54 protein-coding genes and 1 tRNA gene (2 of these 55 only partly in view) are annotated in these 56,778 nt (G+C 53.8%); 31 read left to right on the top strand and 24 right to left on the bottom strand.

The features are described 5' to 3' along the window. From C3Z11_RS06835 to C3Z11_RS06780, 12 genes are all read left to right on the top strand, one after another. Positions 1 to 211: the final stretch of a phosphoribosylanthranilate isomerase gene (locus C3Z11_RS06835; RefSeq protein ID WP_106477741.1), read on the top strand. Its footprint begins 398 nt before the window's first position; the window shows 211 of its 609 coding nt (coding positions 399-609); its start codon lies off the left edge, out of view; it ends in the stop codon at positions 209 to 211. Positions 212 to 228: 17 nt separating this feature from the next. Beyond that, entirely contained in the window at positions 229 to 1,461 is a 1,233-nt protein-coding gene (trpB, locus tag C3Z11_RS06830; protein ID WP_106477204.1) for a tryptophan synthase subunit beta, read from the top strand. Positions 1,462 to 1,470: 9 nt separating this feature from the next. Next, on the top strand, positions 1,471 to 2,274 hold the full coding sequence (trpA, locus tag C3Z11_RS06825) for a tryptophan synthase subunit alpha (RefSeq protein ID WP_106477203.1): 804 nt from the start codon (positions 1,471 to 1,473) through the stop codon (positions 2,272 to 2,274). Between the two features lie 129 nt (positions 2,275 to 2,403). Continuing rightward, positions 2,404 to 3,351 (top strand): acetyl-CoA carboxylase, carboxyltransferase subunit beta, encoded by a 948-nt coding sequence (gene accD / locus C3Z11_RS06820; RefSeq protein ID WP_106477202.1) that lies wholly within the window; start codon positions 2,404 to 2,406, stop codon positions 3,349 to 3,351. A 14-nt stretch (positions 3,352 to 3,365) separates the two neighbouring features. Next, entirely contained in the window at positions 3,366 to 4,658 is a 1,293-nt protein-coding gene (gene folC, locus C3Z11_RS06815) for a bifunctional tetrahydrofolate synthase/dihydrofolate synthase (protein ID WP_106477201.1), read from the top strand. Continuing rightward, entirely contained in the window at positions 4,655 to 5,338 is a 684-nt protein-coding gene (locus C3Z11_RS06810) for an SPOR domain-containing protein (RefSeq protein ID WP_158700939.1), read from the top strand. Before folC ends, C3Z11_RS06810 begins: the two co-directional genes overlap by 4 nt. Next, positions 5,335 to 5,889, top strand: a complete 555-nt coding sequence (locus tag C3Z11_RS06805) for a CvpA family protein (protein WP_106477199.1) — start codon at positions 5,335 to 5,337, stop codon at positions 5,887 to 5,889. Before C3Z11_RS06810 ends, C3Z11_RS06805 begins: the two co-directional genes overlap by 4 nt. 80 nt (positions 5,890 to 5,969) lie before the next feature. After that, on the top strand, positions 5,970 to 7,484 hold the full coding sequence (purF, locus tag C3Z11_RS06800; protein WP_106477198.1) for an amidophosphoribosyltransferase: 1,515 nt from the start codon (positions 5,970 to 5,972) through the stop codon (positions 7,482 to 7,484). Positions 7,485 to 7,606: 122 nt separating this feature from the next. Next, positions 7,607 to 8,791, top strand: a complete 1,185-nt coding sequence (locus tag C3Z11_RS06795) for an O-succinylhomoserine sulfhydrylase (protein ID WP_106477197.1) — start codon at positions 7,607 to 7,609, stop codon at positions 8,789 to 8,791. A gap of 361 nt (positions 8,792 to 9,152) precedes the next feature. Continuing rightward, a complete protein-coding gene (locus C3Z11_RS06790) occupies positions 9,153 to 10,490 on the top strand; it encodes an MATE family efflux transporter (RefSeq protein ID WP_106477196.1) in 1,338 nt (445 codons plus the stop codon). A gap of 182 nt (positions 10,491 to 10,672) precedes the next feature. Continuing rightward, entirely contained in the window at positions 10,673 to 11,932 is a 1,260-nt protein-coding gene (locus C3Z11_RS06785) for a D-amino acid dehydrogenase (RefSeq protein ID WP_106477195.1), read from the top strand. 29 nt (positions 11,933 to 11,961) lie between these two features. After that, positions 11,962 to 12,255, top strand: coding sequence for an EF-hand domain-containing protein (locus tag C3Z11_RS06780; protein ID WP_106477194.1), 294 nt, complete (start codon positions 11,962 to 11,964; stop codon positions 12,253 to 12,255). A 96-nt stretch (positions 12,256 to 12,351) separates the two neighbouring features. Here C3Z11_RS06780 and C3Z11_RS06775 read toward each other — a convergent pair whose 3' ends face one another. Further along, on the bottom strand, positions 12,352 to 13,548 hold the full coding sequence (locus C3Z11_RS06775; protein WP_106477193.1) for an amino acid aminotransferase: 1,197 nt from the start codon (positions 13,546 to 13,548) through the stop codon (positions 12,352 to 12,354). 267 nt (positions 13,549 to 13,815) lie between these two features. Between C3Z11_RS06775 and C3Z11_RS06770 the strand changes: the two genes are divergently transcribed. The 4 genes from C3Z11_RS06770 (at position 13,816) to C3Z11_RS06755 (ending at position 16,987) form a co-directional block, all read left to right on the top strand. Then, complete coding sequence (locus C3Z11_RS06770; RefSeq protein ID WP_106477192.1) at positions 13,816 to 14,268, top strand: MarR family winged helix-turn-helix transcriptional regulator; 453 nt, start codon at positions 13,816 to 13,818, stop codon at positions 14,266 to 14,268. Positions 14,269 to 14,329: 61 nt separating this feature from the next. Further along, complete coding sequence (locus C3Z11_RS06765) at positions 14,330 to 15,391, top strand: HlyD family secretion protein (RefSeq protein WP_106477191.1); 1,062 nt, start codon at positions 14,330 to 14,332, stop codon at positions 15,389 to 15,391. Positions 15,392 to 15,411: 20 nt separating this feature from the next. Then, the gene (locus tag C3Z11_RS06760; RefSeq protein ID WP_262927279.1) at positions 15,412 to 16,509 is read left to right on the top strand and encodes a DUF2955 domain-containing protein; all 1,098 of its coding nucleotides are present in this window, start codon (positions 15,412 to 15,414) and stop codon (positions 16,507 to 16,509) included. A 172-nt stretch (positions 16,510 to 16,681) separates the two neighbouring features. Further along, positions 16,682 to 16,987, top strand: a complete 306-nt coding sequence (locus C3Z11_RS06755) for an MTH1187 family thiamine-binding protein (RefSeq protein WP_106477189.1) — start codon at positions 16,682 to 16,684, stop codon at positions 16,985 to 16,987. A gap of 103 nt (positions 16,988 to 17,090) precedes the next feature. Here the strand turns inward: C3Z11_RS06755 and C3Z11_RS06750 are convergent, their stop codons facing one another. Further along, positions 17,091 to 17,447, bottom strand: a complete 357-nt coding sequence (locus C3Z11_RS06750; protein WP_158700938.1) for a hypothetical protein — start codon at positions 17,445 to 17,447, stop codon at positions 17,091 to 17,093. Between the two features lie 107 nt (positions 17,448 to 17,554). Beyond that, positions 17,555 to 18,475, bottom strand: coding sequence for a LysR family transcriptional regulator ArgP (locus C3Z11_RS06745; protein ID WP_106477187.1), 921 nt, complete (start codon positions 18,473 to 18,475; stop codon positions 17,555 to 17,557). 163 nt (positions 18,476 to 18,638) lie between these two features. Here C3Z11_RS06745 and C3Z11_RS06740 point away from each other — a divergent pair, with 163 nt between their 5' ends. From C3Z11_RS06740 to C3Z11_RS06730, 3 genes are read left to right on the top strand one after another with little or no spacing between them, the layout of a single operon-like run. Then, a complete protein-coding gene (locus C3Z11_RS06740; protein ID WP_158700937.1) occupies positions 18,639 to 19,499 on the top strand; it encodes a 2OG-Fe dioxygenase family protein in 861 nt (286 codons plus the stop codon). Positions 19,500 to 19,526: 27 nt separating this feature from the next. Then, positions 19,527 to 19,925, top strand: coding sequence for an ACT domain-containing protein (locus tag C3Z11_RS06735; protein WP_262927278.1), 399 nt, complete (start codon positions 19,527 to 19,529; stop codon positions 19,923 to 19,925). Then, positions 19,922 to 20,545 (top strand): LysE/ArgO family amino acid transporter, encoded by a 624-nt coding sequence (locus tag C3Z11_RS06730; RefSeq protein WP_262927277.1) that lies wholly within the window; start codon positions 19,922 to 19,924, stop codon positions 20,543 to 20,545. Before C3Z11_RS06735 ends, C3Z11_RS06730 begins: the two co-directional genes overlap by 4 nt. 21 nt (positions 20,546 to 20,566) lie before the next feature. Here C3Z11_RS06730 and C3Z11_RS06725 read toward each other — a convergent pair whose 3' ends face one another. Both C3Z11_RS06725 and C3Z11_RS06720 read right to left on the bottom strand, forming a co-directional pair. Further along, a complete protein-coding gene (locus tag C3Z11_RS06725; RefSeq protein WP_106477185.1) occupies positions 20,567 to 21,934 on the bottom strand; it encodes a TrkH family potassium uptake protein in 1,368 nt (455 codons plus the stop codon). 40 nt (positions 21,935 to 21,974) lie between these two features. After that, positions 21,975 to 22,631 carry a potassium channel family protein gene (locus C3Z11_RS06720; RefSeq protein WP_106477184.1) on the bottom strand — a complete coding sequence of 219 codons (657 nt, stop codon included), beginning with the start codon at positions 22,629 to 22,631 and terminating at the stop codon, positions 21,975 to 21,977. A gap of 197 nt (positions 22,632 to 22,828) precedes the next feature. Here C3Z11_RS06720 and C3Z11_RS06715 point away from each other — a divergent pair, with 197 nt between their 5' ends. Beyond that, the gene (locus C3Z11_RS06715; RefSeq protein ID WP_106477183.1) at positions 22,829 to 24,283 is read left to right on the top strand and encodes a sodium-dependent transporter; all 1,455 of its coding nucleotides are present in this window, start codon (positions 22,829 to 22,831) and stop codon (positions 24,281 to 24,283) included. A 60-nt stretch (positions 24,284 to 24,343) separates the two neighbouring features. On the opposite strand, the gene C3Z11_RS06710 is transcribed toward C3Z11_RS06715, so the two are convergent. After that, complete coding sequence (locus C3Z11_RS06710) at positions 24,344 to 25,090, bottom strand: SIMPL domain-containing protein (protein WP_106477182.1); 747 nt, start codon at positions 25,088 to 25,090, stop codon at positions 24,344 to 24,346. Between the two features lie 486 nt (positions 25,091 to 25,576). On the opposite strand from C3Z11_RS06710, the gene C3Z11_RS06705 reads away from it, so the two are divergent. Together C3Z11_RS06705 and C3Z11_RS06700 are read left to right on the top strand one after the other, a co-directional pair. Then, on the top strand, positions 25,577 to 26,500 hold the full coding sequence (locus C3Z11_RS06705; protein ID WP_158700936.1) for an alpha/beta hydrolase: 924 nt from the start codon (positions 25,577 to 25,579) through the stop codon (positions 26,498 to 26,500). Next, positions 26,497 to 27,639 (top strand): ABC transporter substrate-binding protein, encoded by a 1,143-nt coding sequence (locus tag C3Z11_RS06700; RefSeq protein WP_106477180.1) that lies wholly within the window; start codon positions 26,497 to 26,499, stop codon positions 27,637 to 27,639. Before C3Z11_RS06705 ends, C3Z11_RS06700 begins: the two co-directional genes overlap by 4 nt. A gap of 62 nt (positions 27,640 to 27,701) precedes the next feature. On the opposite strand, the gene cobO is transcribed toward C3Z11_RS06700, so the two are convergent. Both cobO and C3Z11_RS06690 read right to left on the bottom strand, forming a co-directional pair. Next, positions 27,702 to 28,304 (bottom strand): cob(I)yrinic acid a,c-diamide adenosyltransferase, encoded by a 603-nt coding sequence (cobO, locus tag C3Z11_RS06695; protein WP_106477179.1) that lies wholly within the window; start codon positions 28,302 to 28,304, stop codon positions 27,702 to 27,704. A 157-nt stretch (positions 28,305 to 28,461) separates the two neighbouring features. Beyond that, complete coding sequence (locus C3Z11_RS06690) at positions 28,462 to 29,703, bottom strand: NupC/NupG family nucleoside CNT transporter (protein ID WP_106477178.1); 1,242 nt, start codon at positions 29,701 to 29,703, stop codon at positions 28,462 to 28,464. Positions 29,704 to 30,089: 386 nt separating this feature from the next. On the opposite strand from C3Z11_RS06690, the gene C3Z11_RS06685 reads away from it, so the two are divergent. Beyond that, on the top strand, positions 30,090 to 31,658 hold the full coding sequence (locus C3Z11_RS06685; protein ID WP_106477177.1) for a BCCT family transporter: 1,569 nt from the start codon (positions 30,090 to 30,092) through the stop codon (positions 31,656 to 31,658). 101 nt (positions 31,659 to 31,759) lie between these two features. Here the strand turns inward: C3Z11_RS06685 and C3Z11_RS06680 are convergent, their stop codons facing one another. The 3 genes from C3Z11_RS06680 to ydiJ all read right to left on the bottom strand — a co-directional run bounded on the left by C3Z11_RS06680 (position 31,760) and on the right by ydiJ (position 37,157). Continuing rightward, on the bottom strand, positions 31,760 to 33,601 hold the full coding sequence (locus tag C3Z11_RS06680) for a cation:proton antiporter (RefSeq protein ID WP_106477176.1): 1,842 nt from the start codon (positions 33,599 to 33,601) through the stop codon (positions 31,760 to 31,762). Between the two features lie 192 nt (positions 33,602 to 33,793). Continuing rightward, a complete protein-coding gene (locus C3Z11_RS06675; RefSeq protein ID WP_106477175.1) occupies positions 33,794 to 33,994 on the bottom strand; it encodes a DUF2905 domain-containing protein in 201 nt (66 codons plus the stop codon). Positions 33,995 to 34,070: 76 nt separating this feature from the next. Continuing rightward, a complete protein-coding gene (gene ydiJ, locus C3Z11_RS06670) occupies positions 34,071 to 37,157 on the bottom strand; it encodes a D-2-hydroxyglutarate dehydrogenase YdiJ (RefSeq protein ID WP_106477174.1) in 3,087 nt (1,028 codons plus the stop codon). Between the two features lie 278 nt (positions 37,158 to 37,435). Here ydiJ and serS point away from each other — a divergent pair, with 278 nt between their 5' ends. Next, the gene (gene serS / locus C3Z11_RS06665) at positions 37,436 to 38,716 is read left to right on the top strand and encodes a serine--tRNA ligase (RefSeq protein ID WP_106477173.1); all 1,281 of its coding nucleotides are present in this window, start codon (positions 37,436 to 37,438) and stop codon (positions 38,714 to 38,716) included. A gap of 127 nt (positions 38,717 to 38,843) precedes the next feature. Next, positions 38,844 to 40,031, top strand: coding sequence for a uroporphyrinogen-III C-methyltransferase (cobA, locus tag C3Z11_RS06660; RefSeq protein ID WP_317450656.1), 1,188 nt, complete (start codon positions 38,844 to 38,846; stop codon positions 40,029 to 40,031). Between the two features lie 49 nt (positions 40,032 to 40,080). Here the strand turns inward: cobA and C3Z11_RS06655 are convergent, their stop codons facing one another. The 5 genes from C3Z11_RS06655 to C3Z11_RS06635 form a co-directional block, all read right to left on the bottom strand. Beyond that, the gene (locus C3Z11_RS06655) at positions 40,081 to 40,572 is read right to left on the bottom strand and encodes a GNAT family N-acetyltransferase (protein WP_106477172.1); all 492 of its coding nucleotides are present in this window, start codon (positions 40,570 to 40,572) and stop codon (positions 40,081 to 40,083) included. Positions 40,573 to 41,074: 502 nt separating this feature from the next. After that, the gene (locus C3Z11_RS06650) at positions 41,075 to 41,287 is read right to left on the bottom strand and encodes a hypothetical protein (protein WP_106477171.1); all 213 of its coding nucleotides are present in this window, start codon (positions 41,285 to 41,287) and stop codon (positions 41,075 to 41,077) included. A gap of 41 nt (positions 41,288 to 41,328) precedes the next feature. Next, positions 41,329 to 41,628, bottom strand: a complete 300-nt coding sequence (locus C3Z11_RS06645) for a hypothetical protein (protein ID WP_106477170.1) — start codon at positions 41,626 to 41,628, stop codon at positions 41,329 to 41,331. 153 nt (positions 41,629 to 41,781) lie between these two features. Next, positions 41,782 to 42,012 (bottom strand): hypothetical protein, encoded by a 231-nt coding sequence (locus C3Z11_RS06640; protein WP_106477169.1) that lies wholly within the window; start codon positions 42,010 to 42,012, stop codon positions 41,782 to 41,784. 882 nt (positions 42,013 to 42,894) lie between these two features. Next, positions 42,895 to 42,979: transfer RNA gene (locus tag C3Z11_RS06635), tRNA-Leu, on the bottom strand. Between the two features lie 230 nt (positions 42,980 to 43,209). On the opposite strand from C3Z11_RS06635, the gene C3Z11_RS06630 reads away from it, so the two are divergent. The 5 genes from C3Z11_RS06630 (at position 43,210) to C3Z11_RS06610 (ending at position 48,420) form a co-directional block, all read left to right on the top strand. After that, positions 43,210 to 43,911: a ComF family protein gene (locus C3Z11_RS06630; RefSeq protein ID WP_262927276.1), complete on the top strand. Its 702-nt coding sequence runs from the start codon at positions 43,210 to 43,212 to the stop codon at positions 43,909 to 43,911. Between the two features lie 37 nt (positions 43,912 to 43,948). Next, positions 43,949 to 44,932, top strand: coding sequence for a serine/threonine protein kinase (locus tag C3Z11_RS06625; protein ID WP_106477168.1), 984 nt, complete (start codon positions 43,949 to 43,951; stop codon positions 44,930 to 44,932). Further along, positions 44,901 to 46,082 (top strand): murein transglycosylase domain-containing protein, encoded by a 1,182-nt coding sequence (locus C3Z11_RS06620; RefSeq protein ID WP_106477167.1) that lies wholly within the window; start codon positions 44,901 to 44,903, stop codon positions 46,080 to 46,082. The genes C3Z11_RS06625 and C3Z11_RS06620 overlap by 32 nt, the downstream gene beginning before the upstream one ends. A gap of 132 nt (positions 46,083 to 46,214) precedes the next feature. Beyond that, positions 46,215 to 46,769, top strand: coding sequence for a GTP cyclohydrolase I FolE (gene folE, locus C3Z11_RS06615; RefSeq protein WP_106477166.1), 555 nt, complete (start codon positions 46,215 to 46,217; stop codon positions 46,767 to 46,769). 190 nt (positions 46,770 to 46,959) lie between these two features. After that, a complete protein-coding gene (locus tag C3Z11_RS06610) occupies positions 46,960 to 48,420 on the top strand; it encodes an NAD-dependent succinate-semialdehyde dehydrogenase (protein ID WP_106477165.1) in 1,461 nt (486 codons plus the stop codon). 77 nt (positions 48,421 to 48,497) lie between these two features. Here C3Z11_RS06610 and C3Z11_RS16765 read toward each other — a convergent pair whose 3' ends face one another. Beyond that, positions 48,498 to 48,644 carry a hypothetical protein gene (locus tag C3Z11_RS16765; protein WP_158700935.1) on the bottom strand — a complete coding sequence of 49 codons (147 nt, stop codon included), beginning with the start codon at positions 48,642 to 48,644 and terminating at the stop codon, positions 48,498 to 48,500. Positions 48,645 to 49,230: 586 nt separating this feature from the next. Here C3Z11_RS16765 and C3Z11_RS06600 point away from each other — a divergent pair. After that, on the top strand, positions 49,231 to 50,250 hold the full coding sequence (locus C3Z11_RS06600; protein WP_106477163.1) for an amidohydrolase family protein: 1,020 nt from the start codon (positions 49,231 to 49,233) through the stop codon (positions 50,248 to 50,250). Positions 50,251 to 50,322: 72 nt separating this feature from the next. On the opposite strand, the gene purH is transcribed toward C3Z11_RS06600, so the two are convergent. From purH to dsbD, 7 genes are all read right to left on the bottom strand, one after another. After that, on the bottom strand, positions 50,323 to 51,903 hold the full coding sequence (purH, locus tag C3Z11_RS06595) for a bifunctional phosphoribosylaminoimidazolecarboxamide formyltransferase/IMP cyclohydrolase (protein ID WP_106477162.1): 1,581 nt from the start codon (positions 51,901 to 51,903) through the stop codon (positions 50,323 to 50,325). Positions 51,904 to 52,035: 132 nt separating this feature from the next. Then, a complete protein-coding gene (fis, locus tag C3Z11_RS06590; protein ID WP_106477161.1) occupies positions 52,036 to 52,335 on the bottom strand; it encodes a DNA-binding transcriptional regulator Fis in 300 nt (99 codons plus the stop codon). Next, the gene (gene dusB / locus C3Z11_RS06585; RefSeq protein ID WP_106477160.1) at positions 52,332 to 53,345 is read right to left on the bottom strand and encodes a tRNA dihydrouridine synthase DusB; all 1,014 of its coding nucleotides are present in this window, start codon (positions 53,343 to 53,345) and stop codon (positions 52,332 to 52,334) included. The genes fis and dusB overlap by 4 nt, the downstream gene beginning before the upstream one ends. A 93-nt stretch (positions 53,346 to 53,438) precedes the next feature. After that, positions 53,439 to 54,356, bottom strand: a complete 918-nt coding sequence (gene prmA, locus C3Z11_RS06580) for a 50S ribosomal protein L11 methyltransferase (protein WP_106477159.1) — start codon at positions 54,354 to 54,356, stop codon at positions 53,439 to 53,441. Positions 54,357 to 54,502: 146 nt separating this feature from the next. Then, positions 54,503 to 55,846 (bottom strand): acetyl-CoA carboxylase biotin carboxylase subunit, encoded by a 1,344-nt coding sequence (gene accC / locus C3Z11_RS06575; protein WP_106477158.1) that lies wholly within the window; start codon positions 55,844 to 55,846, stop codon positions 54,503 to 54,505. 17 nt (positions 55,847 to 55,863) lie between these two features. Beyond that, entirely contained in the window at positions 55,864 to 56,325 is a 462-nt protein-coding gene (accB, locus tag C3Z11_RS06570) for an acetyl-CoA carboxylase biotin carboxyl carrier protein (RefSeq protein WP_106477157.1), read from the bottom strand. 288 nt (positions 56,326 to 56,613) lie between these two features. Continuing rightward, positions 56,614 to 56,778, bottom strand: partial view of a protein-disulfide reductase DsbD gene (gene dsbD, locus C3Z11_RS06565; protein ID WP_106477156.1) — the 3' end only. The gene runs 1,743 nt beyond the window's last position; the window shows 165 of its 1,908 coding nt (coding positions 1,744-1,908); its start codon lies beyond the right edge, outside the window; its stop codon occupies positions 56,614 to 56,616.

The raw sequence follows: 56,778 nt of genomic DNA, 5'->3' as shown, positions 1-56,778 counted from the left end.
CGGCACGGGTGAAACCTTCGACTGGAGCCGGATTCCTGCAGGCTTGGCCAAGCCTGTTATCCTTGCGGGAGGCCTGACGCCTGATAACGTCGCCGAAGCTATTGTCACGGTCAAGCCTTTTGCCGTTGACGTCTCAGGTGGCGTCGAGACGACGATAGGCGTCAAGGACCATGCCAAGATCGAAACATTCATTCGCAACGTATTCGCATGAGGTGCATACCGGTGAGCATGCCGACCCAAGCAGATAAGGCGAGCAAGTTCAGTGATCTGGCTCAACAGCCTGATAGCCGAGGCCATTTTGGTCCCTATGGCGGTCGCTTCGTTTCCGAAACATTGAGCTTTGCCCTCGAAGAGCTCGAAAAGGTGTATGCCAGCCTGCGTGATGATCCCGAGTTTCAGGCCGACTTCGATTATGATCTGAAGCACTATGTTGGCCGACCATCACCCCTTTATCATGCTGATCGATGGTCGCGTGAGTTGGGCGGCGCGCAGATATGGCTCAAACGAGAGGATCTCAATCACACCGGGGCGCATAAGGTAAACAATACCATCGGCCAGGCGTTGCTGGCCAAGAAGGCGGGTAAGCCTCGTGTCATTGCCGAGACCGGCGCTGGCCAACACGGTGTGGCCACGGCTACCGTTGCAGCGCGCCTGGGACTCAAGTGCGACATTTATATGGGGGCAGAAGACGTCGAGCGCCAGAAGCTCAATGTCTATCGCATGCGCTTGCTCGGAGCCAACGTGATTGCCGTGGAGTCCGGCTCACGCACGCTCAAGGATGCGATGAACGAGGCAATGCGTGACTGGGTCACGAATGTTGACGATACCTTTTACATTATCGGTACCGTCGCGGGTCCCCATCCTTACCCGGAGATGGTGCGGGATTTCAATGCCGTGGTAGGACGCGAAGCGCGGCGTCAATCGCTGGAGCAGATCGGCCGGCTGCCTGATGCCTTGATCGCGTGCGTGGGCGGTGGCTCCAATGCGATGGGGCTGTTCTATCCTTTCCTGCAGGATGAGGAGGTGGCCATGTATGGTGTCGAGGCTGGTGGCAAAGGACTAGAAACGGGGCAGCACGCGGCACCGTTGAATGCTGGCCAGCCTGGCGTATTGCATGGTAACCGTACCTATCTGATGTCCGATGAGGGCGGTCAGATCATCGATACTCATTCGATTTCTGCCGGACTTGATTATCCTGGCGTCGGTCCCGAACATGCCTGGCTCAAGGATGTCGGCCGAGTGAACTATGTCACGGCCAACGATGACAAGGTGCTTGAAGCGTTCCGTGAGTTGACCCATGTCGAGGGCATTATGCCGGCGCTGGAGTCTGCTCATGCGTTAGCCTATGCCAAGGTGCTGGCGCCAACGATGCGCACCGATGAGCATTTGATCGTCAACCTGTCCGGACGCGGCGACAAGGATATTCTTACCGTCGCGAAAATAGACGGCATTGAATTCTAAGGACACCGGATGAATCGTATTGACCAACGTTTCGCTGACCTCAAGGCGCAGTCGCGTAAGGCATTGATTCCTTATATTACCGCCGGCGATCCTGCTCCTGCATATACGGTTGGCTTGCTTCATGCGCTCGTCGAGTCGGGTGCAGATATTCTTGAACTTGGTATACCGTTCTCCGACCCGATGGCGGACGGCCCTGTCATTCAAAAGGCATGTGAGCGAGCGCTGGTTCACGGTACGCGCCTTGCTCATGTGCTCGACATGGTGGATGAATTCCGCCAGAGCGATACGCAGACCCCGATTGTCCTGATGGGTTATCTCAACCCGATTGAAAGGATGGGTTTCGAGGCCTTTGCCGCCCGCTGCGAGCAGGTCGGCGTCGATGGTGTACTGGTGGTTGATATGCCGCCAGAAGAAGCTGACGAACTGACGGCATGTCTTAAGCCGCGAGGGGTGCATACGATCTATCTGGTTGCACCTACCACTTCCGAGACGCGTGCCGCTACAATAGGCCGCCATGGCGCGGGCTATCTCTATTATGTGTCGCTCAAGGGGGTGACCGGTGCCGCGACGCTTGATGTGACTGCTGTCGAGAAACAGCTCAATAGTCTGCGCCGCTTCAGCGATCTGCCGCTGTGTGTCGGGTTTGGCATTCGTGACGGTCAGTCGGCGGCCGCAGTCGCGCAGGTGGCTGATGGCGTGATAGTAGGAAGTGCTCTCGTCAGCCAGATCGCTGATAATGCCGAGCATATAGAAGCTATTGCACCGGCGCTCAAGGCAGTGTTGTCCGATATGCGTCAGGCAATGGATAGCTGATAGATCATGACATATCCAGGCGGCCATAAGCGCATGGATACGGTAAACTAGGTGGTTACATACTGCTCGCTTGCTGAGGTGTAGCGAGTGGCCATTTGAATCGAAAGCAATACGGAAGCCTTATCTCCCATGAGCTGGCTCGATAAAATCGTACCGTCGATGGGGCGCACGCAGCGCACCGACAGACGCAGCAATATTCCCGATGGTCTATGGCGCAAGTGCCCTCAGTGCGAGTCGGTGCTCTATCGACCTGAACTTGAACGGCATCATAATGTGTGTCCCAAGTGTGATCATCATTTGCGTCTCAATGCACGCAAGCGTCTGTCCTGGTTTCTAGACAAGGAAGGCCGTGAAGAGATTGCAGCTGATCTCGAGCCGGTCGATCGGCTGCGGTTTCGTGATTCCAAGAAATACAAGGATCGCCTCGCCGCTGCGCAGAAGAGCACTGACGAAAATGATGCGCTGATCGCGATGAAAGGAGAACTGGATGGCCTGCCAGTCGTGGCTGTGGCATTCGAGTTCGAATTCATGGGCGGTTCGATGGGCAGCATTGTCGGTGAAAAGTTTGTGCGTGCTGCGGAGCTTGCCCGCAAAGAGCGTCGTCCTCTGATCTGCTTTGCAGCCAGTGGTGGAGCGCGTATGCAGGAAGCACTCTTTTCATTGATGCAGATGGCCAAGACATCGGCCGCGCTGGAAAAGATGCGTGAAGAGGGGGTGCCCTATATCTCCGTATTGACGGATCCAGTCTTCGGCGGAGTGTCTGCATCATTGGCCATGCTAGGTGATCTCAACGTGGCTGAGCCTAACGCGCTCATCGGTTTTGCCGGTCCGCGTGTTATCGAACAGACCGTGCGTGAAAAGCTGCCGGAAGGGTTTCAGCGCAGTGAATTCCTGCTTGAGCATGGCACCGTCGATATGATCATTCATCGTAGTGAAATGCGTGAGCGCGTGGGAAGCATTTTGCGCAAGTTGACCCATGCGCCTGCTGCACCGCGCAGCGAGGAAGTCGTTACTGTCGAACCCATCTCACCCGACAGCGAGTTCGCTGACGATGACGTGGATGCACCAAAATACTGAATATCGAGTAATACATGAGTCTGCCTAACACGCTTGAAGGTTGGCTTGAGCGGCTGGAACGTCAGCACCCGGTAGCCATTGATCTTGGCCTTGAACGTGTCGAGCTGGTCGCCCATCGGCTTGGCTTGCTTGATACGCCGCCCGCCAAGCGCATTATTACGGTCGCTGGCACCAACGGTAAAGGCTCAACTGTCGCTATGCTGGAGGCGCTGGCGCAGGCTCATGGCATATCTACTGTGACTTACACATCACCGCATCTGCTGCGCTATAACGAGCGGCTGCATCTCGATGGCGTAGAGGGCAGCGATGAAGCATTTATCCGTGCCTTCGCCGCCATTGAGGCGGCACGCGGTGATATCAGCCTTACCTATTTCGAGACGGGAACGCTGGCGGCATTAGTGTTGATCGCTGAACATCGGCCTGAGCTGGCCATTTTGGAAGTGGGGCTCGGGGGGCGGCTCGATGCGGTCAATGTCGTTGCGCCAGATGTTGCCATAATCACTACGGTGGCCCATGATCATGCGGCTTTTCTGGGAGACGACCTAGAAAGCATCGGCTATGAAAAGGCAGGGATCATGCGCGCCGGACGCCCCGTCGTGTTGGGCAGCGAACGTCTACCCAACAGCGTGGATGCTCATGCAGCAGCGTTGCCTGTCTCAAGCAGACATCAGCTGGGCCGGGAATATGGTCACGTGGTTGATCAGTCTGGATGGCGCTGGTGGAGCAATGGCACTACCGGATATTCATTGAACCTGGAAGCGCTGCCTGATCCGGGCTTGCCACTGGATAATGCCGCGACGGCGCTACAGGCCTTCATTCTGGCCGGTTTCTCGCCAGAGATACCCCACACACGTAAAGCCTTTGCATCGGTACGCTTGCCGGGGCGTATGCAGTGGTTGGGGCATTGGTGTCTTGATGTGGCGCATAATCCTCATGCTGCGGCCTATGTCGCTGCTCGCTTGGCATCGCGAATGCCCAAGCGGCGCATCGCTCTGCTCGGTATGCTGGGCGACAAGGACGCTCGTGGAGTTGTCGAAGCATTGACGCCGGTTATCGATGGCTGGGTGGTGGCAACACTTGAAGGCGAGCGTGCCCGTTCGGCGCAGGAATTAGCCGAGCATGTCCGTGCATCAGGAGGGGACGTGCTGCGTGAGGTTGCTTCGCCACGTGATGGCGCAATGTGGCTTGAGACATTCCCGGACAATGATATTGAAATTCTGGTATGCGGATCATTTTTCACTGTGTCCGCCGTGCTTGCCTATCTGTCACCGGATGGACAAGCGTATCAGGCAGAGGAGTCGGCATGAAATATGGTAAGCGTGAGCGGGTCACGGGCATTGTCATTCTCGCGGCGCTGGCGGTTATCTTTCTGCCAATGTTGTTCAGCGAACCTGCGCCGCGTGGTGAAGGACCGGAACCGGTGCTGACGGTTGAACAGCCCATCGACCTGCCTAGAAATAGCGTATCATCACCATCTTCACCCTTACCCAATGACGCTGAAATTACCCATAACGAACGTCGCTCCAGCCAAGTGACACAAACATCCCAGCTGATTCCTTCTCAGCGTGATGATGAGCCGTCACGCCCGGCACAGCGTAGTGCGCCACCCGCGCAAGGTACGTCCACTGGCAGTGCCTCATCACGAAGTAATGAAGCAAGCAAGACTCCCTCTAAAGCCAGTTCCGCTGCGCCGCAAGACCCAATCATGGCCGCGGCTTTGCGAGGGTCCAACAGCTTGCCTGCAACGGCGAAGAATGGTGATTGGGCAGTTCAGGCCGGTAGTTTTGGTGAGCCGGGCAACGCGGACCGCCTTATTGCCCAATTGAAAGAACAGGGATTTTCGGCATACAAGAAGCCGCGCGGCAATCTCAATACGGTCTTTGTTGGCCCGTTCAGCTCCTCCGAGCAAGGTGAGAAGGCACGGGTACAGCTGCAGCAGAAGGCCAATATAAAGGGCTTGGTTGTGCGCCGTAAGGATAATGAATGAGCTGGACTTGGGTCGATTGGGCCTTTGCTGCCATCCTGCTCTTTTCCATTCTCTCCGGTGCGGCTCGTGGCTTCATTCGTGAGGGGCTTGGGCTTATTGCCTGGATAGGCGCACTTCTGGCTGCGCGCGCCTTTGCTGGCCGGGCTGGTGAAATTTTCCGAGGTTATGTCGAGAATTCGGATATTCGGCTGGCAATAGGTTTTTTTCTAGTCGTTTTTGTGGTGATTGTGGTCAGTGGTATGGTTATTCGCCTCCTCCATTCGATTATCGAATGGGTTGGCATGGGACGATTCAATCGCCTGCTGGGAGCGCTATTTGGCGCCCTGAAGGGCGGGGCCATTCTTGTACTGATTGCCGCTATCGTTGGATTGACCCCTTGGCGCACGGCACCGGATTGGCAGGAGTCGCAACTACGCCCCATGGTGGCTCAGGCGCGGGACTGGTCAATGCAGCAGCTTGAAAACTGGGATGCAGAGCGCACTCAGGAGAGCATGTCGACGTTGAAGCAGGAAGCGACGTCACGCTTGCCGATAATCGACAGTAAGCAGTAAGCCAAGCAATTTTTCTGGTGGTTCGCCCGTACATTGCGGTTGTGCCACGGCTCGATGGATAACAGTGAGGAAGTGACAAGATGTGCGGGATCGTAGGCCTGATGGCTCATTCGATGGTAAATCAAGCACTCTATGATGCACTCACGGTGCTGCAGCATCGCGGTCAAGATGCTGCGGGTATGATGACTTGGCACCATGGACGCTTTTTACTGCGCAAGAGTAATGGCCTGGTACGCGACGTGTTTCATACACGCCACATGAAACGATTGCAGGGCAATCTCGGTATCGGTCATGTCCGCTACCCGACAGCAGGCTCCTCTTCCGAAGCGGAGTCTCAGCCGTTCTATGTCAATTCCCCTTATGGCATCGCGCTGGTTCACAACGGCAACCTGACCAATTCTGAGCAGCTGGTTAAAGAGCTGTTTACGGCGGACCTGCGCCACATTAATACCAGCTCCGATTCGGAAGTGCTGCTTAACGTCTTTGCCCATGAGTTGGGCAAGCAGGGCATGCAAATCGGTGCCGAGGATATCTTCGATGCGGTGCGTCGCGTCCATCGCCGTTGCAAGGGTGGTTATGCTGCTGTAGCCATCGTCAACGGACTGGGGCTGGTGGCGTTCCGTGACCCTAACGGTATTCGCCCGGTGGTCTTCGGTAAGCGTGAAACCGCCGATGGCCCCGAGTATATGATCGCATCTGAGTCGGTTGCGCTCGATGTGGCAGGGTTCGAACTGATTCGCGATCTCGAGCCGGGCGAGGCGGTTTTTATCGATCTCGAACGTAATCTCTATACTCAGCGTTGTGTTGAAAATGCACGTTTAACGCCCTGCATCTTTGAATATGTTTACCTGGCGCGCCCTGATTCAACGCTTGATGGCGCTAATGTTTACTGGACGCGCATGCGCATGGGCCAGAAACTGGCCGACAAGATCAAGCGCGAATGGGCGGATCACGATATCGATGTGGTCATTCCGATTCCCGATACTAGCCGCACCGCGGCGCTGGAACTCGCTCAGCATCTTGGCGTGACCTATCGCGAAGGTTTCACCAAGAATCGCTATATTGGCCGTACCTTTATCATGCCGGGCCAGACACAGCGCAAGAAGTCGGTACGTCAGAAGCTCAATGCCAACGATATCGAATTTCAGGACAAGAATGTGCTGCTGGTCGATGATTCGATCGTGCGCGGCACAACCTGTAATGAAATTATCCAGATGGCGCGAGAGGCTGGCGCGAAAAAGGTGTACTTCGCCTCAGCGGCGCCTGCTGTACGCTATCCTAATGTTTATGGCATCGATATGCCGGTAGCGCTAGAACTGATTGGCCATGACCGCAGTGACGCAGAGGTCGGCAAGCTCATCGGTGCGGACAAGCTGATCTATCAGGACCTTGAAGATCTCAAACAGGCCTGTCAGGAGGTGAACCCGGCGCTGACCGAGTTCGACTGTTCGGTCTTCGATGGCCGCTATGTGACTGGCGATATCGATGCTGACTACCTTGCCCGTCTGGAAGTGGCGCGTAACGACGCTGCCAAGTGCGACGATGGCGGCAATTCAGTGGTCGACATGCATAACGATGTCGAGGAAGTCGACTGATAACATCAGAGCTACTGAGTATCAGCGTAAAAAAGCGGCCTCCTCGGAGGCCGCAGCTTTTTTTACATGCCGTTTTCATTGATGATGGCGTAACTACTCATCGAATCAATGGACTGTAAGTCATGCACGAAGACGATATCCCGCTGCATCTCGATACGCTGGCCATTCGCGCTGGCCACACCCGTACCAACGAACAGGAACATGGCGAGCCGATTTTCACGACGTCGAGCTTTGTCTATGAAAGCGCTGCCGAAGCTGCACGCAAGTTCTCTGGAGAAGAACCGGGTAATATTTATTCTCGCTTTACCAATCCCACCGTCAGAATATTCGAGCAACGCCTCGCGGCCATGGAGAAAGGAGAGCGCTGCGTTGCGACCAGCTCCGGTATGGCGGCCATCCTGTCGACGGCGCTTGGCTTGCTTGAAGCCGGTGATGAAATTGTGGCCTCGCGCTCCCTTTTTGGCTCGACAGTTAGCCTGTTTTCGAAATATCTGGGCAAGTTCGGTATCACTACTCGCTACGTTGAACTCTCGAATCTTGAGGCCTGGGAAGCCGCACTAACGCCGCAGACTAAGCTGTTATTTGCCGAGACGCCTTCCAATCCGTTATCGGAAATTGTCGATATTGCTGCGCTGGCAGATATTGCTCATCGTCACGGGGCGTGGCTTGCCATCGATAATTGCTTTTGTACGCCGGCGTTGCAAAAGCCTCTTGAGCTAGGGGCGGATCTGGTGATCCATTCGGCAACCAAATATCTTGATGGACAGGGGCGTGCCATTGGTGGTGCCGTTGTGGGGCCGCATGACCTGCTTGAAGAAGTGCTTGGCGTGGTTCGTACCTGTGGGCCATGCATGAGCCCGTTTAATGCCTGGATATTTCTCAAGGGGCTGGAAACGTTGGGCTTGCGTATGCGGGCGCATGGTGAGAATGCTATTGATTTTGCGCGCTGGCTCGAAGCGCATCCCAATGTTGAGCGGGTCCATTACAGCGGACTTGAATCGCATCCTCAGCATGCGTTGGCCAAGCGTCAGCAGAGCGGCTTTGGTGCAGTGTTGGGTGTTGTCGTCAAGGGCGGCCGTGAAGGTGCCTGGTCAGTGATCGATGCCACACGGCTAATGTCGATTACCGGTAATCTTGGCGATGTGAAGACCACCATTACTCATCCGGCCACAACGACACATGGCCGTTTGTCAGATGAGCAGAAGCAGGTAGCCGGTATCGAAGAAGGTTTGATCCGGATTGCGGTCGGACTTGAACATCTTGATGACCTCAAAGCTGATATTGCCCGCGGCTTGGATCGCCTTTAACTAGCGGGGCCTCGAATTCATGTCATTCACATTCACCCGGCAATGTCGGGTGAGTGTGTTAACCCAGTGGGCTATCTTGGGGCCTTAGAATATGGTTGCCGTTTATTAGACCTGACGACGCGGTGTGGTCATGGCGTTCCTGCTAGGGTGCGTTCAACAGCGTGATCAATTAAACCAGCATACAATACCTTCATATATCCTCGTTTTCTTTTAAGCGTACGTCCGACAGGCTGTGGGCCTGCTTTTACGTGGATGGGAGTAGGCCTTTTACTTTCGCGCATGGGCGTCAGGCATGCGCTAGACTTTGCGATTCTTTGACAGTGGCTTCGGAGGCCTTTTGACTTCCTTTTCGACACGCGCCATGGGGCGCACGTTATGGCAGCAGACTTGGCCTATGGCGATGGGCGTCATGGCGCTGCTGGGCTTTAATCTGGTGGATAGTATCTTTGTTGCCAGACTGGGTACTCAGCCGCTTGCCGCACAGTCCTTCACCTTCCCGGTCACCTTCATCATTATTGGCGTTCAAGTCGGGATGGGCATCGCTATTGCTGCGACGATTTCACGCGCCTTGGGGGCGGGTGAGCATGAGCGTGCCAGACGTCTGGGTAGCCTGATTCTTTGCGGCGGCGGCGTAATCATGGCGCTATTGATGGTCGTGCTATGGTTAGTTCAAGGTCCGGTTTTTGCTGCGATGGGGGCGGGTGACGATATCCTTGCAGTGATCCGCACCTATTGGTGGCCCTGGCTGTTGGCTAGCTGGATGGGCGCCATGCTCTATTTCGGATACAGCTTGTTTCGTGCCCATGGTGAGGCTCGCTTTCCCGGAATCATCATGATCGTGACGAGTCTTCTGAATCTTGTTCTCGACCCGTTGCTGATTTTTGGAATAGGACCGTTCCCAGGATTGGGGTTGCCGGGGGCCGCGTGGGCGACGCTGATAGCCTTCACTGGCGGAATACTGCTAGTGGGAATGAAATTGGGCCGTCAGGATTGGCTTTCGTTTCATCATTTGGGCGAAGAGGCGCGGCGTTCATCGGGGCCTTTTTTGCATATTGCAGGCCCGGCCATGGTCAGCCAGTTGATGCCTCCGGCCTCAGCGTTGCTTGCTACCAGCGTTGTGGCGCGTCTGGGGAATGCTGCCGTTGCCAGCTGGGGGTTGGCCTCTCGTCTTGAGACCTTCGTTTTGTTGGTCGTACTGGCACTGACGATGTCCCTACCGCCGTGGCTCGGGCGCAACTATGGGGCTGGAAAGTGGCGTGAGACGCGTCAGTTGATGAATCTCGCGGTGCGCGTCGTGTTGATCTGGCAGTTCATGCTTGGTGTCGTGGTGGCAGTATTGGCGGCCCCAATTGCTGGGCTTATGACCGGCGATGATGCGGTACGTGATTCATTGACTACGCTGATGCGCTTTCTTCTCCCCAGCTATGCCTTTCTCGGTATCTGTATGCTTGTTGTGTCCGCTTCCAATGCGTTGGGGTGGCCCATGAAGGCAATGCTTATTTCGTTTCTACGTCTCTTTGCCTGTTATTTGCCATGCTTGTGGATAGGCAGCCTTGTAGGTGGATTAACGGGTCTGGCGGCTGGCGCGGCGCTGGGCAACGTATTGGCCGGCATCATGGCTTGGCGTCTCTATCGTCACTCACTGGGTGAGCGTGGCAAGTCCAGTGAGGGTGAAGTTGCTTTAGAGCCAGTCAAATGACATTCGAAAATTAAAATAGCCATGGTTTCTTTCGCCATGAGAAAAGAAATACAAAGATTTGTCCTGCCTGGCGTCTGAATTTCAAAAAATGCTATTGGCTGACCCGCTTTATACTACGGCTGTGCACTTCGTACCGCTGTCGCGGTGTCCAATCCAATAAGGACAACAGGTGGAAGCCAGCCATGCATATTCTCGTTCTTGGCAGCGGTGTTGTGGGCGTAACCAGTGCGTATTATCTCGCGCGACAAGGGCATCAGGTGACCGTCGTCGACCGTCAGCCCAGTCCAGCCATGGAGACCAGTTACGGGAATGCAGGTCAGGTCTCGTTCGGATTCTCCTCGCCGTGGGCTGCCCCTGGCATTCCGCGCAAGGCGTTGAAGTGGATATTCCAGGAGCATGCTCCGCTCAAGATCCAGCCGCGCATGGATACCGCGATGGCGCGCTTCATGATGCAGATGTTTGCCAACTGCAACAGCGAGCGCTATGCCATCAACAAGGAGCGAATGGTCCGTATCGCTGAGCACAGTCGTCACTGTATTGATGCGCTGCGTACCGATACCGGGATTGGTTATGAAGACCGTCAGCGTGGCCTGCTGCAGCTGTTTCGTTACGATGCGCAGGTCGATGCGGCAGGCAAGGACATGCGTGTCCTTGAGGAATGTGGCATTCGACATCGATTACTGACCGAAAGTGAATGTGTGGACGTCGAACCGGCGTTGGCACGCGTGCCGGGAAAGTTTGTTGCGGGGCTTCATCTGCCTGATGACCAGACGGGAGATTGTCATTTATTCACCCGTCGATTGGCTGAATATTGTCGCGAACAGTTGGGCATCGAATTTCGTTTTAACACCCATATTCAACACATCAAGCGTAATGCTGATCATGTCGAAGCAGTCATTACCTCTGCAGGGGAAATGAAGGCCGATGCCTATGTCCTTTGCCTGGGCAGCTACTCGCCTTTCCTGGCGAGAGACCTTGAGCTCCACCTGCCCATCTATCCGGTCAAGGGCTATAGCTTGTCCGTGCCGATTACCGATGAGACGGGCGCGCCACAGTCAACCGTCATGGATGAAAGCCATAAGGTCGCTATCACACGCTTTGATAAGCGTATTCGCGTCGGTGGTATGGCTGAACTCGCGTCCTATGATTTGAGCCTGTTAGCCAAGCGTCGTGCCACGATCGAGAAGGTAATCAAGGATATTTTTCCCGATGGTGGCAACGTGTCCCAGGCTGAATTCTGGGCCGGACTGCGACCGATGACGCCAGACTCGACGCCCATCATTGGGAAAACCCGCTACGATAACTTCTGGCTAAATACCGGCCATGGCACGCTGGGGTGGACGATGAGCTGTGGCAGCGGGCAGTTGCTCGCCGACCTGTTGTGCAACCGCAAGCCTGAGATCGATCCAACAGGACTCGATATCAGCCGCTATGCTGCTTAGAACCGCTCCTGAGAATTTTGGGTAATGACATGACAATCAAAAATGAGTTTTGGAAATCTCCGTTATGGATCGTCCCGATAAGCGTACTTGTGATTTCAGGCTGTACGTTGAATGGGCCTAATCAACCGAGATTCAGTAGCCAGGCAATAACGTTCAAGGAAGTTGATGCCAACCAGAATGGGTTTATAACGCCTGATGAGTTTGAGTATTCACCGCTCAATCAGGCCTGGGAGGAGATCGATACCAATGGTGATGGCATTGTTGATGACAGTGAATATCGCGATGCCTACGGGGCGAGTGCCTTGGATCTTCATCGACAGTAAATTTCGCGGGTAAATAACCGCTCAATACAGCTCTGCAAACGATAACGCCCGTCTTGGAAGTATTCCCAAGACGGGCGTTATCGTTAAGCCCGTTTCCTAGGCTTGTTTGACGACGGCGGCAATCGCCTTGGCGATGTAGTCAAGCCGGTCGGTGCTCATGCCGGCCACGTTGGCGCGTCCTGAGCGCACCATATAGATACTGTACTCATCACGCAGGCGATCAACCTGTTGGGGCGTCAGTCCTGTGTAAGAGAACATGCCACGCTGTTCGGCGATGAAGGCAAATTGCTCGGAAAGCCCGTAAGGCTTTAGCGCATCGACAAAATCCTGACGCAATCCATTGATGCGGTTGCGCATTTCCGTAACCTCGTCACGCCACAATTGCGTCAGCTCGGTTGACTGAAGAATTTCACTGACGATTGCGCCACCATGAGAGGGGGGATTGGAGTAGTTTTCACGAGCGGTAATCGCTGCCTGAGAGCGTATGTTCAGCATCTCTTCGTGGTTACGGGCGATGAGGATGAGGCAGCCAGTACGTTCACGATAAAGACCGAAATTCTTCGAGCATGAGCTGGTGATGATCATCTCGTCTAGATGCTCAGCCAAAAGGCGAACACCGTAGGCATCTTCATCCAGGCCATCTCCGAAGCCTTGGTAGGCAAAATCTACCAGAGGTAGAAGTTCACGCTCCTTGACCACTTCCAGCACCTGATCCCATTGTTCGCGGGTCAGATCGAACCCTGACGGGTTGTGGCAGCACGCGTGCAGCAGGACGACATCGCCGTGAGGAATCTGCTGTAGACATGCCAGCATGGCTGGGAAGTCGAGCTGGTTGGCGGCGTTGACATAAGGGTACTTGTTCAGCTTCAGACCAGCAGCTTCAAAAATCCCGAGGTGATTGGGCCAGGTGGGGTCGCTGAGCCAGATACCTTTACCGGGCAGATTGACCTTGATGAAATCTGCAGCCAGACGAAGGGCTCCGGTGCCACCAGGGGATTGAGTGGCGCTGGCTCGTCCGGCCGCAAGGATAGGAGAAGCTTCGCCGAGCACCAGCGCAAGGACAGCTTCGCCGTAGCGAGGATCCCCATGAGAACCGATATAGCTCTTGGTAGTTTCCTGCTGCAAAAGGCGTGCCTCGGCTTCCTTGACTGAGCGTAGAACCGGCGTATTTCCCTGGGCATCCCGGTAAACACCAACACCTAGATCGACCTTCTCGGGGTTAGTGTCCTGGTTGTAGGCATCGATCAACCCGAGAATGGCGTCTCCGGGAACGCGCGCGATCTGCTGGAACATATCTGGTGTACTACCTCGTAGTGTTGGCATGCATGGACGTGACGTGAAGCGCTGCGTTCACAAAGAGAGGATCACAACGCTTCAAGCCGCTAAAACATGATGACGCTAGTATAGCCTTATGGCATTGCGCTTTCGATATGCCGTTATTGATGGCAGTGGTTTATCCCTTACTCTGTCATCAGTAGTTTAATGGAATGCCTTCGATAGCGTGCGCAAGAGTTGTCGTGAATAATTGCTTAGGAAGGTAAGTATTAGTAGAATAGCCCTATGAAAAATGATGAATGGTTCGACCAACTTTCGATAGGCATGCGCCTGGCTTTTCTCCATCGCCGCTGGCGTGCGGTGGTTGATGCTTCCATGCATCCGCTTGGTTTGACGCAGTCACGTTGGGCTGTTCTGGTTCACCTTGATCGTCTGGGCGAGGGGGCCACTCAGTCGGCTCTGGCCCAGGATCTGGGCATCGAATTGCCGTCATTGATGCGGACACTGGAAAATCTGGAAGATGCCGGGCTAGTTGTACGCCAGCGTTGTGAGCATGATCGGCGTGCGCGGTCCATTGGCTTCACGCCGCAGGGGCGTGAGATGCTCGCCAGCATAAGGGTGCGAGTCAAAGAGGCTCAGCATCAGTTACTGGCGGATATCCCTGAAGATGAGCTTGCCGTTTTTGAGTCGGTCATGCGTCGCATCGCCGACAATGCCGATATCGATAACAAGGAGTGATGGCGGATTGCCATCACTTTATCGTTAGCCTTCTGCTTTTTAAGCGTTTTAAGAGAATATCATGACGCCGGAACAACGCTTCACCCGCTGGGTGCAGATCGCCCTTGTGGCGTTTGTTGCGCTTTTTGCTTATTACCTGATCGCCGATAGTGCCATGCCGTTAACGCCTCAGGCGCGCCTGATCCGGCCCGTGGTGCCTGTTGCACCGCAAGTGGCTGGCCGTGTCGTTGCCGTCGAAGTGCGCAATAATGAGCATGTTGAGGCGGGGCAGGTACTGTTTCGTATTGATGAGGCTCCCTATCAGTTGGCCGTCGGCGAAGCGCAGCTTAATCTGGAGCAGGCGCAGCGCGATAACAAGCAGCTTGACGCCCAGATCGCTTCGGCTCAGGCGGCGCTGGTGGAGGCGCAGGTCGACGCTGCGAACCTGCAGCGCGACGTGCAGCGTTATCGCACGCTGGTCGAACGCAAGAGTATCTCGCGTCAGCAGCTCGATCAGACCGAAGCTGAGTACCGAGCGGCCAATGCTCAGGTCGATGCCGCCAAGGCGCAGATCCAGCAGCTGCGCGTCGAGCGGGGTGAGAGCGGTGAGGACAATCTGAGTTTGCGTCAGGCGCGCAATGCTCTTGAGCAGGCGCAGCTTAACCTTGACTATACTCAGGTGCGCGCCGACATCGCCGGCACGGTCAGTAATCTACAGCTCGAACCCGGCAGCTATGCCAGTACAGGCGGGGCAGTGCTGGCGCTGGTCAGTGATATGCCTGATCTGATTGCCGACTTTCGCGAGAAGAGTCTCCATCTGACCCGGGTCGGGGATAAGGCCAGCGTGGTTTTCGATGCGTTGCCGGGACGGGTCTTCAATGCGCATGTCACCGGTACCGATGCCGGTGTGCAGGATGGTCAGCTCGCCGCCGACGGTGAGCTCGCCTCGCCAGACGATTCGGATCGCTGGGTCCGCGACGCGCAGCGCATGCGTCTGCATGTGATACTTGATGACAGTCTTGAGCAGCCACTGCCGACAGGGGCGCGTGCAACGGTACAGCTCTATCCGACCGACAATCCCATCTTGGACTGGCTGGGCAGCGTGCAGATCCGTCTGGTCAGTCTGCTGCACTATATTTATTGATGACTGCGACGGCTTAAGCGATGCCTATACGATTCTTTCCCACGTTACGCTCCCGCGGCGGGGCAGCGCCGCCCCAGGGGGCTGCGTCAGGCGGGCACGCTATGCTGGGCAGTAACGATCTGCGCCAGTGTCTGCGCGTGGCGTTCGGCAGTACGCTGGGATTCACAATCTCGAACCTGTTCAACTGGAACTATGGCGTCTTCTTTACCGTCTACCCGATGCTGCTGCTGGCACTAGTGCCTATGCTGAATGGCCATATTGTCCGCCAGTTCATCGGCAGTGCGCTGATTAACACTGTCGAGGTTGGGCTAATCGCCGGCTTCTTCAGCCATCTGCCATTTGTGATGACGCTGATCGTGTTTGCGCTGTTCGCCACGCGTTTTCGACTGATGAGCAACGGCCCGATGTTCCTGTTCGGCGCTCAGGGCATGGTGAGCTTGAGCGTGATGTTCCACTTTGCCAGCTATGAGAGCACCGACCTGCACGATATGCTGATGTCGAACATTGCCGCCTCGAGTCTGACAGTGGCCATTGCGATGGTGATGTATGCGCTCATTCCCGACGTTGAGCCGCGCAAGCCGCCGCCGCGGATGGAGAAATCGCCTGAGCGCCGACGCCACGAGACGCTGCTTGGCGCCACGGTAGCGACGCTGTCGTTCGTGGTTTTTCAGGTCTTCGACCTGCAAGATTCGCTTTCGGCGCAGGTGGCGACGATCTTGATCCTGTTTCCAATGACGTTCAGTGGTGCTGCCGTGGCAGCGAAACGGCGCGCTGTTGGTGTGTTGCTGGGCTGCAGCTTTGGACTGCTGGTACAGCTGATCCTGTATAACCATTCCGACGTGTTGCTGCTGGTCATGGTGCCGCTATGGATCGGCGTCATGCTGTTTGCGCGTGAACATGTCATCGAGAAGGTCGGCTCCGGTACGGGCTTTGGCGGCATGACCACGGTTGGTATTCTATTTGGCCAATATCTCACTCCACAGCAGGATCTGATCTACAGCGACCTTTACCGTGTCACTTCGGTTTGTATAGCTATGGTCATCGCGCTGGCAGTTGCCTATGTTGTCCACCATATTCTGAATCGCTTCGCCGCTACACGATTCGTGTATGAGTCATGATTAATTTGCCTACGAAAAAGGCCGCTTGAAGCGGCCTTTTTCATGCGTGGTGGAGAAGAAACCTAAGTAAACCAATGTTATGAAACCGCCTTTGAGGAATGACGCTAAACTAGAGAGATTGCGGTGCTGTTAATGGCCACTATCAACGCAGCTTAGGTAGGGGAGAAAGAGAGTGAACGTCATCATCGATCTATGTGTTGTGCCGTTAGGCGTGGGGGTTTCAGTATCTCGTTATGTGGCGGCATGCCAGGATGTCATCGAAAAAGCAGGACTCACGCATCAAATGCATGCGTATGGCACTAATATCGAAGGGCCGTGGGATGAGGTCTTTGCTGCGGTAAAGGCGTGTCACGAAGCGGTGCACGCCTTAGGCGCACCACGTATCACGACGACCATGAAAGTAGGAACGCGAATCGATCAGACGCAATCGATGGACGATAAGGTGCGTAGCGTTAACGAAAAGCGTGGGCGTGCTTGAGCCAATAATGACGAGAGCAGAAATAACGAAGGACGAGTAGTGCTCGTCCTTCGTTCAGTCTGAGGTTGTCGTATCGTCGCGTTAACTTGTCGGAGTTCACTCCTTACTGGCAGCGAATCGTCCAGCTAACCTTATAGCCGTCACCTTCATGCGTGGCTGCCGACAGCTCAGTATCCTCACTCACAGTAGCACCTTCCAACTGCTTTTCTCCGCTGTTATCCGCGGCGTCGTTGGGTGCCTGGATCTGCTGGTCGATTATTTCGTATCGATCATGGTCCTGCTCTTCACAATATTCCGTTGCCCGTGTTTTGACATCAGCGATAGCGCTTTCACGTTCATCGGATACGGCGGTAACCACATAGCGTGTATCCTGTTTTTCAATCACGCTGGTGTTACCGCCACAACCTGAAAGAAGCGTAGCGGCAAGAATAGTGCATGTACTCAATAAAACTGTGCGCATTTTAACCTCCTGTTGATGCAGCGATTCACACTTTCCATGTTCACCGTAGGCCAACATTAACATTCTCGAAGAGTGCAGTCAGTGCTTCCTGGTCGCAAGCAAAGTACTCAGAGTGCGGCTATCGATGCGGCCACATTTTCTGTGTCGAGGGGGGTAAGCCAGCGCGGTGATACCTTGGCTAGGTGGTGAGTCAGGGCTTCAAGTACCTGACCACCTTGACGCCAGTAATGCCAGTAAAGCGGCACGACTACAGAAGATTCGTTTTCCAGCACGATAAGATCACCGCTGTCGATGGCGTGCCTGGCCTGCAGCTCTGGAATCAGGCCATAACCCAGCCCCGCGATGGCCATGCGCACGTATCCTTCCGATGAGGGGCATAAATGATGAGGAAAGGAGGCCGTCACGCCTTTCTGCGCCATATAGCGGTGCTGCAAGCGATCATCGGGACCAAAGACAAGCGCCGGGGCTTCGGTCATGGCACGCCGGTCGAGTCCCTCGGGAAAGTACTGCTCTACAAATTCAGGACTGGCGAGCGGGATATAGCGCATGCCACCTAGAGGGTGCACGCGCGCGCCTTGGACGGAGCGTGGAGTAGCGCATAGACAGGCAGCGACTTCGCCATCGCGCATACGATTCAGCGCGGTTTCTTGATCCTCAATGATCAGGTCAAAAAGAACATTATGTTGACGACCAAAATCACTGACTGCGTCTGGCCACCAAGTGGCAAGGCTGTCGGCATTCAAGGCAATGCGTAGACGCTGTTCACGTTCGCCCAATGCAGGCACACAGTCGAGCAAGTCATGTTCGAGAAGGCGTACCTGCTGCACGTGGTTGAGTAACCGCCGGCCAAGCTCAGTGGGGGCTATTTTCGGCGTGCGGACGAGAACGGGTTGGCCGAGTCGTGCCTCTAGTAGCTTGATTCGTTGTGATACTGCCGACTGGGTAAGGCCCAGAAATTGAGCGCCACGCTCGAAACCGGCTTGATCAACTACCGCGCCCAGCGCTTCAAGTAGCTTATAGTCAAGCATGAATATTCCTTATGACCCAGTTCAAAAATTAATTTAATTTATAAATATACCCGCCCTTAAGCTAATCCGAAAGCGGCGTAAGTAACCTAATCAAGTTGCCAGAGTAGGGAGTTGGCAGTGATAAATGGGCCGGGAAACAAGGGGATTGAAACAGAGGGTATCCATGAAGACAGCGCCGCGTAGCCCAGTGTACTGTTTTTCAGTGCGAGATTTCGATATAGATGTGGAGCATTTTGTTGCTCACATTAGCGATGCATTTTACGACTTACCCTGGGATGAGTATCTGGTTAGGCAACAAAAGATTGAATTTCTAAAGCAGCGTTTGAGTGGTAATCAGCTCAATGGGTTAGGGGATGAGTTCTGGTCACGCTTCTATCAGGGTGATATCGATGAGATGTCAGAGACGCTGCTGTTGTCATCATTGCATACCGGTTGTCCCTCATTTCTGCCTACCCGAAGGCGCGCTATCTCACTGTTTGAACTGACGCTCAGTGACAGGCGCTGGCAGGTCGAACGGCGTTCGTGCAGTGGCTTCGGCCAATGCAATGCGTTAGTCGATGATGCTCGGCGCCAGGATTACCGGGTTAGTCCGCGCAATTTTGCTGAGCTCGATGATTCACTTGTTAATGATGATTTGATTACGCTGCTGCGTAGTGTTGCCTCACGCGTTCATGAGGCTAGACCCGATGTGCCACGGCTGGAAATCGCCGTGCATCATACGCAGATTGTGGTGCGTCCTGGTGAGTCTGCTACCAATGCGCCTGAAGGCATTCATCAGGATGGGATGGACTACATCGTTTCTGCTCTGGTGGTTGAGCGTAACAATATTCAGGGCGGCACCAGTATTGTGTATGCCAGCGATAAGCGGACCCGGCTATTCGAAACCACATTGCAGAGCGGGCAAGGATTATTCCAGCCCGATCGTGGCAGTGATCTCTGGCATACCGTGACGCCTATTCAGCCTGTCAATGAAGCGCCTGGATATCGTTCCAGCATCGGTTTTGACATCACGCTAAAGCAATAATCTGCGGGCAATTTTCAGGAAAATTAGATGAGTCGTTATGAATTGTCGTTATGCGACGCTGATTACACTATTTATAAATTGCCGCGTAGTTACTCGCCTGGCGAGCTTTCTGATCCTGCTTCTACTTATTTTATGGCCTTGATGTATGCACAAGGCGAGGCAACGATCATTGCCGCCGATGAGTGCCGTATCGATGGAGAGGTAAAGGAAGCTGGGTGGCGTCGTTTGACCATTGATGGCACGTTGCCCTTCGACATCCACGGTGCCTTGGTGCAGGTGCTGTCACCCTTGGCCGAAGCGGAAGTAAGCGTGCTGGTATGCTCGGCATTTTCGACTGACCATATTTTTGTCAAGGGCGAGCGGCTCGACGTCGCCCTTGATGCCTTGCGTCGTGCCCATATTGGCGTCAAGGAGAATGCGGCATGATGGAAATTGCGGCTAAAGGTTTTTTCACCGCGACCAGTCTGATTGTGGCCATCGGCAGCCAGAATGCGTACGTATTGAAGCAGGGGCTGCTTAAGCGTCACATTGGTCTGATCTGCATGCTCTGTTTTTTCTGTGATGCTGTATTGATGACGCTGGGCATCTTTGGAGTAGGGCGAATTTTCGCGCAGTCGCCGGAGTTGACCAGGCTGATAACCTTGGCGGGTGCCGGTTTTCTGTTTGTCTATGGTGCCTTGTCGTTTCGTGCCGCCTGGCAGGGCGAGCAATCGTTGGAGACTGAAACCAATGATGGCGTGGCGAAGACGCTGACGTCTTCTATCCTGGCGACGCTAGCTGTCACGCTACTCAATCCTCATGTTTATCTCGATACCGTTGTCATTGTGGGCAGTCTCGCGGTGACGCTGGATCACGTGGAGAAATGGCTGTTTATTACCGGTGCCTTGCTGGGGTCCTTTTTATGGTTTTTTGGGCTCGGCTATGGTGCACGACTGCTACGTCCATTGTTTGCCACGCCATTTACATGGCGCATCCTGAACACCTTTATTGGGATCGTGATGTGGGGAATCGCGCTTTCTCTGTTGGCTTTCGCCTACAATCGTTAATGCCTGCTTCCACAAGCGGATTCAGCCAATCTGAATCCGCCCTTCGGCATAGCGCATGCCACTGTGCTTATTCGTTGCCAGGAAATATCCAAGTGCCAAGGGGCCAACGCGCCCCAGTAGCATGGTTATGATCAGAATGATTTGTCCCCAGCCGGACAGCTCGCTGGTGATACCGCGCGATAGCCCCACTGTGCCGAAGGCCGAAACGGTCTCGAAGGCCAAATTGATAAAAGGCAGCTTGGGTTCCGTAACAGTGAGCAGAAAGAGGGCAACAAAGATCAGGCTCACTGCCGCCAGCGCCACAGATATTGCCTTCATCACTGTTTCCTGAGAAAGACTGCGCCTGAAGACGTCCGGTTCCTTGTTGCCGCGTAGAAACGCCCGTGCAGTGAGAAACAGGACAACAAAAGTCGTGACTTTGATGCCGCTTGAGGTCGAGCTGGGCCCACCGCCAATCACCATCAGAAGCATGATCAATAGAACGCTGGGCGTGGTTAGAGCGGCGGTATCCAGCGTATTGAAACCTGCCGTGCGTGGGGTGACTGCCTGAAACCAGGCGGCTTGTAATTTCACGCCGAGACTGTCGAGCCCTCCCAATGTTGCAGGGTTATGCCATTCCAAGAGTAAAAATAACCCCATGGCAACGACATTAAGCGCAATGGTGGTGTAAATGATCAGCTTCGCTTGCATGGACAGATTGAACAACGAGCGTTTCTCATATAACTCGCTAATCACCGCAAAGCCCAAGCCGCCAGTAATGAACAAGAAAGATATGACGAAGTTGACGAGTGGATTGGTGACTTCTCCGCGCAGGCTATCGGACCAGGTGGAAAACCCCGCGTTGTTGAATGCCGAAATGGCGTGAAACATGCTTACCCAGAGGCCGTGTTGTAAACCGTAGTGCGGCACCCAGCTTAGCGATAACAGTAACGTGCCTGTAATCTCCATGATGAACGAGAATATGATGACGACACGTACTATTCCCATCAGGTTACTCAGTGACGTCTGATTGAGCGATTCACGGACCAGATTCTTCTGGTTTAGTGGCAAGCGTCCTCCGAGTAATACCAGAGTAAGCGATGCGAACGTCATGAGTCCGAGACCGCCAATCTGGATCAGGACCAGAATGATAAGTTGCCCATAGAAGGTCAGGTCCTGACCGGTGTTAATGACACCGAGGCCGGTGACGGTAATCGCTGACGTTGCCGTGAATAGCGCTTCCAGCCACGTCATTGTGGTAACGCTGGCAAAGGGAAGCTTCAGAAACAGCATGCCGATAACGGCGAGCATGACGAAGCTGAGCAGCAGTATTTCGGGGGGATGTAGGCGTAAAACGGTGCCGTGATGTAGGCGGCGGGCCGGATGAATAAAGCGTTTCCACTGCGTCATGGCGTGTTCATCATGAGTTTATGCTGGCAGAGTATGCATGTCAGAGCTTATCGCCGAATTGGCGCAGGGCATCGAGCTTTCCGATCATGACGAGACGGTCGTCGGCCTGCAGTTCGGTAGCCGCTTCGGGATGGCAATTTAACTGATCGCCGCGTTTGATTGCGATGACACGTGCCATTTCGTCTCGCAGGCCCAATTGTTCAACGCTCTGGCACTGTTTGACGAGGCGCTCGGTGGCCTTGATTTCAACGACGTAATCTTGCTCGCCGAGATGGATGAAATCGAGTACGGCGTGATAGCTCAGGCTTTCTGCGACACGGATACCAATGTCATATTCCGGATGGACAATATGGTCAGCACCAAGCCGTGAGAGCAGCTTTTGATGATCGTCTGAGTGCGCTTTTACCCACAGCTCCTTGACCCCGATTTCCTTGGCATACAACGTACACATCATGCTGGCTTCGATACTCTGATCGATATCGATAAATACCGCATCGAATTGATCCAGTCCTAACTCTTCAAGGGCCTTTTCATCGCTTGGGTCAGCGATAACCGCGTGGCTCAACTGATCGGCTATGGCATTGACACGTTTTTCATCACTATCGATACCGAGCACTTCATGATGTTGACGACGCAATTCGAGTGCGACAGTACTGCCCATGTACCCTAACCCAATGATCGCAAACTGCCGGCTCATGATGCCTCCCTGTAAATATTAAAAAGCATTGACGGTAGTCAATGATGTTTGGCCGCCATTTTAGTTTTAACGGTGCTGCTGAGAGTGTCATAAGCGTCAACGTCATGCCAGCATCAGGTTAGCGTCGCCACATGATGACAGGCGCGATAGAATTGCCGCTTTGACCGGTACGCGGTCGACTCGATAGAAGGTATTGCATGACGACACAACAACAAGTCAAGCCGACCCTATGGGCAGGGCGTTGGGGCTTCGTTCTTGCCGCTACCGGCTCAGCCGTAGGGCTTGGCAACATCTGGAAATTTCCTTACATGACGGGTGAGTACGGTGGCGCCGCGTTTGTACTGGTCTACCTGATGTGTATCGTGGCGCTTGGCGTGCCCATCATGATGGCTGAAATCGTTTTTGGTCGACGCGGGCGGGGCAGTCCGGTCGATGCCTTGAAGCGGCTTGCGCGAGAATCGCAGCGTAGTGAACTATGGTCGCTGGTCGGCTGGGTGGCGATGCTCTGCGGTTTTCTTATTCTATGCTTTTACGTCGTGGTCGCCGGCTGGGCGTTTTCTTATGTCTGGAAGACGCTCAGTGGCGGACTGGGCCTGCCGAGCGTTGAGGCTTATGGCGCCTTGTTTGAGGCAACTAATTCCAATGTCTGGACGTTAGGCGGTTGGAGTACGCTGGTTACGGTATTGACGATGGTCATCGTGGGGCGTGGTGTTCAGGAAGGCATTGAGAAAAGTGTCAATTGGATGATGCCCGGACTGGTCTTGCTGCTGGCGATCATGATTGTCTATGCGGCATTTTCCGGTGGTTTCAAAGAAGGTGTAAATTTCCTGTTTGCGTTTGATTTCTCGAAAATCTCCAGTGAAGCTCTGCTTGCGGGGCTAGGGCACGCCTTCTTTACCCTGAGCCTTGCTTCGGGGGCCATTCTGACGTACGGGGCTTACTTACCGGCAGGACGCTCGATCGCCCAGACGACATTGCTTGTAGCATTTTGCGATACGGTTGTGGCCTTGATGGCCGGACTAGCTATTTTCCCTATTATCTTCGCTAACGGTATGGATCCTTCTTCTGGTCCTGGGCTGATCTTCATGAGCTTGCCGCTGGCCTTCGATCAAATGCCGTTTGGCAGTATTTTTGCTCTGGTATTTTTCGTCATGCTGTCATTGGCAGCACTTACTTCATCGATTTCTATGGTCGAGGCAACCATCTCATTCCTTGAAACGCACACGCCATATACGCGGGGTCGTCTCAGTATTGGGGTGGGTTTCGTGCTCTGGATCATTAGTCTGTTTGCGGTGATGTCATTCAATGTCGGTGCAGATTGGAAGGCGTTGGGAATGACGGTATTCGACTGGCTTGATTACATCACTTCTCGCTGGATGATGCCGTTAGGTGGCCTGATGACTGCGATTCTGGCCGGATATATCTTCAATGCCGACAGCCTTCGCGATGAGATTGGTCTAACAGGTATGGCCTGGCGGTTATGGCGCTTCTTACTGCGCTATGTGACGCCTGTTTGCATCATCATGATTTTCCTTGATGCTTTGGGGTGGTTTACGTTGGACCTGAGTCACCAGTGGTACTGGATCGTCGCGATTATCGCGGCGTTGGCGCTACTTGGCGAGACGTTGTCGAGAAGGCATGCTGCTGGCTGAAACCGAGATGAGATCCACAAAAACGGGCTGTGTCAGCCCGTTTTTATGCTTCAGATAAAGCTACTGAGGTGAAATTTGCCAAGTGACCATAACCCCTGCATCGACACGCATATCGCCTGGGTTGTAATCGGCGCTCTTGGCGCGCGCTGTTTCGGATACTGCCATCATCAGCGGGCGAAAAACGGGAGTACGGGTTTCCTGTACATCAACAACCGTGCCGAGTTTCACACCAAGGGTTTCTGCCATGAGACGGGCCTTATGTCTGGCTCGTTCGATAGCGGCGACTAATGCCTCGTTTTCTATGCTGCTGCGATCAGCCACGTCATAACTGATGCCATCAAACCGATTGACACCGACCGCAATCAACGCATCGATTATGGTGGCAACCTGCGAAAGATCATCAAGTGTAACGTTCAAGGGACGTTCGATACGAATGCGTGTTTGTTGCGAGGTCTCGCGCGCCTCCTCGCTATTGGGCAATGATTCCGGTTGAACGACCAAGCTTCCTGCATGGATATTGTTGTGAGCAACGCCTGCCTGCTCAAGGGCTTGAAGCAGTTTAGAGGTTCGCGCTTCAAGGCGTTCTCTGGCTTGTTTAAGTGCATTGCTCTGTGCGGAACTACTTGCGTTATCGGCTGTAAAAGTAGGTGTCGTTTCCCATAGTGAAGCGGTGATCATCGCCTTGTCGGGCGTCGTATCAATACTCGCTTCAGCTTGGACCTGCAGGCGAGACACGTCTTCGGCAGCAAGAAGAGGCAGTGGCAGACATAGCAGTGATATGGCGGTAATGGTCTTCAGAATATGCATGTGATTCTTTCTCCTAACGGCTGCAACTGACTGATGAAGCTGAAAGAGTGCCTAAAGACGGTACAGCAATGCACCGCGATAGCGAAGATTGCAATAGCCCTCCTGAGCCAGTAAACGGATTAGGCGGTTTTGACGGCAATATTGTAGTAAGCATGTAATTTCATGTTGTTTTATCGCAAAAGAGAGAAAGAAACATTATTATCATTACCATCCAAATTTTCAGAGTGTTAGCGTAATGACACATTTTTACGCTTAATTGTTACCTTCTATGAGTGGTTGTCTGCGAAAGCGTTGCCAACGCGTCCTTGATAGCGTAGGTGCCAAGACCGTAGACCGCTGCAGCTTGGTCAGGAATTTTACATGACACGTACTTTACGTTGCAGGCACCGGCATTTTGGTACAAGCAGATGCAGAGGCGTTGCCGCTGGGCTGACAGCTCTATTCGGACTTCTGTTATCGGTTAGTGCATGGGCAGAAATGGAGCCTATGACGCCCCATTTTTCATCGATCAAGAATGTTACCGTGATGGATGCCAAGCGCTGGGATATGGCACCTTCCTGGGGCGGAGCGCCCTATCGCATCATGTTGTCGGTACCCGATACACCGCCACCGCCGACGGGTTTCCCTGTCATTTACACGCTGGATGGGAACGCTACGTTTTCCACCATGGTGGATGCCATGCGCACCCAGAGCTTCATCCAAGGCAGTGAGCGCGTCGACAAAGCTATCATTGTCGGGATTGGCTATCCTACCGAGGCGCCTTTTGACATGACGCGCAGGGCCATCGACTATACGCCGCCGTCTCCCACAGGATGGAAAAATGCCTTGGAGCTTACTCGGCGCAACTGGCATTTCGGCGGGGCAGATCGCTTCTATGATTTTCTTGAACGTGACCTGATGCCGCGTATCGCACGCAACTATCCCGTCGATGAGCATCGACAAGCTATATTCGGTCATTCGTTGGGGGGAATCTTCGTACTTTATACCCTGTTTACACATCCGGAAGCCTTCAATACCTATGTGGCGGCCAGCCCCGCAATATGGTGGAACGACGGCGTAATTCTTCATTATGAACGTTATCTGTCAGAACGGATTACGCGAAGTGGTCTACCAAACATTCGCCTGTTGCTGACCGTAGGTGAGTATGAGCAGGCGTTGAGTCCTGGTGAGCGGCAGCGTGATGATGCCAGTGTGGTAGCTGCGCGACGGCGCAGCCATAAGATGATCGACAATACTCGTGAGCTGGGGCAGCGCCTCAAGGCGCTTGATCCACAGGCATTGGACGTCAAGTTCTCCCTTTTCGACGAAGAGACGCATTCATCGGTTTTGCCGGCAGCGATCAGCCGAGGGATGAGATTTGCACTTGAGCATGACGAACGTCGTACCGAAAATGATGGGGATGAGCCATGATCGCGCGGTGGAAGCATGAAGCAGCACGCCTGATATTGCCCCTTCTGATGGGGTGTCTATGGGCTACGCAAGCAGCGGCTCAGGTTACCGTTCGGGATGTAGAAGGCAATGAGGTTGTGCTCGATAAACCTGCTGCCCATATTGTCCTGGCTGAAGGCCGACAGCTGATGGCGCTTTCTCTGCTAAGTGACGATCCGGTCAGTTTTCTCGCAGGCTGGGGGAGCGATCTGAAGCGTTCCAAGGCGTTATACGCACTGTACCAGCAGCGCTTTCCTGAGCTCGATAATGTGAAGGTCGTGGGGGACGGTCCAGGCCCTCATGGCATTTCGGCTGAAACAGTTCTGTCACTTAATCCCGATGCCGTAGTATTAAGCCGCTCACAGACCCCACCTGAGCAGAGTGCCGAACTGCTAGCCCAGCTGAAAGCAGCCGGTATTCCAGTAGTGTATATCGATTTTGCCACGGATCCTTTGCACGATACGGTACCCAGCTTGAGAGCTTTAGGGCAGCTGATTGGAGCAGATGATCGCGCTGAGCGTTATATCGCTTTCTATGAAGCGGCGAGCAGTGAGATTCAACACAAGGTTGAAGAGGCAGGGGACAAGCTAAAAAAACCTGATGTGATGATCGAAGCGCACGCAGGCGGAATGAACGATTGCTGTTACTCTCCAGGGCAGGGCAGCTTCGAAAGCTTTATCAACGTGTTGCATGCTTCCAGCATTGGCGCGGATGTGCTCAAGAAAAAAAGCGGAAAGCTCGATCCCCAATATATTCTGATGCGTGACCCGGACGTCTACATAGCCACGGGGGGGTCTTATCTTGAAGGAACCGGAGGACTGGTTCTTGGGCCTGGATACAGTGAACAGCGCGCCCGTGCATCGCTGGAGAAGGTGATGCAGCGCTCCTTGATTGCAGAGTTATCCGCTGTCACCGATGGTAAGGTACATGGCCTTTTCCATCATCTGATCAATACGCCTTACAACATTCTCGTTCTTGAAGTGATGGCGAAGTGGTTGCACCCCGACCTGTTTAAAGAGGTCGATCCCCAGCAGACCCTGACGACGATCAATAACAAGTACTCTTCCGTGGCACTTAGCGGGGCGCTATGGGTCGATCTCAAAGCAGCAGATGCGAAATAGTTTATTAAAGCTCATATGCATGACAGAAGAGGCTGTTATTACAGTCTAGTGCTGGCAGACATTCAGTAATCGATTCCCCGTCGCGCTTTTAATCCGAGATTGAAGGCGTGACGGGTTTCTTGCATTTCGGTAATGGTATCGGCCATATCAAGCAGTTCACGATGCGCGTTTCGACCAGTAATGATTACCGTCTGTTCGGCCGGGCGATGCGCCAAGGCTCGCTTGACGGTACCGATATCTAGATAACCAAACTTGAGCATATATGTCAGCTCGTCAAGCACCACTAGATAAATGTCCGGATCGACTAGTAGCTTTTCTGCCTCTACCCATACCTTTTCACAGGCAGCTTTGTCAGTTTCTCGATTCTGGGTTTCCCAAGTGAATCCGGTTGCCATGGTGTGTACCTGCAGATGGGCATCATCTGCCAGGCGCTCGCGCTCGCCACACTCCCAGACGCCCTTGATGAATTGCACAACGCCGACGCGATATCCATAGCCAAGTGCTCGCGTGACCGTGCCCCATGCTGCAGTAGTCTTGCCCTTGCCATTACCGGTGAATACCAATAGCAATCCACGTTCTTCGTTAGCTTTTTCGATGCGTTCATCGACGTGGCGTTTCAACTTCTGCATGGCACGCTTATGGCGCTGCTGTCGTTCATTATTCATGATTTTGTCCTGAAATGGTCTTGATGTGGCTAGCTTAGCAAAGCAGGTCAGCCCGCGTAATGTTGTGCTATGACGCTAACGAGATGGGGGGCGAGAGGAAGACCTGCGCGCCCTCGGAAAAGGGGCGCAGGTGCATGACTCAGGAGAGATAGAATGCTTAAAGGACGAGGAAAATGCCTGCCAGTGTGGCACTCATCAAGTTTGATAATGTGCCTGCAATAACGGCTTTGACACCGAGACGGGCCACGTCACTGCGACGCTCTGGCGCCAGTACTCCAAGGCCACCCATCAAAATGGCAATGGAGGAAATATTAGCAAAGCCACATAGAGCAAATGTTATAATGGCTTGAGTATGCTGTGACAGCTGTTCCTGCACCTGGGCAAAACCCACATAGGCAACGAATTCGTTGAGCACGAGCTTCTGGCCGATGAAGCTGCCTGCGGTAATGGCTTCATTCCAGGGGACACCGATTAGGAACGCGAGTGGTGCAAAACAGTAACCGAGCAGTAGCTGCAGGGTAATACCGTCGAACCCGAACAGATTGCCAGCACTTTCAAGAATAATGTTGACCAGTGCGATCAGCGCGATAAAGGCAAGTAGCATGGCGCCAACATTCAGCGCAAGCTGAAGACCTGAACTGGCACCTTCTGCCGCAGCATCGATAACGTTGGCGGCTTTATTCTCGATTTTGGCTTCTACATCGTCGAGCTTTTGATACGCTTTCTCGGTTTCGGGTATCATCAGTTTGGCCATTAACAGGCCCCCTGGGGCGGCCATGAACGAGGCGGCAATCAGATAGTCAAGACTGACGCCGAGCGCTGCGTATCCCCCCAAAACGGAGCCGGCGACACTTGCCAGGCCGCCGGTCATGACCGCAAACAGTTCCGAACGTGTCATGGTCGCGATAAATGGACGTACGACCAGAGGTGCTTCCGTTTGTCCGACAAAAATATTGGCGGCCGCATTGAGCGATTCAGGGCGGCTGGTGCCTAGCACTTTCTGTAGAAAACCGCCAAGGATGTTGATGACCCAGCGCATCACACCGATGTAGTAAAGGACTGCGATCAACGACGAGAAAAAGACGATGATCGGCAGGACACGCAGTGCGAACACGAACCCACCGTTACCGAAGACCTCGAACATTTGATCGCTGGCCAGCCCACCAAACAGAAAGGAGATACCGGCGTTACCAGCATCGAGAACCGACTGAACACCGCTGCTCATGCCTAGCAGGAGATGTCGTCCAAAGGGAACGTAGAGTACAAAGAGGCCAAGTCCAGCTTGAATGGCGAAGGCGAGGATGACTGTACGGTAACGGATAGCACTCCGGTTTTCGCATAGTGCAAAAGCGATCAGCAAGATGACCGCAATGCCGATAAGGCCCATGATGACCTGCATCTGAAGCTCCTGATAGATTTTGTAATTAGAGACGCAGCCATAATAAAAATTAAATGACAGGTTTGTCCTTACCTAAATGATAAATTTTTCACATCCTCATGAGAAATTTGTTACTGCTAACTCTTTGCAGGGTTGTTTATGCAAGACATAAGCATGTTTTTGGCTTCTGTTACATAGGTATCATCTTCTGTTATATTGAAGAACTCATTCCTGCCAAGTAAGACTCCAAATGTCCTCTCTCAATATGTGCTGGCAAAGCCTGCACGGGATGATTGCAACTTTTTATAGCTCTGCGCTATCGCATGGTCAGTCTTCCTTTTCTTGCTTTCATGCTGTGTCTTTCCTCTTAACTGCGGTGAACTCCGCCTCGCATGAGGATAAAAATCATGCAGCCTGATACAAGTTCCAATGCTCCTGGCTATCGTTTGGTGTTCGCACTGAGTGGCGGATTTCTGCTGCTTTTCGTGATTGCTGCGTTGATCAATCTCAACATGGTCAGTAGTTGGATCAATACCAGCTTCGCTTGGTCGACACGTTGGTTTGGTGCTTATTGGCAGCTATGGATGTTGATCAATTTCATTATTGCGCTGGTATTGGCCTGTTCACGCTATGGCGATGTGCGCCTGGGTGGGGCTGACAGCAAAAAGGAAATGTCGACCTTCAAATGGCATGCGGTCATCCTCTGCGCACTTTTGGGCGCCGGTGGCGTTTTCTGGTCAACGGCTGAGCCGATTTACCATTTCATTACCACTCCGCCTGCTTTTGCGGGTATCGAGCCCTCAACGACAGCGGCGATTGCGCCGGCACTAGCGCAAAGTTTTCTGCATTGGGGGTTCAGTGCCTGGGCATGCCTCGGCACGCTGTCCGCGCTGGTGGTCATGCATGCGCATTACCATGCAGGGATAAGAATGCGCCCTCGTGCCATGCTATATCCTCTGTTTGGTAAGCGTATTGAAACCCACTGGTTCGGCGTATTGGCAGATGTGGTCTGCATTATTGCTGTCGCCGCCGGCACCATTGGCCCCATAGGCTTTCTGGCGACACAGCTATCTTATTCGTTTCATGCGCTATTTGGGTTTGAGGACGTCTATGCTGTACAGCTGACCGTCCTCGCTGTACTGGTCGTGATTTACACGCTTTCCGCAGCAACGGGGCTTTCCCGCGGGATTCAGTGGTTATCCAGTATTAATGTCTGGTTGGTGCTGTTTCTGTTTGCGGTGCTGTTGATCGTTGGGCCCGGTACATTTATTGCTGAGCATGCCCTTGATGCCTTTTCGATTTATTTCAGCAACTTCATATCGATGTCGCTTGTTCGCAGCGATACCGCCTGGCTGGGCGGTTGGACACTGTTCTTCTGGGGATGGTTTATCGGCTTTGTGCCTTCGATGGCGATTTTCGTGGCGCGTATCTCACGCGGACGCACGTTGCGTGAGCTGGTGTTAGCCGTGGCCATTACCGCGCCGATTGCGACTAACATCTGGTTTGCAACACTGGGCGGCTCGGGAATCTTCTATGAATTATTCAATCCTGGCAGCGTTTCCGGTCCGTTGAGCAGCGGGGGGTTACCGGCGGCATTGCTGGCAGTAACAACGCAGTTACCCTGGTCGGAGGTTATCGTACCGCTGTTTCTTGTGCTCACGATCATCTTCGTGTCCACGACCGGTGACTCGATGGCTTATGCTATCGCCATGTCAGTGACCGGTAAGTTTACTCCGCCGAAAAGTATACGAATTTTCTGGGCGGTAGCGTTTGGCGCCGTAGCCGCTGTACTTTTGATGATGGGCGAGGGCGGCATTAATGCGTTGCAGTCATTTATCGTCATCACTGCGGTACCTGTCTCTGTGCTACTGCTACCTACACTATGGCTAGGACCGCAGGTGGCCCACGCTATGGCATTCGAACAAGGATTGGTCAGCCGGCCAGGTAAACTGAATGTGACCAATGAAAGTACGTAGCAGGTTTATTAGCCGTTAACAGCGGTGGAAGGCGTAAACCACAATGCCCGCTCGGCTTGCACCGTGCGGGCATTGTCATTTTAGTTCGATGGGCAAAACGCTCAGGCGTGTTTGAGCTTTGTAGCGTTTGCGCTGTCGGGCTTCATTTCGGGCGAGTCGGAAAAGATCAAGCTGATCAGGCGTTCACCATTTTTGGGTGCAAGCGCTGTCCCCTCACTGGACACCTGAATCTTGCCTTGGGTGGATACGCAGAACATTGGTAATAATCTGCCGCCATGGATGCGCTTGTATTCATCTAAACCGAAACTATCGCTGATACGGGCGATACGCAGCTCGGCGCCCTGGGCAATCATGCTGGCTAGCTTGGCGAAAGTCGCCTCGCGGTCGAACAGTATCGGCAGGTGCCCCAGCGCTTTATCCTGCTGACGCTTGGCATGCTTGCCAGGGTCTTCGGCAATACGAAACACGTTGCCGTGACCGAGGATATGTTCATAGTGCAATGCCGCCAGATTGTTAAGCTCCCGGTAGGGTGAAAGCGGCAACAGGTGGCCGATTCCGGTCAGTTCGAGATGTTGGGCGGCATGCTCTGATAGCGGATTGCCATAATAGACGGGAAGCCCCGCCATGCGCGCTTCCTGAACGGCGTCCCAGCTGGTATCGGTCAGGCGTACTGTAAAGCCGGCCGCTACCAGTTCCTTTGCCACTATTCGTGCGACCGGATTGGCCCCGATAATGAGAAATCCAGTGGGCGGTGGTTCGCTGACCTTTAGTAGCTTGACGATGGGTTTTGAAAACAGGCTTTGGATGACTACCGTGCCGATGATGACCAGAAATGTTACCGGCACCAGCATTTCGGCACCCTCGACGCCTGCCTGCTCAAGCTTGATCGCGAACAGTGAGGCTACCGCGGCCGCGACAATGCCACGCGGCGACAGCCAGGCCAGCAATGCTTTCTCACGCCAGTTGAGGTTGCTGCCTATGGTGCATAACCAGACGGCAATCGGGCGGATGACGTACATCAATACGGCGAGGAATATCCAGGAAGGCCAGGTCAACATGGCGAGCTGGTCGGAGGTTATGCGACCGGCCAGCAAGATGAATAGTCCTGAAATCAGCAGGGCAGAAAGCACTTCCTTGAATTCGATGATCTGCTGCGTCGGGACGCCACGCATATTAGCCAGCCAGATGCCCAGTACGGTTACCGTTAATAGCCCCGATTCTTCAAATAAAGAATTGGATACGGCAAACAGCGTCAGCATGATCATCAACGTGCCGAAGTTATGCAGGCGCTGTGGCAGGGCATAATGACGCAGTACCAAACCCCACAAGTATCCGCTTAGCGCACCGAGGCCAAGGCCCAGCCCTACTGTCTCGCCAAACAGCAGCAGCGTGTGCGAGGCTGCACCGCTGCCCTCCTGACCGATAGCGACGAATTCGTAGACGAGAACGGCAAACAGCGCCCCCACTGGATCGATCAGGATGCCTTCCCAGCGGAGAATCTGGCTGAGATTGCCCTGGGCACGCAATGTCTGCAGCAATGGGATGACAACCGTCGGACCAGTTACTACCAATAGCGCGCCCAGAACGGCAGATATCTCCCACGACACCGACAGTATCCAATGCGCGGCGAACGCAGTAAGCACGCCCGTCAGAACGGCACCAGTCGTTACGAGGCGGCTGACAGTATGTCCATGCCCGCGCAGATCATTGAAATTGAGGGTGAGACTACCTTCAAACAAGATGACCGCAACGGATAGTGAAACAAGCGGAAACAGTAAATTGCCAAACAGGGCATCAGGCTGGAGCCAGCCGGTAGCAGGGCCGGCAATAATACCGACGACTAATAACGGCAAAATCGCGGGTAAGCGCAGCTGCCATGCGAGCCACTGACAAGCGAGTGCCAGTAAGCCTATCAGGGCCAGGTAAAGGCCGGGATTTTCCATGCCGCGTTCTCTTTCTAGGCTGAGCCGTTAAGACTTTAGGTGTATTGGGCGCGCAGCCTAGCTTTACTCACAGGCAGTTGCAACGCGAGTTGTCTTAATACAAAACACGGTGTGAACGGGCGGGCGAGCATAAAGAGCTCGGTATTAATAATCGTCAGCCGTAAGGGAGTGGCAGTGGGGCGCCCTCATCATTTATTTGCTAAATAGACGCAACAGTACCGAGAGCACGATACTGATCAAAATCATCGTGGTGATTGGAAAGTAGAACGAAAAATTCTCACGTTTGATGACGATATCGCCCGGCAGATGGCCTAGCGGCAGCTTGCTCAGCCAAGGCCACAGCAACCCGGCCAACACCGCTACAATACCGATAATAATCAGCGCTTTCGACATATGACATTGTCCTCTTGCATGGCATCGCCTTCTCGCAGGCCAAGGCAGCCTTGGCAGGCCGCCTTGGTTATCCTGTTCAGCTCGCCTGTTTCAATACTGTTAACAGCCCCTGCAGCGGGTGGAGCAGCTTGGTCTGTGAAAAGCGCTTAGCCTGGCTGCGGCAAGAATAGCCGGTAGCCAGGACGCGTCCGGCATTGGCGTCATCCTCGACCACTTCGCGCCACGACAGATCGTAGATCGTTTTCGATGTGTCGGCATTGCGCGCCTCGTGGCCGTAGGTGCCGGACATCCCGCAGCAGCCGGTAGCGACCAGCTCAAGCTCAAGGCCGAAGACGGCGAAGACCTGTTGCCACGCTTTGGGACTGCCGGGCGCTGTGGTCTTTTCGGTGCAATGTGACAGCAGCTTGAAGCCGGGGTCATTCACTTCAAAGCCACTCGGCACCAGCGTTTTGCCCTTGGCGACCAGCCACTCCTGCAGCAGAAGTACTTCCGGGGCACGTTGGGGGCCGAGCGCCTTTACGTACTCCTGACGGTAGGTAAGGGTCATCGCCGGATCGATCCCCACCAGCGGGATACCGTACTCGGCCAGGGTGTTGAGCAGTGCGGCATTACGCCCCGCGGTGCGTTCGAAGCGGCCGAGAAAACCCTGCACTTGCATCGGCTTGCCGTTGGGATGGTAGGGCGCGACGAAGACATTGATATCGAGAGTAAACAGCAGCTCAACGATGTCGCGTGCCACGGCGGTTTCGAAGAAGCTGGTAAAGGCGTCTTGCACCAGTACTACGCTGCGTGCCTTCTGCGCCTCGGTAAGCCGGCCCAGTGAAACCGGTGTCGCTTCGGGAATTCCCCAGCCTTTGAGCTGCCGAGCAAAATCATTGCGCGATAATGTTGGTACATCGACCATGCCGATGCCTTTTTCCAGTGCACGTTGGACATAAGGCTTTTCCAGCATCGTGTTATAGAGCGGAGCAATACGCTTGAGCATCGGCGCCATCAGCTCAAGGGAGCCGACCACATGATCACGCAATGGACGCAGGTAGCGACCGTGATAGAGTTCGAGAAAGCGACTGCGAAAGTCGGGCACGTTGACTTTGATCGGGCATTGACCAGCACAGGACTTGCACGCTAAACAGCCGGCCATGGCGTCATAGACCTGGTCGGAGAAGTCATCGCCGTGGCGACGTTTGTTGACGGTGTTGACGACTCGAGTTGGCAGCGCCGCGAGCGTTTGCCATACCCCGGCCTGACGCAGCTGCTGCGAGGATTTGAGCACGTCCACGCCATCATTGCCCTGCAGGCGCAGCCATTCACGCATCAGGCTGGCGCGCCCCTTGGGCGAGTGGATGCGGTCGCGGGTGCCTTTCCATGACGGGCACATCGCATCGGCGGGATCATAGTTGTAGCAGGCGCCGTTGCCGTTGCAGTAGACGGCGGAATCGTAGTGCTGCCACACGCGTTCGTCGATCTGGCGGTCGAGTTCGCCGCGAGTGGTGACGGCGTCGATTTTCAACAACTCGCCGTCGACTTCGAGCGGTGTGGCGATCTTGCCGGGGTTGAGCTGGTTACGGGGGTCAAAGGCTCCCTTGAGACGCTGCAGGGTCGGGTAGAGCTCGCCGAAGAAGGTCGGGGTATATTCCGAACGCACGCCCTTGCCGTGTTCACCCCACAGCAGACCGTGATACTTGTGGGTTAGCTCGGCGACACGGTCGGAGATGACGCGGATCATCTTTGCCTGCTCCGGGTCCTTCATGTCGATGGCGGGGCGCACGTGCAGCACGCCAGCGTCAACATGGCCGAACATGCCGTATTCAAGGCCATAGCCGTCGAGTAGGGCGCGGAACTCGGCGATATAGTCGGCGAGATTCTCCGGCGGCACGGCGGTATCCTCGACGAACGGGATCGGCCGTTTCTCGCCCTTGGTATTGCCGAGCAGGCCGACCGCACGCTTGCGCATCGCATAGACCGATCCTATCCGGCCGCGCCCCCAGGCAATGGTGTGGCCGAGCCGCTCGACTGCGGTATCGCGTTCCAGGTGAGTAGTGAACGCTTCGACGCGGGCCTTGAGAACCTCTTCATCATCGGCATTGAACTCGACCAGGTTAATACCGCGGGTGGCAGGTGATGACGCATCGCCAGCAGGGAAATACTCGGCGACGCTTTCCCACACGATGTCTTCCATCGCCAGCATCAAGACCTTGTCGTCGACCGTTTCGATCGAGGTAGGCGCGTGCGACTCACCTTCGTCACCCATCAGTGCCTTGGCATCACGTAATGCGTCCATGAAGCCGGTATAGCGCACGTTGATCAGCGCCGAATACTTGGGTAGCGGCAGTACGTTGAGCGTGGCCTCGACGATAAAACCTAGCGAACCTTCGGCGCCACACAGCACACTGTTGAGATTGAAACGGCGATCCTCGTTGCGCAGATGGGCAAGGTCATAGCCGGTCAGGCAGCGGTTGAGCGGTGGGAACCTGGCCTCGATCTCGTCGCGCTGGGTATCGATGATCTCACGGGCGACGCGGTGGACCTCGCCGACGTGGTCGTCCCGCGCACAAAGCGCATCGAGTTCGTCGTCGTCAACGGGGCGGCTGACAAAGCGCGAGCCGTCGAGCAATACGGTGTCGAGTTCGAGCACATGGTTGCGCGTCTTGCCGTATTCACGACTGCCCTGGCCGCTGGCGTCAGTGTTGATCATTCCGCCGAGGGTGGCGCGGTTCGAGGTAGACAGCTCAGGGGCGAAGAACAGCCCGTAAGGCCTGAGCGCGGCATTGAGCTGATCCTTGACCACGCCGGCCTGAACACGCACTCGGCGGTTGGCAACGTCGATATCGAGAATGTGGTTCATGTAGCGAGTGACATCGACAACCAGACCATCGGTCAGTGATTGGCCGTTGGTGCCGGTGCCTCCGCCGCGCGGCGTGAGCACGATATCCTGAAATGGCTCCTCGCTGGCGAGGCGGGCGATCAGCACGATATCGTCGCCGTCGTACGGGTAGAGCGCCGCCTGTGGAAGTCGCTGATAAATAGAGTTGTCGGTAGCCAGTACCGTGCGGTTGGCATAGTCGGGAGCAATATCGCCGCGAAAGCCCCGCTCGGCTAAGGTCTTGAGAAAATGGTTGTAGCGTCCTGCGACGCTGGGGATTGCATCCAGTGATTCGATCATGGGCGTTATGGCTGTGGCCTGCGATTCGTTTGCGCTAGGGTAACTGAGCAGAGCCGTCTACGCCTATGCTCGTGATCGATATTGAGAAGACGAGTGACACTGTTCTTTTTTATACCGTTATGTTTCACATCATTTAAATGAATCAGCCGGTAAACCGCCTCGGTCATGGAGGCGAGGCGCTATTTTCCATACAATACGGTGATGTTTTCAGGGATGCCCAAGTGAGGCATCGTTTTTTGTGCTCGCCTTGAGTGGCGCCTTCAAACGGACAGGATTCCATGCTCGATCCCAAACTGCTGCGCAGCGATCTCGATAATGTCGCTGCCCGTCTCGCCCTCCGCGGCTTTGCTCTGGATGTTGATCGTATGCGTGCGCTCGAATCGAGTCGTCGTGATCTGCAGACACGCACCGAAGAGCTGCAAAACGAACGTAACACGCGTTCGAAGTCGATCGGGCAGGCCAAGGCGCGTGGCGAGGATATTGAGCCACTGCTCGCTGAAGTAAGCGATCTGGGCGAGCGCCTCGACGCTGCCAAGACAGAACTGGCCGAGGTGCAGGCTGAGTTCGAAGCGATTACCACCGGTCTTCCTAATCTTCCCCATGACAGTGTGCCTGAGGGCCGTGACGAGAACGACAATGTCGAGCTGCATCGCTGGGGCGCGCCGCACGAGTTTGACTTCACGGTCAAGGATCATACCGATCTCGGCGCGCTGCATGGCTATCTCGACTTCGAGCTGGCGTCCAAGCTGACCGGCTCGCGCTTTGCTGTGATGCGTGGCCCCGTAGCGCGCCTGCACCGTGCGCTTACCCAGTTCATGCTCGATAAGCAAACACTCGAGCATGGCTATGAAGAAGCCTATGTGCCCTACATGGTCAACCGCGATTCTCTATTTGGTACCAGCCAGCTGCCCAAGTTCGCAGATGATCTTTTCAAGTTGGAAGGCAGTCAGGATTATTATCTGATTCCCACGGCGGAAGTGACCCTGACCAACTTCGCTCGAGATGAGATTCTCGATGGCGATAACTTGCCGCTCAAACTGACGGCGCATACCCCTTGTTTTCGCAGTGAGGCGGGCGCCTACGGCAAGGACACCCGAGGAATGATTCGTCAGCACCAGTTCGACAAGGTCGAGATGGTGCAGATTACTCATCCTGAGCATTCCTATGACGCGCTGGAAGAAATGCGTGGTCATGCCGAGGCGATTCTCCAGGCTTTGGAATTGCCATATCGCGTTGTCACGCTATGTACCGGTGATATGGGCTTTGCTGCGGCCAAGACCTATGACATTGAGGTATGGTTGCCAAGCCAGCTGACCTATCGGGAGATTTCATCGATTTCCAACTGTGAGGATTTCCAGGCGCGGCGCATGCATGCACGCTTTCGCGATGCAGGCCAGAAAAAGCCTGCCCTGGCGCATACCTTGAATGGGTCAGGACTGGCGGTTGGGCGCTGTCTGCTGGCAGTGATGGAGAACTATCAGAATGCTGATGGCTCAATCACTGTACCGGAAGCATTGCGTGCCTATATGGGCGGAATCGAGGTCATCAATCAGGCTTGATGACGCCTCGGTTATAACTACCTGATAAAGCGTTACTAGGCCGACAACAATGTCGGCCTTTATCATGTGGCGCGTTTTTCGATCATCTTTTCTGTGATTGCCTTGTTTTAATACTGACCGGACCGCTATGGACTTTCTTACGTTGCAATTTGACCCGCGTTTTCTTGATGTCCGCCTGATGGGTGGAGGAGAAGCTGCCTTGCGCGTTGCGCTCCAGCTACGCGGGATAAAATTGCGATTGACTGTTCATGCGCAACAGCTCATAGAGCCATTGAAGGCACTTTGTGAGCGTGAAGGATGGAAACGTGGTGATCAATGCCTTGACGCTGCGCCGGGTCAGCTGTGGTTGATAGCGACGGGGAATGAGGAATCCGACGAAAGCTGGGCTGACCGGGCGTTGCAGGCCAATGTGCCTGTGTTCGTGCCCGGCTTGCCGGCTAAGTCCACCATCCATCTGCCGGTAAGAATTCGCAGCGAAGATGAGGCGGAAGCGCACCATGTGTCGCAAAAGGGGCATGTCGCTCTGGTTGGCTCGGGCCCTGGCGATCCTCAACTGTTGACGCTTAAGGCGCTCGACCGGTTAAGGAATGCCGAGGTCGTGATTCACGACCGGCTGGTAAGCCAGGAAATCCTTTCGTTTATCCATCCCCAGGCGAAGCGGTTCTATGTCGGCAAGGCGCGCAGTGCGCATAGTGTGCCGCAGGATGGCATCAATCAGGCACTGGTTGATTGGGCCGGGGCGGGGTATCGCGTTGTCAGGCTCAAAGGCGGAGACCCGTTTATCTTTGGGCGTGGTGGTGAGGAGCTTGAGGCGTTGGCCGAAGCGGGAATGTCATTTGAAGTGGTACCGGGGATTACTGCGGCTATCGGCGTATCGGCCTATACCGGCATTCCGCTCACTCACCGTGATTACGCTCAATCGGTGCGCTTCGTTACCGGTCATCTCAAGAACGGCAGCTGTGATCTGGATTGGTCAACGCTGGCGAGCCCAGGGCAGACACTGGTGTTTTACATGGGACTGGGTAGTCTTATGACAATCAGCGAGCAATTGATCGCCCATGGGTTGCCAGCAACCACGCCACTAGCGCTGGTCGAGCAGGGCACGACGGCGCGGCAGCGCGTGCACCGCGGTGCGCTGGGCGAGTTGCCAGCGCGGCTGAGCACGCTGACTGTTGCACCACCTACGCTAATCATTATCGGGGACGTGGTAACGCTGAATGAACGGCTTGGTTGGTTTGCAGCCGATGCCGCAGCCAGCTTGGGTTGGCAGGATGGCAAGCATCCCTCGCCGCCATTGGATACCGACGCTGAATGAAGGGGCATCCAAGAAAAGCGATACTATTTAGCGAGAAGTGCCTAGGACCTCAAGGGGTGTCGTCAAGACATTTGCCGAGTATCGATAGGCTATAAAGGTTACCATCCATTTCGGCAATTTCTGGCAGTTCGCCCCAGTGTTTGAAGCCGTGACGTTGCAATAATGTCAGGCTGGGCTGGTTATGGGAAAAGACATAGCCTACTACGTTTCGAATACCGAGCGCTGGACACTGCGCAAGACACTCCTTCAGCATCAAGCTACCGATGCCTTTGCCCTGAAAATCGGGCGAGACATAAATGCTGACTTCGGCAGTTGCATGATAGGCCGGACGCCCATAAAAGGGCTCCAGGCTGACCCAGCCGGCAATACTCTTTTCTATCTCGTGAACAAACAATGGCCGCCGGTCATCATGGTGCTCAAACCAGGTGAGCCGCTGCTCAAAAGTAACGGGAAGGGTATCGGCTGTGGCGAGGCGCCCCGGGATGCTGGCGTTATAGATATCAACGATGGCTTCGAGATCATCCAGTGTTGCACGTCTCATTGAAAATCCCCTTCATGAAAAATCAGTAATAGGCAGATGCTCGCTGCCATGCCTGTCGTCTTATCAATGCGGCCGGCATGATAATCTGCTTCTATCCTGCTTATCTACATCGAGGTGGTTTTACTCAGGTTCTGTCTGAAAAGCCGGGGAGCGCGCTGGCGAGACAAGATAGACAGGCCTAGGGGTGGCCGGAAACAACGTATCACAGGCGTAAGGGGCTATTTGTTTACCTGATAGCAGCGTTTATTGGCGACAGGGCTATCCCATCGAAACAGTAAATGCTTCATCACGGATAGAAAGGCAGAGGGACATTTTGTAAATGCAGTATTAGCAAGCACACAGCAAAAGGAAGAAAGATGATAGTACTAGTTACGAGAAACCATTCCATTTCTTCCTGTAGAAGTACTTTGCGATAAAATTTATTTTTAATGGTACGAGGTTTTTTGAGGGGTCTAAGTCTCATGACGGTAGGCTTCTCTGTGTGTCAGATTGACTGAAGCGACTAGTTAGCCGTTTGTGCCTGGATAAGCGTTTCAATAATCAGCTCTTCTGAAGCCTGTGGTCGTGTTGCATGCATAATAATGAATGCGGTGCGGTGTGCTGATTCAAACAGGTTCCATGCCTGCTGTGGTTGAGCGAGAAACTGTGTTGACCACGTTTTTACCCATCCCTGACATGGCGTTAGATGATCATAATATTGCGCTAAACGTTTCATGTCTGGCTCCACCATTAACCTAAACCGCCGCTACTTTCATTTTATTTGTCAGCTTTGCTCTCATCTGAAGCTTTCGCTTGGGTAGGTAGGGAAGATTTATCCTGCGTATCAGAATCGTTCTGATGTGCCCTATCAATGAAAATACGTTGGGTACGCAGCGGTTCCGTACGCAAAGGGACTTCACGTTCTTGAGATGAGGAGGGCTCATATTGCTGAGCTGTTTTGCCTTGTGCATCTTCTCTTTCAGAGAAGGCAGCGCTGGAGTTGGACTGAGCCAGCACAGAAGCCGATAACAAAACGGTAGGGCAGAAAGCGGCGAAGAAAAATAATTTGGATGGCATGACATACTCCACTGCAAAGTGTCCGACACAAGAAAGCGATAGACCATCTCTAGTGTCGAACATAAGACCCTACCTTACTGCTTATTATAGTCAGGATAAGAGCAAGCTGTTGAGTGGAATAGTGCATGCGATAATCGGCAAATGACGACCATCTTAGCTTGCCAGCTTATGCGTGCCTTGAGTGCTGTAATGTGTTGGATTATTACGATGTAGCTGCATTTCTTCCATGAGGGCAAGTTCGTACGCTGCCTGACGAAACTCTTTCATGGTGCAGAGAGGATGCCCATTGGGGCAACGTAGTAGCTGATGATCAGAGGCATGGCGCGGCCAAGATAACGGCGCCTTGCATTCGGGACAACACGCCCCGTGAAAGTGGCGATTCATGGTTTGCTCCTGTTTACCATGGAACGAAATTTCTGTCGAAGCGGCACTCCTTGCCGTTTCTGATGGCCTTTATAAAGGCTCAACATGACAGTTTGACTGCGTAGTAGATAAATTACGTCTACGACCGATGCATAAATTAGCATGTTTTTTCGTTTTGTACATGTATTGTATAGCTAATGGTTGTGTTTTAGCGTAACGCGGAAGTAACCATGGATATATATTTACACCATTGAATATATTGATATTTTTGAGCACGCTGGATCAGTTGATCTAAAAAATTAGAGAGATGACCGTCACCGGTATACGTCGACAAAAAATCCTGTTGATAGTGAGAACTATTTTAGCTTGGGCTTGTCTACTAGTACGCAAGACATCCTTCTGGGCTTTGCCCCTCTCGTTAGGGGGGCTCTTTCTCGAAGAATATGCTCCGAGGCATAGCCGAATGAAGCCGTTCAAGATATTGATACAGAGGGTTGCGAGTTCAGCGGCAAGTGTAGCGCCGATGCATTTTCCGCTGCCCTTGGTGGTAGCATTCCCTGCGTACTTAAGCCCGACATTCTTGTCGGGCTTTTTTGTGCAAAAGTTTATGCAAAAGAAAAGTGATCGCCACTGTGAGCAATCTAGGGCAGCTATCGTTACGCATTAACAAACAAGGCAAGATACGTACGTGAAAGCACTACTGCGCTGAGGTAGGCTTCGGATTATGTCGGATAAAATAGACAGGTATGCAGCTGGTAAGGATGGCTTGGCGATATGAAAAGCTTAGACTTTTCATTAACTTAAGCGGGTAAACCCCAACTCAAATACTAGAAGGAATCTTGCATAAAAAAGGTGACGATTGAGTGACGTCACACAGTCATGTAGGTATGACTGACTTTCCATTGGTGCGGAAGGAGAGACTCGAACTCTCACGCCTTGCGGCACTGGAACCTAAATCCAGCGTGTCTACCAATTCCACCACTCCCGCAGCGGAAAGTCGGCCACATTGTACCGATGCTGAGTACAGAGTCAATGTACATTTATCACTAAGATGCGATTAGTGCTGAATTAAATGGCTACTCGCGGGTGCTTTCAAGGTTTGAAATAAAATGCCGATGTGTAGAGGTTAAACATTTCGGAAAATGTAGGCCCTTGGTAATTACTGGTTAATGAAACAAGGGCCTTTACGTCATGCAAAGGGGATAATCAATTACTACCTTGACGCTGTTTGAGCGCTGGGTTGCGACACTTATGCCGGGGCATTGTCATTTCTGCCTGGAAGGGCTTGATGATGTATGGCCATGGTGTTCCTCATGTTATCAGACGCTTGCCTGTAATCTTCATGCTTGTCCGCGATGTGCCGAGCCTGTTCCAAACGGTGTCGTTGGTCCGTGTGGCCACTGTTTAAAATCACCGCCGTTATTTGAGCGTGCTCTGGTGCCTTTCCTGTATCAGCATGACATAGCGTTACTGATTCATAGTTTCAAATTCCATGCCGACATGCGGGCCGGTCGGTTGCTGGCGATACTGTTACTGCTGAAGCTGCAGGAACATTCCTCGTTCTTGCATCACTGTGCGCTGATCCCCGTACCACTACATGATGCTCGTGCCAAACTGCGTGGCTTTGATCAGACTGACTGGCTGGCACGGCGACTCGCGCGCCGCCATCATGTGCCGATATACCATGCCAAGCGCATCAAGGACACGCCCACTCAGCGAGGGCTGAAACGTAAAGAGCGCTTGAAAAATACAAGTAATGCCTTTGTTTTCGATAGTGCGCTACCTCCCCATGTTGTCCTGTTTGATGACGTCATGACTACAGGCGCAACGTTCAATGCTCTGGCTCATGCTTGTCGCAGTGCCGGTGCCAAGCATATAGGAGTACTTGCACTAGCCAGAACGCCGCCTGGCATGTACTGATTCTGTTAGCATGGCCTTATTTTCTTAGAGAGTAATTATGGCTACCCCAATTCACCCTTTCGAAGCGTTGCGCCCAGAGCGAGTTGTCGCTGCAATCGAATCTCTGGGATTCGAGGTGCTCGGAGAGCCCTTTGCGTTAAATAGTTATGAGAATCGTGTCTATGCCTGGCGTGATGATACGCAGCAGCGCTGGGTAGCGAAGTTTTATCGCCCGGAGCGGTGGAACAGTGCACAGATCCTCGAAGAACACGCTTTTCTAGCGGAACTGGACAGAAACGACGTCAAGGTCGGTGCGGCTTGGTCAGACGATGATGGCAAGACGTTGCACGATTTTGAGGGGTTTCGCTTCACGCTATTTCGTCATGTTATTGGGCAGGCGCCAGAGCTTGATAATCCTGCGCACCTGTTTGCCCTTGGTGAGCTACTCGGCCGTATGCACAGTGTCGCCGGGCGTATCGCATTTATTGACCGCCCCAGCATGCAGCCAGAAGCAATCATGACATCGAGCCGGGAGCGAGTGCTGGCAAGTAACTGGATGACGCTGCGTCAGCGACAGGCTTATCAGCGCATCAGTGCCGCCTTGCTGGAATTGATACCTCTCCCTAACTGGCCAAGCAGCCACATGATTCGTGTCCATGGCGACTGTCACATCGGTAACATGCTCGGGCGAGACGATGAGTTTGCGCTGGTTGATTTCGATGATTGCTGCATGGCGCCTGCCGTACAAGATATTTGGATGTTGTTAACGGCACAAAATGAGCAGGAGTGGCGGCAACAGCTTGCAGAGGTTCTGGAAGGCTATGAGCAGTACGGCGAGTTTCCGCGCAGTGAGCTTAAGTGGATTGAAGCGCTGCGTACTCTGCGCCTGATGCGCCATAGCGCTTGGTTGGTCGATCGCTGGGACGATCCTGCCTTTCCTGTTGCATTTCCTTGGGTGGCGAGCGAGGGCTACTGGGATCAACACATTCGAACTCTGGAGCAGCAGCGTCATGCCCTTGAACGACCGCCTTGGCTGGCGTAGACGCACTGGCTTGTGGCTACTGCTTAGTTTCATCTGTATGCCCATTGCCGCCAAAGAGCCAAAAGATACGCCTTGGATAGAACGTTACCCGCATTTAAACGAACGCCTAAATGCCTGGGTGGAAACGGTTAATGAGTGGGGAGGGAGCGCCCAGGACGAACTTTCGGAATACGATGCGCTATTTGCGGCGGTTAAACGACATGCCGGTCGTTATTGGGAAGATGTAAAACTGTCTCAGCCCAAGCAGCTTGTCACCTATTCCGATCATTACCAAAGCCGTACTGAGCTTGATTTTGATAAAGGTAGGATCGTGGTCGAAACCATCAAGGGTGATCATTCTCTTGATGAACTCAAGGCTTTGATACGTGACGCCATCGCTATTCCTACTGAGGGTGATCCTGATTATATCTCAGATCAAGAGGGACAAGATGGCGTGCCGACATTACTGAGTGGCCAGATAGTCGATCAGGAGGGCGAAACGGTTCGTTATGCCTGGCGTAGCCAGCGCTACGCTGATTGGCTGGTTGAGCACCGGTTGCAAAAACGGCAACAGGCCGATGGCAGCATTGTGTATCGTGTCGAAGTGCCACTGGTGCGTGATCATCTGCGTGTACGTGGCGAGAAATTCGAGTCGATGGTTAGAACTGCCAGCCAACGCCATGATGTACCCGAGCCGCTGATTTATGCCATTATCGCTACCGAATCAAGCTTCAACCCCTATGCGATTAGTCATGTCCCAGCTTATGGGCTGATGCAGGTTGTGCCTAAAACAGCAGGGGCCGACGTCTTTCAGCGGGTGTATCGCCGTTCGGGCCAGCCTGGGCGCAGCTTTCTCTTCGATCCGGCAAAAAATATTGATGTAGGGGCCGCTTACCTTTCGCTGCTCGATCATGTCTACCTGAAGAATATTCACAACCCTCAAAGTCGACGCTGGTGCATCATTGCCGCTTACAACGGTGGGGCAGGTAATGTTTTTAAAACATTCGGGCGTAACCAGGTCGATGCGATATCGCGCATCAATGCATTGACACCCAGGCAGGTCTTTCAGCGCCTGCATCGCCATCACCCCGCATTGGAAACGCGTCGTTATGTACAAAAGGTAGGGGAGGCGCGTCAGCGCTATCGCTCATTGGCACAGGCGCGTGGTTAGTACAGTAAATTTCCGATGACACTGCGCAGCGCAGCAGAGTGAGTTAAAATCGCTCCACGCTTGTGGGGACGCGCCGAAAGCGCTACCGGCTTTCGATAGGGCGCATGACCGAACTATGGATTCAGACACGTTATGAATGAAGATTTGACGCATCACTATCGTGAAATTATTGCCGGTCTAGGAGAAGACCCGGATCGGGAAGGTCTGCGTGATACGCCAAAACGGGCGGCAAAGGCGATGCAATTTTTGACGCATGGCTATCATCAGACGCTTGAAGAGTTAGTAAACGGCGCCGTGTTCTCGTCCGATACCGATGAAATGGTGTTGATCAAGGATATCGAGCTCTATTCGCTATGTGAGCATCATCTGCTGCCCTTTATCGGAAAATGTCATATAGGCTATCTGCCTAATGGCAAGGTGCTGGGCCTGTCCAAGTTTGCACGTATCGTTGACATGTATGCGCGTCGCTTGCAGATTCAGGAAGAGCTAACACGGCAAATCGCGAACGCTGTGCAGGAAGCCACGGGCGCGCGAGGCGTAGGCGTCATCATCGAGGCGCGTCATATGTGCATGATGATGCGTGGCGTTGAAAAACAGAATTCTAGCATGAAGACATCAGTTATGCTGGGCGCCTTTCGTGAGCAACAGATTACCCGCCAAGAATTTCTCACCCTTATTCATCGTTGAGCTTATGCTGGCGGAGTGCTTTGAGCACCCCGTCAGTAACTGCGTACTATCCTTCCTTCCTGTTACGTTTACACCTTCTTTTCCCTGGTGCGATGGTCCAAAGGCGACTAGCGTATCTCTTCTATAATCGTCATTCTTGATGATATGCATTGGTGTGCGCGTTTTTCTATGGAAAGGAAAGGAGTTTGATATGGATCTCTTGAAAGACAAGAACCTGTTTCGTCCATTTGCCTATATCGACGGTAATTGGGTAGCCGCCGATAGTGGTGAGCAGATCGATGTGGACAATCCCGCCACGGGTGAAACTATTGCTCAAGTGCCGAGGCTGGGCCGCAAGGAAACCGAGCGCGCCATAGACGCCGCTCATGCCGCGTTTCCTGCTTGGCGTGACAAGACCGCCCAGGAACGTGCCGATGTGTTGTACAGATGGTACGAATTGATGCTTGAGCACAAGCAGGACCTTGGACGCATCATGACCCTTGAACAGGGCAAACCGGTTAAGGAGTCTGAGGGAGAAATCGCCTATGCCGCGAGCTTTCTACGCTGGTACGCCGAAGAAGCGCGGCGCGTCTATGGTGATACTATTCCCGGGGCCAAGGCGGGGCAACGCATTCTTGTCATCAAACAACCGGTTGGCGTCGTTGGAGCAATAACGCCGTGGAATTTCCCGGCATCGATGATCACCCGTAAGGTCGGTGCTGCTTTGGCGGCAGGATGCCCGATTGTTATCAAGCCTGCCAGCCAGACGCCGCTTTCCGCGACTGCACTTGCTGCACTCGCGGAGCGGGCCGGTGTGCCCAAGGGTGTGTTCAACGTGCTACCGGGCAGTGCCGCCGAAATCGCCGGCGCCCTCACGGATTCGCCACTGGTGAGTAAGATCACCTTTACCGGCTCGACGGAAGTGGGGCGCGAACTGATGGCCAAGTCCGCTCAGCACATTCAGAAGATATCACTGGAACTGGGTGGCAATGCACCGTTCATCGTTTTTGACGATGCTGATCTTGACGCGGCGGTCACTGGTGCTATGGCGTCCAAATTCCGCAATGCAGGTCAGACCTGTGTTTGTACTAACCGCTTTCTCGTACAGTCCGGTGTGGTTAATGCATTCTGTGAGAAAATGGCTGCTGCCATGCATCATGATTTAGTGGTTGGCGATGGCATGCAGGAAGGCGTGACGATGGGGCCGATGATTGATGAAAATGCGGTCGAGAAAGTCGCTGATCACGTGCAAGATGCGCTTGAGCAGGGCGGGGAGCTGTTGCTGGGTGGCCACCCGCATCATCTGGGCGGGCGTTATTTTCAGCCCACACTGATAGGTAATGGCAAGCCGAGTATGAAAATTGCTCGCGATGAGACCTTTGGCCCGCTGGCGGCTGTATTTCCCTTCGACACCGAAGAGGAAGCCGTGCGAATGGCCAACGATACGGAGTTTGGTCTGGCTGCTTACTTCTATAGTCGCGATTTCGCTAGAGTCTGGCGTGTCGCCGAAGCGCTTGAATACGGAATGGTGGGCATTAATGAAGGTCTGATTTCGAACGCTGCGGCGCCCTTCGGTGGGGTGAAGGAATCAGGACTAGGACGAGAAGGTTCGAAATATGGTATCGATGAGTATCTTGAAATCAAGTATCTATGCATGAATGTTAGCGCATAGGCATCACTCTGTAGGTAAATATAAAGAAAGAGGTCCCGATAAAGGGACCTCTTTTTACAGTATCTTTCGATGACAGCTTAGCTGCACATCTCGCCAGCGTTGGCGTACTGTGTGAATGTCCAAGAGCCAGAGTACTGGCTGACATAAGTATAGGCGCCAGCAGTAACGGCGACAGTAGCTGCGATAGAAATCGCGATCTTTTTGATGATCATCCCTTTGAACATGCGTTTTTCCTTTTTAAGAACTGATTTTCAGGTAATGCGAGTGCTTTTTCGCATGACGCACCTTAGTCAAAACTTAAACTTTTTATTGTGCTGATCTGGCTTTTTCGCAGATATCAGCGCTCTTATTAAAGGAATCGCTCAATAGTACCGTATAAGGATGACAACCAGCGTGCATTGTATTAACCTTGGTTGCAAGAATGACTTTTTATTAAAAGATGCAGTCTTGGCTACAATGATATATGAGTTGTTTCAAGAGACACGTGACCAATCGGGCATCAATGGAGGTCGATATGGTTAAGCGCATGAATCTTGGTGTTATCTATTTCTTAGTCAGCTATGCGGCTGTATATGCCGTGACGCGAGATCCTTGGATCAGTGGTCTTATCTCACTGGTTGCTCCGCTTGGGCATGTTGCCAAGTTGACGCGTAAAAGGAAGCTGTGGGCACCGCTGGAAAAACGCTGCCAGTTTTCCTCATGTGCGGTATGCCCCGGAGCACAGCATTGTATGTTGACGCACCGTGACTAACATGCCCCTTTTGAACTGAAAGGGTATGATTGGGAGATGGCCTGCATGGAGTACTCCCGATGACAAAATTCACAAAGGCGGTTGGGCTGTGGCTCGCCGCCTTTTTGTTGGTCATTGTTTGTTGTACGCCTGCCTATGCGCGAAATTACACGTTCGTCGATGCGCATCTGCACTATGTCGATTTTTTTCAACATAGCGACGGTGTCGAGAGCCTGCTTGATGCCATGGATCATACCCACGTCGAACATGCCCAACTAATGGGTATTGGCGTTGCAAAAAAATGGGATGCGCACGCGCCGAAAAAACCGCGCTTTTTCATGAGTGACGATGCGCCTGTCTATTGGTACTCCGCTACTGACTATTTGTTGGCTGAGGCGCTGACACGAGCCCCCGATAACGTCCAGGCACGATTCTCACCATTCATTTCCGGCTTTAATCCGACCGACCTTAATGCTGCGGAACATATTCAGCGTCTAATTGATCTGTATCCAGGGTTTTGGAAAGGTATCGGAGAAATATTTACGCGTCATGATGATCTTACCAGGCTGACTGAAGGTGAAGTGCCTCGCGCTGATCATCCTGCCTTGATGGCCGTCTACCGGCTTGCCGCTGAGCGAAAACTTCCAGTGCTGGTTCATTCCAACATCACGGCCAAACGCGAAAACCGGCCCCTTTATCTTGATGAGTTTGAGCAGGCCGTTAAGGCGAATCCCGATACCGTTTTCTTATGGGCTCACGCGGGAACGAGTGAGGAGCTTAACCGCCGCTTAGGTCGCTTGAGCTTTTTGCGTGATGAGGTGGAGCGCATGCTGAAAGCCTATCCCAATCTCTATATAGATTTGTCCTGGACAGTACTTGAGCCTTATTTACTGGATGCCAGTGGCCACCCTCGCCAGGAGTGGGTAAGGCTGATCCAGCGTTATCCCGATCGATTCACGTTAGGGAGTGATCTGGTTGGACAGTTTTATCCGATGAAGCAGGTGCTTAACCGTTTTATTCCCTTTCTTGATGCGCTCGATGAGCGGACTGCCAATAAAGTAGCGCGAGATAATTTCATGGCTCTGATGGGCATTGAGTGATTTCTTTGATGCCATAAAGTAACAAAGCGGCCTAAGGCCGCTTTGATGTGCTATGTAGAAGCGCTAAATGTGTTAATGACGGAAATGGCGCATGCCGGTGAAGAGCATCGCTATATCTGCTTCATCAGCAGCGGCGATGACTTCCTCATCACGTACAGAGCCGCCGGGTTGGATAACGGCGCGGATACCTGCTTGAGCAGCATTGTCAATGCCGTCTCGGAAGGGGAAGAACGCATCGCTTGCCATTACCGAGCCGGTAATCTCAAGGCCGGCGTGCTGAGCCTTGATGGCTGCGATCCGAGCTGAGTTGATACGACTCATCTGCCCGGCACCGACGCCGATAGTCTGACGATTCTTGGCGTAGACAATCGCGTTGGATTTGACGAACTTGGCGACCTTCCAGGCAAAGATCAGATCATGAAGCTCGTGTTCGGTCGGGGCACGCTTGGTAACGACCTTGAGATCAGCGTCACTGATCATGCCTATGTCACGGCTTTGTACCAAGAGGCCACCATTGACGCGTTTATAATCCCAGCCTGGTACGCGTTCGGTTGGCCACTGACCGCTTTCTAGTAGTCGTACATTGGTTTTGGCTGCAACGGCCTCGCGCGCTTCTTGGCTGATGCTCGGTGCGATGATGACCTCGACGAATTGCCGGTCGATGATTGCGCGTGCAGTGTCGCCATCGAGCTCTCGGTTGAAGGCGATGATGCCACCAAAAGCCGACTCGCTATCGGTTGCGAAGGCAAGCTCATAGGCGGCGCGGATGCCGCCCTCAGGACTGACCGCTACACCGCAGGGATTGGCATGCTTGACGATGACACAAGCCGGCTTGGTGAAGTTTTTAACGCACTCAAGCGCGGCGTCAGTGTCGGCAACATTATTGAAAGACAGTTCCTTGCCCTGTAGCTGTGTCGCCGTCGCGATACACGCTTCAGCGGGCTCTTTTTCGACATAGAACGCTGCCTTTTGATGCGGATTTTCACCGTAGCGCATCGACTGCCGCTTGGTATATTGCAGGGCATAGGTACGAGGCAGGCCTTGTTCCCCTTCGGTAACACGCTCTCCCAGAAAGCGCGCTATAGCGCTGTCATAGTGGGCGGTGTGCTCGAAGGCTTTGACGGCTAGATCAAAACGCAAGTTGTCGTCAACGGCGCCATCATTGTCCTGCATCGACTCGAGAACGCGTGCATAGTCGGCACTCTCGACCACAACAGTGGTATAGGCATGGTTCTTGGCGCAGGCGCGTACCATCGTCGGGCCCCCGATATCGATATTCTCGATAGCATCTTCAAGCGAACAATCCGGCCTGGCGACCGTCGCTTCAAAAGGGTAAAGATTGACTATAACCATGTCGATCGGAGCGATATGGTGCTCGGCCATTACCGCATCATCCTGCCCGCGCCGTGCCAGAATGCCACCGTGAATGCGCGGATGGAGAGTCTTGACGCGGCCATCCATGATTTCTGGAAATCCCGTATGCTCAGATACTTCGGTCACCGGCACGTCGTTTTCCTTGAGTATACGGAAGGTGCCGCCGGTCGACAGCAGTTCAACGCCTTGCTCACTCAGAGCGTGGGCGAAATCGACGATGCCTGTCTTGTCCGAGACACTCAAGAGCGCGCGACGAACGGGGGTGAAATGGTCAGCCATGGATTCTCCACTTATCACTTACGGTTCATGACCCAGAGGGTCCCAGACGTATTACGGACGGCCGCTTTGATCGAGCATTGATAGCGTCGAGAGGCGGTTCTCTTGTTCAGAAAGCGTTGGAAAGCAGTAGTGTTAAATCAAGCCGTATTGCTTGAGTTTCTTGCGTAGGGTGCCCCGATTCAGACCCAGCATGGCTGATGCTTGAGTCTGATTGCCGTGCGTATGTTCCATGACCGAATTCAACAGCGGAGCCTCAACTTCGGCTAGTACCATGGTGTAGAGATCGCTGACGTTCTCACCGTCGAGATGATCGAAATAGCGTGCCATGGCCTGCTCTACGGCTTCACGCAATGTTTGCGGCTGCTCGCCAACGTGGCTGAAAGCGTCGATGACTCTTTCCTGTTCGGTAGGCAATGCTTGTCTGCTGGTCATGCTGCATGAGTTCCGTCAGACGGGACACGCGTGAGCGTGTCTGAGAAAAGTTGAGTCACAAAATGTCGTTGATCAGATGGCGTTTCAAGCGTATTAAACATCCCTCTCAAGCAGGCACCATCCTGGCGGGTGGCGAGATACCAACCGACATGCTTGCGTGCGATGCGAGCCCCCATGTGTTCACCATAATGATCGTAGAGCGCGCTCAGGTGAGCTTGCATGACATGCTCACGCTCGCTGCTGCTGGGACGAGAAAGGTGCTGGCCAGTGGCGAGAAAATGATCGATTTCGCGAAAAATCCAGGGGTTTCCTTGTGCGCCTCGGCCCACCATCACGGCATCTGCTCCAGTATAATCCAGGACCTGACGTGCTTTCTCGGGCGAATCGATATCACCATTGGCGAATACAGGAATCGATACCGCTGACTTGATTTCGGCAATGGTGTCGTATTCCGCTGAGCCATTATAGCGCTGTTCGCGAGTGCGGCCATGTACAGCCAAGGCCTGAATGCCCAAAGATTCAGCCAGTCTAGCGATTCGGACACCATTTTTAGAATTGTCACACCAGCCGGTGCGTATCTTGAGGGTGACGGGCAGGTCGATGGCAGTAACGACAGCGTGCAGGATATCGGCCACGAGACGTTCATCACGCAGAAGCGCTGAGCCTGCAGCCTTGTTGCATACCTTTTTGGCCGGGCAACCCATATTGATGTCGATGATTTCAGCGCCATGTTCGGCATTGGCTTGAGCAGCATCGGCCAGCATTTCGGGATCGCCACCGGCGATTTGGACGATGCGCGGCCCATCCTCGCCGCGATGATCGAGTCGCAGGCGCGATTTGGGCGTATGCCACAGCCGTTTATCGGCAGTAACCATTTCGGAAACGGTCAGACCCGCCCCCAGTTCGCGACAAAGCTGGCGGAAAGGGCGGTCAGTCACACCGGCCATAGGGGCCAGAATGACACGATTGGACAGTATGTGCTGACCGATGCGTGGCAAAGGCTGAGACATGACAGGTAGCGCTTTGAGAAAAGGGGGGGCTATGATAGCGGCCCCGCCGGTGTTCTTGAAGTGTTATGCATCGTTCTTATGCAGGTATTTGCATTATTCAGGTTGAGGACGATAGCCATCCAGCCGAACCCAGCCTTCACGTTCAGTCGGCTCATTCATGACTAAACCACAGGCATGGTAGGCGTCGATAATGTCATTAGCCTGATGGCTAAGAATACCGGACAGCGCAATGTGGCCACCTGGCGCCACGCTTCCGGCAATGATGGCTGCCAGCTCAATCAGCGGTCCGGCCAGAATGTTGGCAAGGACAATATCATAAGTAACGGCCGGAGCCTGCTCGGGATAACAGAGCGAGAACTCATTTTCGTCAATTCCGTTGCGTTCTGCATTGTCACGGCTCGCCTGCAGCGCTTGAGGATCGATATCGGTTCCGAACGCGTGGTTCGCACCAAGCTTGAGCGCAGCAATGGCCAAAATGCCCGAACCGCAACCGACATCGAGAACGCGTTTACCTTGAAGCTTGTCATCGAGAGCTAATGAATCAAGCCAGTTCAAGCACAAAGAGGTGGTGGGATGCGTGCCCGTGCCAAACGCGAGGCCTGGGTCTAGCAGCAGGTTGACAGCGTCCTTATCGGGAGCATCAAACCAGCTGGGAACGACCCAAAGGCGCTTGCCCATCTGGATTGGCTCGAAGCCATCCATCCATTCACGGCTCCAGTCCCTGTCCTCGAGGATCTCGAATTCAATCTCAGGACAGACATCATCTGGATTTTCCATTGACCATGCGTCACGAACCCGCCCGAGCATCTCATGGATGCCTTCTAGGTCATCATAGAGCCCCGTGAGGACAGTATGATTCCAAAGTGGAGTGGTGCCACGCTCGGGCTCGAACACCGGATCATCATGCGCGTCTTCCAGTGTAATGGCACAGGCGCCTTCATTGAGCAGAAGCTCTTCCAGCGTCTCGGCATATTCAGGAGAGATGTGGGCTTTCAATTGCAGCCAAGGCATGGTGCAGTCCTCGCAGATAAGGCATCGGCTCGCGATTTTAGATCGAAATTACGAATCGGGAGAGGAGAAAGTAAAAAAGGGCGACATTAATCGCCCTTTCTTGGGGTACGGGTCGTTACGGCAAAAAACAGCGTAACGACCTGTTATTAGCTCAAGCCAAGCTTATGCTCAAGATAATGGATATTGACCCCGCCTTTCTGGAATTCCGTATCGCGCACCAAGTCTTTCTGAAGATCGATGTTGGTCTTGATACCTTCGACCAGCAACTCTTCAAGAGCGTTGCGCATGCGTGTTAGCGCGCTTTCCCGATTCTCACCCCAGGTAATCAGCTTACCGATCAATGAGTCATAGTGAGGCGGTACGGTATAGCCGGTATAAAGGTGCGAGTCCATGCGTACGCCGAGACCGCCTGGCGCATGATAGAACTCGATCTTGCCGGGGGAGGGCATGAACGTGCGCGCATCCTCGGCATTGATACGACACTCGAAAGCATGGCCGTTGAGCTTGACATCTGACTGCTTGATCGACAGCGGCTGGCCTGAGGCGATCTTGAGCTGCTCCTTGACGATGTCGACGCCAGTGACCATTTCCGTTACTGGATGCTCGACCTGAACGCGAGTGTTCATCTCTATAAAGAAGAACTGGCCATCCTCATAAAGGAACTCGAAGGTGCCGGCGCCGCGATAGCCAATGTCAACGCAAGCGTCTACACACGCCTTGAGTACATTCTCACGCGCTTGGGGGTCGATATGCGGTGCGGGTGCTTCCTCCAGAACCTTCTGGTGGCGGCGTTGCAGAGAACAGTCGCGGTCATAGAGATGAATTGCATTACCCTGACCGTCGGCAAGCACCTGGACCTCGACGTGGCGAGGCTTTTCAAGGTACTTCTCCATGTAGACTACGTCGCTGCCGAAGGCTGCGTTGGCCTCGGTGCGTGTAATGCTTACGGAGCTCAGCAGATGCTGGGCGTCACGCACCACACGCATCCCTCGGCCACCGCCACCTGCGGCAGCTTTGATCATCACGGGGTAACCGACACGCTCTGCAATGGCCAGCACTTCCTCATCACTGTCGGGAAGCGGGCCGTCGGAGCCAGGCACGGTCGGAACGCCTGCTTTCTTCATGGCCTCGATGGCTGAAACCTTGTCACCCATCAAGCGAATGACATTGGCCGTTGGGCCGATGAAGACAAACCCTGAGCGCTCGACCTGTTCGGCAAAGTTGGCATTCTCGGAGAGAAAACCATAGCCCGGATGAATGGCGGTTGCGTCAGTCACTTCTGCAGCTGAAATCAGTGCAGGAATGTTCAAATAGGATGCTGCAGACGAAGCAGGCCCAATGCAGACGGCTTCGTCGGCCAGGCGTACGTGTATGAGATCGCGATCGGCCTTGGAGTGCACTGCTACCGTGCGAATGCCCAGTTCCTTGCAGGCACGCAGGATTCGTAGCGCAATTTCACCACGATTGGCGATCAGTACCTTTTCCAACATAGGAATTGTCCGTCGCTTTAAGAAATCAAAATCATGGGCTGGTCAAATTCGACCGGCTCGCCGTCTTCAACCAGAATAGCTTCGACCACGCCATCCTGATCGGCTTCGATCTGGTTCATCATTTTCATGGCTTCGACGATGCAGATCGTGTCGCCTTTCTTGATGCTCTGACCAACCTCAACGAAGGACTTGGCGCCCGGCGCCGGTGCACGATAGAAGGTGCCGACCATGGGAGAATTGATGGGATGGCCGCTTGCAGCAGCAGGAGTGGGTTCTTCACCATGGCTCACTATCGGCGCGCTAGACGGCTGCTGCGGCGAGTAGTAGCCCATTGGGGCCTGCATCATCGGTACTTGCCCAGACTGTCCACTAAAGTTGCGGCTGATGCGGACGGACTCCTCGCCTTCCTGGATCTCGATTTCACTGATGTTGGATTCTTCCAATAGCTCGATCAGTTTCTTGACCTTGCGAATGTCCATATGGGGTTCCCAAATAATGAGTTGAATAAAACTTAGCCTAGTCTGCGCAGGCTAGCCTTGAGAGTCAGTTTACGACCATTAACGCCAACATCGGCGTTCATGCCTGCGACCGCTGTTAAAGAGATTAGTACTACGGTGCGAAAGTGCAGGTGAGGCATTTCTGGTCGCTGTTAACCTGGAGAGGAATCGGCAAGATCGCTTCACAATCATGCATAATAGCCTCTCCGAACAATGTTCGCGGAGTTTGCCGAAAAAAAACCGACCTGTCTAGCCGATGGCGGAGAGGTATCAGGAACGGTAATAATCAAGTATGGCATCGAGTCGCTTGGCTAACGTGTCGACGTCGACTTCCCCCTGAATACGGCTACCCTTGATTTCATTGTGCCCCTTGAAAAATAGCAGACTGGGAGGGCCAAACAGATTAAAGCGCTCAAGCAGTGCACGGCTTTCCGG

The organism is Phytohalomonas tamaricis, from assembly GCF_003012345.1.
GTDB classification, from domain to species: domain Bacteria; phylum Pseudomonadota; class Gammaproteobacteria; order Pseudomonadales; family Halomonadaceae; genus Phytohalomonas; species Phytohalomonas tamaricis.
The sequence above is the reverse complement of the archived record's forward strand: the minus strand, read 5'-3'. Positions and strand labels throughout refer to the sequence as shown.

Excerpts from the sequence above, each read along its gene's own strand:
- C3Z11_RS06760 (WP_262927279.1), top strand. The coding sequence starts at position 15,412 with ATGCCTATACGATTCTTTCCCACGTTACGCTCCCGCGGCGGGGCAGCG.
- C3Z11_RS06715 (WP_106477183.1), top strand. The coding sequence starts at position 22,829 with ATGACGACACAACAACAAGTCAAGCCGACCCTATGGGCAGGGCGTTGG.
- C3Z11_RS06600 (WP_106477163.1), top strand. The coding sequence starts at position 49,231 with ATGACAAAATTCACAAAGGCGGTTGGGCTGTGGCTCGCCGCCTTTTTG.
- ydiJ (WP_106477174.1), bottom strand. The coding sequence starts at position 37,157 with ATGATCGAATCACTGGATGCAATCCCCAGCGTCGCAGGACGCTACAAC.
- C3Z11_RS06705 (WP_158700936.1), top strand. The coding sequence starts at position 25,577 with ATGACGCCCCATTTTTCATCGATCAAGAATGTTACCGTGATGGATGCC.
- C3Z11_RS06770 (WP_106477192.1), top strand. The coding sequence starts at position 13,816 with ATGAAAAATGATGAATGGTTCGACCAACTTTCGATAGGCATGCGCCTG.
- C3Z11_RS06720 (WP_106477184.1), bottom strand. The coding sequence starts at position 22,631 with ATGAGCCGGCAGTTTGCGATCATTGGGTTAGGGTACATGGGCAGTACT.
- C3Z11_RS06650 (WP_106477171.1), bottom strand. The coding sequence starts at position 41,287 with ATGAAACGTTTAGCGCAATATTATGATCATCTAACGCCATGTCAGGGA.
- dusB (WP_106477160.1), bottom strand. The coding sequence starts at position 53,345 with ATGTCTCAGCCTTTGCCACGCATCGGTCAGCACATACTGTCCAATCGT.
- folC (WP_106477201.1), top strand. The coding sequence starts at position 3,366 with ATGAGTCTGCCTAACACGCTTGAAGGTTGGCTTGAGCGGCTGGAACGT.
- trpA (WP_106477203.1), top strand. The coding sequence starts at position 1,471 with ATGAATCGTATTGACCAACGTTTCGCTGACCTCAAGGCGCAGTCGCGT.
- C3Z11_RS06805 (WP_106477199.1), top strand. The coding sequence starts at position 5,335 with ATGAGCTGGACTTGGGTCGATTGGGCCTTTGCTGCCATCCTGCTCTTT.
- C3Z11_RS06740 (WP_158700937.1), top strand. The coding sequence starts at position 18,639 with ATGAAGACAGCGCCGCGTAGCCCAGTGTACTGTTTTTCAGTGCGAGAT.
- accD (WP_106477202.1), top strand. The coding sequence starts at position 2,404 with ATGAGCTGGCTCGATAAAATCGTACCGTCGATGGGGCGCACGCAGCGC.
- purF (WP_106477198.1), top strand. The coding sequence starts at position 5,970 with ATGTGCGGGATCGTAGGCCTGATGGCTCATTCGATGGTAAATCAAGCA.
- prmA (WP_106477159.1), bottom strand. The coding sequence starts at position 54,356 with ATGCCTTGGCTGCAATTGAAAGCCCACATCTCTCCTGAATATGCCGAG.
- C3Z11_RS16765 (WP_158700935.1), bottom strand. The coding sequence starts at position 48,644 with ATGTTCAAAGGGATGATCATCAAAAAGATCGCGATTTCTATCGCAGCT.
- purH (WP_106477162.1), bottom strand. The coding sequence starts at position 51,903 with ATGGCTGACCATTTCACCCCCGTTCGTCGCGCGCTCTTGAGTGTCTCG.
- C3Z11_RS06750 (WP_158700938.1), bottom strand. The coding sequence starts at position 17,447 with ATGCGCACAGTTTTATTGAGTACATGCACTATTCTTGCCGCTACGCTT.
- C3Z11_RS06645 (WP_106477170.1), bottom strand. The coding sequence starts at position 41,628 with ATGCCATCCAAATTATTTTTCTTCGCCGCTTTCTGCCCTACCGTTTTG.
- serS (WP_106477173.1), top strand. The coding sequence starts at position 37,436 with ATGCTCGATCCCAAACTGCTGCGCAGCGATCTCGATAATGTCGCTGCC.
- fis (WP_106477161.1), bottom strand. The coding sequence starts at position 52,335 with ATGACCAGCAGACAAGCATTGCCTACCGAACAGGAAAGAGTCATCGAC.
- C3Z11_RS06775 (WP_106477193.1), bottom strand. The coding sequence starts at position 13,548 with ATGTTCCAGCAGATCGCGCGCGTTCCCGGAGACGCCATTCTCGGGTTG.
- C3Z11_RS06690 (WP_106477178.1), bottom strand. The coding sequence starts at position 29,703 with ATGCAGGTCATCATGGGCCTTATCGGCATTGCGGTCATCTTGCTGATC.
- C3Z11_RS06730 (WP_262927277.1), top strand. The coding sequence starts at position 19,922 with ATGATGGAAATTGCGGCTAAAGGTTTTTTCACCGCGACCAGTCTGATT.
- C3Z11_RS06780 (WP_106477194.1), top strand. The coding sequence starts at position 11,962 with ATGACAATCAAAAATGAGTTTTGGAAATCTCCGTTATGGATCGTCCCG.
- accB (WP_106477157.1), bottom strand. The coding sequence starts at position 56,325 with ATGGACATTCGCAAGGTCAAGAAACTGATCGAGCTATTGGAAGAATCC.
- cobO (WP_106477179.1), bottom strand. The coding sequence starts at position 28,304 with ATGAATAATGAACGACAGCAGCGCCATAAGCGTGCCATGCAGAAGTTG.
- C3Z11_RS06655 (WP_106477172.1), bottom strand. The coding sequence starts at position 40,572 with ATGAGACGTGCAACACTGGATGATCTCGAAGCCATCGTTGATATCTAT.
- C3Z11_RS06610 (WP_106477165.1), top strand. The coding sequence starts at position 46,960 with ATGGATCTCTTGAAAGACAAGAACCTGTTTCGTCCATTTGCCTATATC.
- C3Z11_RS06710 (WP_106477182.1), bottom strand. The coding sequence starts at position 25,090 with ATGCATATTCTGAAGACCATTACCGCCATATCACTGCTATGTCTGCCA.
- C3Z11_RS06810 (WP_158700939.1), top strand. The coding sequence starts at position 4,655 with ATGAAATATGGTAAGCGTGAGCGGGTCACGGGCATTGTCATTCTCGCG.
- C3Z11_RS06765 (WP_106477191.1), top strand. The coding sequence starts at position 14,330 with ATGACGCCGGAACAACGCTTCACCCGCTGGGTGCAGATCGCCCTTGTG.
- C3Z11_RS06785 (WP_106477195.1), top strand. The coding sequence starts at position 10,673 with ATGCATATTCTCGTTCTTGGCAGCGGTGTTGTGGGCGTAACCAGTGCG.
- C3Z11_RS06680 (WP_106477176.1), bottom strand. The coding sequence starts at position 33,601 with ATGGAAAATCCCGGCCTTTACCTGGCCCTGATAGGCTTACTGGCACTC.
- folE (WP_106477166.1), top strand. The coding sequence starts at position 46,215 with ATGAATGAAGATTTGACGCATCACTATCGTGAAATTATTGCCGGTCTA.
- cobA (WP_317450656.1), top strand. The coding sequence starts at position 38,844 with ATGGACTTTCTTACGTTGCAATTTGACCCGCGTTTTCTTGATGTCCGC.
- C3Z11_RS06675 (WP_106477175.1), bottom strand. The coding sequence starts at position 33,994 with ATGTCGAAAGCGCTGATTATTATCGGTATTGTAGCGGTGTTGGCCGGG.
- accC (WP_106477158.1), bottom strand. The coding sequence starts at position 55,846 with ATGTTGGAAAAGGTACTGATCGCCAATCGTGGTGAAATTGCGCTACGA.
- C3Z11_RS06735 (WP_262927278.1), top strand. The coding sequence starts at position 19,527 with ATGAGTCGTTATGAATTGTCGTTATGCGACGCTGATTACACTATTTAT.
- trpB (WP_106477204.1), top strand. The coding sequence starts at position 229 with ATGCCGACCCAAGCAGATAAGGCGAGCAAGTTCAGTGATCTGGCTCAA.
- C3Z11_RS06640 (WP_106477169.1), bottom strand. The coding sequence starts at position 42,012 with ATGAATCGCCACTTTCACGGGGCGTGTTGTCCCGAATGCAAGGCGCCG.
- C3Z11_RS06725 (WP_106477185.1), bottom strand. The coding sequence starts at position 21,934 with ATGACGCAGTGGAAACGCTTTATTCATCCGGCCCGCCGCCTACATCAC.
- C3Z11_RS06795 (WP_106477197.1), top strand. The coding sequence starts at position 7,607 with ATGCACGAAGACGATATCCCGCTGCATCTCGATACGCTGGCCATTCGC.
- C3Z11_RS06685 (WP_106477177.1), top strand. The coding sequence starts at position 30,090 with ATGCAGCCTGATACAAGTTCCAATGCTCCTGGCTATCGTTTGGTGTTC.
- C3Z11_RS06790 (WP_106477196.1), top strand. The coding sequence starts at position 9,153 with ATGGGGCGCACGTTATGGCAGCAGACTTGGCCTATGGCGATGGGCGTC.
- C3Z11_RS06625 (WP_106477168.1), top strand. The coding sequence starts at position 43,949 with ATGGCTACCCCAATTCACCCTTTCGAAGCGTTGCGCCCAGAGCGAGTT.
- C3Z11_RS06700 (WP_106477180.1), top strand. The coding sequence starts at position 26,497 with ATGATCGCGCGGTGGAAGCATGAAGCAGCACGCCTGATATTGCCCCTT.
- C3Z11_RS06745 (WP_106477187.1), bottom strand. The coding sequence starts at position 18,475 with ATGCTTGACTATAAGCTACTTGAAGCGCTGGGCGCGGTAGTTGATCAA.
- C3Z11_RS06620 (WP_106477167.1), top strand. The coding sequence starts at position 44,901 with ATGCCCTTGAACGACCGCCTTGGCTGGCGTAGACGCACTGGCTTGTGG.